The sequence below is a fragment of the Geobacillus sp. CCR genome (genome assembly GCF_052906625.1).
Map to the genome: position 1 here is coordinate 52,615 of NZ_JBREBQ010000001.1, position 57,671 is coordinate 110,285.

Genomic DNA, 57,671 nt, shown 5'->3' on the forward strand with positions numbered 1-57,671 from the left:
CATACTCGCGTTCGCGCAGCATTTGCTTGGCGATTTGCACAAGCTCCTCGACCGTGTAATCGGGAAACTCGATCGTGAGAGGAAAGCGCGACGGCAAGCCGGGATTTAGCGACAAAAAGTAGTCCATTTCTTTCGGATAGCCGGCCAAAATCACGACTAGGTCGTCGCAATAGTCTTCCATTCCTTTGACAAGCGTATCAATCGCTTCTTTGCCGAAATCTTTTTCCCCGCCGCGGGCGAGCGAATACGCTTCATCGATGAACAAAATTCCGCCGCGCGCTTTTTTGATCAAATCGCGCGTTTTGCTCGCCGTATGCCCGATGTACTCTCCGACCAAATCGGCCCGCTCCGCCTCGATGAAATGCCCTTTGGACAGCACGTTCATCTCAAAAAACAGCTTGCCGAGCAAGCGCGCCACCGTCGTTTTGCCGGTGCCGGGATTGCCTTTGAAAATCATATGGAGCGCCTGGCGGTTGGCCTTTAAGCCGTTCTCCTTGCGCAGCCGGTTGATGTACAGCCAGGCGTAAATTTCCTTGATGATTTTTTTGACATGATCAAGGCCGATCAGCTGATCAAGCTCCTTTTGAATATTGCGGAGCGCCTGATGCTCTTCGCCATCGAGCCAGTCGTTTCTCTCTTCTTTCACTAAATGGTTTACCGTTTTGGAGTTCAACACGATGTTGATTTGCCCTTTCGCCTTGTTCATCGTCAATTCTGACAAGGGGCGTCACCTCGCTTCCCGTTTTCTGCCATCCGCACCCGTTCCGACTTGGCTTTTGACGCCTTGCCTTTTCGTTACTAGTATACGTACGCCACCGCCGATCCGTGACAATCGCCCAAACGAACAGCGGGTCGGCTATAGCGGAAAAAGTTTGTATATGTTTATTCACAAAAGCGGCGGTTTACGCATCTGAATTCACCTCGTCCCTCACTTCCCTTCGGGTGACGCAGGAGCTTGTCGATCAAATAGCGGGCGCGGAAGGAAAACGGGAAATGGCAAAAGGCGCCCTCCGCGAAGGAAGGCGCCTTTTTTCGGCGGCGTATGTACCGTCGGTCTTACTGTTCGGTTTCAAAATGGATGTTCCGCTCCGGCGCAAACGTCGAAATGGCGTGCTTGTAAATGAGCTGTTGTTTTCCTTGCACTTCCAAAAGTACGGTGAAGTTGTCAAACCCTTTAATGTATCCGCGCAGTTGGAAGCCGTTCAATAAGAAGACGGTCACTTGAATGCCCTCTTTGCGCAGCTGGTTTAAAAACTGGTCTTGAATATTGATCGTATTTTTCATCAAACGTCCTCCTCTTTTCTCTCTAAGGATATAATTATATATTCGCTTCAAGTTGAAGCTTTCCTGCTACATAGCGAGAAATTTCCTCCACCTTGGCGGCGAACTGCCCAGCGTCGGTCATGTCAAACCATTTCACCGGCATTTGGTTGCGAAACCAAGTGAGCTGCCGTTTCGCATAGCGGCGCGAATTTTGTTTCAGCTGCTCGATCGCTTCATCAAGGGAAACGCGGCCGTCAAAATAGTCGTACAGCTCCTTGTAGCCGATGGCTTGCACCGCCTGGCAGTCGCGCAGGCCGCGGTCATAAAGCGCCCTCGCCTCTTCGATCAACCCTGCGGCGATCATCTCATCGACCCGCTCGTTGATGCGGCGGTAAAGCGCCTCCCGCTCCGCCGTCAAGCCAACGATGGCCGCCTCATACAAAAGCCGCTTTGACTGCCCTTGCTGCCACTCGCTGAACGGCTTTCCGGTGCAATGATACACTTCTAAGGCGCGGATGACGCGGCGGATGTTGTGCGGATGAATACGGGCCGCACTTATTGGATCAACCGCCTCAAGCCGCCGGTGAAGCGCTTCGGCTCCTTGCTCGGCCGCCAGCTGTTTGAGCGCCCGGCGGTACGCTTCGTCGGAAGGGGCGGCGGAAAATTGGTAATCGTAAAGGGCTGCCTGAATGTACAGCCCGGTGCCGCCGACGATGATCGGCAGCCGGCCGCGCGCCGAAATCTCGGTGATGAGCGCACGGCAAAGCCGCTGAAATTCGACGACGGAAAACGGTTCGCACGGCTCTTTGATGTCCAGCAAATGATGCGGGATTCCTTCCATCTCATCGGGCTTCACTTTCGCCGTGCCAATGTCCATCCCTTTATAAATTTGCATCGAATCGCCGCTGATGACCTCTCCGCCCAGCTTTTTCGCCAACGCGATGCCGAGCTTCGTTTTGCCGACCGCCGTCGGCCCGACGATGACGGCGACTTTTTCAGCCATAGCGCGTCACTGCTTTCTGTTGTGGGACTTGTGTCAACCATCATTATACATAAAAACAGCTGTGCATGGAACCATTTCTTTCATACGTTTTCGCCATCCACAAATCGTTTTATACATGGCAGCGCGAAAAATCGCCTTTCTTCCCTTTCGCCATAACCATATGGAAAAAAATGAACGCCATAAAAGGCGCTCATCATAATGAAAACTTGTTGACAATCGCCTGCAAATCGTCCGCCATTTTCGAGAGCGACGCGGCCGAAGCTGAAATTTCCTCCATCGAGGCCAGCTGTTCCTCGGTCGCCGCCGACACCTCCTGCGCACCGGCCGATGTCGACTCGGCCACGTCGGCGACAAGCCGGACGGAGCGCACCATTTGCTCCGAAGAAGAGACTATGTCGCTGACCGCGGTGGATACGTCGCGGATTTGCGCCGCAACTTCGTCCACGGCGGCGCGAATGCGGGCGAACATTTCTCCCGAGGCGCGAATGACGTTCGTTCCGGCCGTCACTTCGTTGACGACCGACTCCATTGATTGGACGGCATGGACCGTTTCTTCTTGAATGGCAGCGATCAATTCCGCGATTTGCTGGGCCGATTGGGCCGATTGCTCGGCGAGCTTCCGCACTTCGTCAGCAACGACGGCAAAGCCGCGCCCGTGCTCGCCTTAAACGCCGCCTCAATGGCGGCGTTTAAGGCGAGCAAGTTCGTCTGCGCCGCGATGCTGCGGATTGCTTCGATGATCGAGCCGATTTGCTCGGAACGGTGGCCAAGCCCTTTAATGAGGTCAGCCAGCCGCTCGACCGTATCGTTGACTTTGTTCATTTGCGCAACGCCCGCCTCGATCGTTTGCCCTCCCTCAGCCGCTTGTCTTGACGCCTCAGCAGCGATGGCGGACACGCTTTGCGCCCGTCCGGAAATTTGCTCGATTCTCTCAGACATCGAATCGACGGCGGCGGACGTTTCTTCCACGCTTTGCATTTGCTTGTCCATGCCGGAAGCAACGCCCTGAATCGTCATGGCGATTTGCTCGGTCGCCTTGCTCGTCTGTTCGGCGCTCGCTGCCAGCTCCTCCGACGAAGCGGCGACTTGCTCGGCGTTTTGCGCCACTTCTTGAAGCACTTCGCGCAAGTTTTTCGCCATTTGCTCAAACGAAGCGGCGAGTGCGCCAATTTCATCGCGGTTGCGAACCGAGAGCCGCCCGTCCGTCAAATCGCCGGCGGCGATCCGCTTCGCCGCTTCCGACAGCGCCAATAGCGGGCGGGAAAGCGAGCGGCTGATGTAATAGCTGACGGTCGCTCCAGCCGCCGCCGTCAACAAGCCGACGATGATGATCAGCCGCTGGACCGCAGCCGCCGATGCGCTCGCATCATCATTAGCTTCCTTCATTTCCCGCTGCTGGAGAGCGACCAATTGATTCACCTTTTCATCAAATTGGGTTGTTAAGTCGCGCCCTGTTGTGGTCACAAGGGCGATGTACTGCTCCGGTTTGTTTTGCGCTTTTAGGTCGAACGTTTTTTGCCCAAGTTCGTAAAACTGCTGTTCAAGCAAATCGAGCTCGGCAAGCAGCTGTTTCGTTTCTTCCCGCGTCAGCTCCGCCGCAAGCTTTTCGCTTATTTTCTTGTACTCCCCATGCGCTTTTTCAAAATTTTTCCTTGACGTCTCATCGCCGGTCAACAAATAGCCGCGCATGCTGCCGACCTCGCGGCGGATCAATACTTCAAGCTCTTTGGCATTGACAAGCTTCGTCACCCGTTTGTCGATCACATCGGTGTATGTACGGTCAAGAGTCGAAATTTCGTAATAAGAAAACCCGACTAGCAGCGCGATCAACACGTAGACGAGGCCGAAGCCAGCCAGCAGTTTTTTGCGCACGGTCATTTTCATGTTCATTGGCAAGTCCTCCGTCTGTGAATCAGTATGTTGTTCCATCTACATTATCGGATGATAACAGCCAATGTTTAGTATTTTTTTTGGCTCTTTCGCCATCTTTGATGAAAAGGCCTGCTTCATTGAGAAAATCAACTGGATTTTCTCAATGAGCCTCCTCTTTCACCGTAAACTCGCAAGGAGAGCAAACCGGCCGCCCCCATGCCGCTTCCCCGCCTTACGCCGTTCCTTCCGGCTGCCACGTGTTTCGGCCGGTTTCGGCTTCATCATGAATGAAAAGCGAGGTGACAAGCGCGGCGATGCTGCCAATGAGGCCGAATAAAAACAAATGATGGATGCCGGTCATAAACGTCGGCGCCTTCGTCAAAAACGCTCCCATGACGGTCACGCCGATCGCCGTGCCGATATTGCGGCAAAACATAAAAAAGGACGTCGCGATTCCTTTTTCATGGACGTCCGCAAGCTGCTGCGAGCCGATGACGCCGACGGTCGAGGTCAACCCAAACGACAGCCCTTGGACAAACATGACGAAAAACACATACCAAAACCCGTGACTTTCGTTCAGCAGCGCCAGAAGCAAGCCGGACGCAACCAGCAGCACATTGCCGATGATGAGAAGCGGACGGTAGCCATAGCGCAAAATCCATTTCCCGGCCGGCACGGCGGCGATCATCCAACCAACGGACGAGCCGAGCAAAGCGACGCCGCTGATAAATACCGATAAATGAGCAACATTTTGCAAAAAGAGCGGAATGTAGCTTGACGTGCCAAACAGCGCGACGCAGCTGACAAAGCCGTTAATGTTCATCCATTTGAGCGTGCGGTGATGAACAAGTGAAAGCGGCACGAGCGGAGACGGCTGCCGTTTTTCGAAAAAGTAAAACACCATGAGCAAGAGCGCACCGGCCGCCCCGTACCACCATTGTCCGCGCTTCGCAACAGTGACGAGCAAAAGCAGGCTGACTGCGGCGGCAAATAACACCGCCCCCATATAGTCAACCGCCGCCCGCTTCGGTTCATATACTTCTTTATATGGAAACAACGTCACAAGCGAGAGCAGGCAAATGGGAATGTTGACATAAAAAATCCAGCGCCATGTCGCGTATTCGACAAACAGCGAGCCTAAAAGCGGCGCCAAGACGGCGGAAATCCCCCACATGGCGGTAAAAAACGCCTGGATCTTTCCGCGCCTTTCCACCGGAAACAAATCGCCGGCGATAATGGCCGGAAACGGCATCATAAACCCGGCGCCGACCCCTTGTACGGCGCGGAACAGGACGAGTTGCACCATATTTTGCGACAAACCGCAAAGAAGCGAGCCAATCAAAAATAAAATGATGCCAAAGCTGAATACGTTTTTGCGGCCAAACAGGTCGGACAGACGGCCGGCAATCGGTGACAGGACGGTTGTCGTAATCATGTATGACGCAAACGCCCATGCATAAAGGGAGAATCCCCCAAGTTCTTTGGCGATGATCGGCATCGTCGTGTTCATGATCGTCGTATCCATCGAGGCGACGAGCATGGCCAGCACAATGCTCACCATCACGGACAGACGGCTGTTCATACCAATGCCCTCCTTTTTGATCATCTATGAATATCTTATTTTACATGATGAATCATCATGGCACCAAATGATACGCGCCAGAAAGCCGGACTATTTGTACTTGTTGCTGTTTTTTGTTGCCTTAAAAGCAGAAAGCCTCAAAACCGCTAACCCGTTTTTCCGCGGCATCATCCTGCATCTTTGTTGGATTCGGCTTTCACTCGCACGAACAACAAAAAAGCTGTTCACCGAAGCGCCTAAGGCTTCGCACGAACAGCTGCGTTAATCGTCTTTCATTTAGTTGATGACCCGAACCGCTTTTACATACCGCGTTTTCCAATAGGATGACGTCAGCGACGAATACGCAACACCCAACGAAACGGTCGCGTTGATCATTTGCCCGTTGCCAGCGTAAATGCCGACATGGTTGATCGTCCCATTTGAATCGGTGTCAAAAAAGACGAGATCGCCTTTTTGCAATTGGTTAAACGACACCGTTCTTCCGGCTTGCGCTTGAGCGGTGGATGTGCGCGGCAGCGAAATGCCGGCTTCGCTGAAGACGCGCATCGTAAACGATGAGCAGTCAAACACATCGGTGCGCGACGGGCTTGCTCCGTACAAATAACGCGCCCCTAAATATTTTTCCGCAATATCGATGATTCGGTCGGCAAGCGATGCGGACGACTCAGTGGCAGCCGAGTTGGCGGCCGATACTTGCTGCTTGGCCTCCCGGACATCAGTCGTTCCGCCCGCCACTTTAATGGCTTGGCCAATGCGGATGGTGTTCGGGTTTGTAATTTGCGGATTCAGTGCCAATAGACGGTCGACCGTCGTTTGAAACTTGTTCGCAATCTCAAGCAGCGTATCCCCCGCCTGCACGATATACCGGCCGCTTGTCGGCACGGCTGCCGGCTGCACATTGTATGTATTGGAACGTTCCTGTTCCCCTGCTACTTGCAGCTTCTGCCCGGCGCGAATGAAGTCTGGGTTCGTAATGCTTGGATTAAGCTTGAGCAACGCATCCACAGTCGTGCTAAACTTGCGGGCGATTCCGCTTAGCGTATCACCAGGCTCGACCGTATATGTATTCGAAGAAGTTTCGTTTGATTTATTTGGTTCATTGACGCGCAATACTTGTCCGGGAAAAATCAAATCCGAAGACAAACCGTTTTCTTGCTTTAACGCTGCGACCGTCGTGCCGGATTGCCGGGCAATCTTCCAAAGCGTATCGCCTTTTTGCACCGTATAGCTCGCCGCCGATGCCGCGTGGCCGGCCAACAGCGAGCCGATCAACGTGCTTGTCAATACAACCGTCTTTTTCATGCTGCATCCCCCTATGACGTCGATATGGATCTTTATCTATCCAGCCGCTTAGCCAAAATTCGCTATCACTCTACAAAATTCACCACGTATTCCTACACATGAGCCATTATAGTAAAATCAAAGCAATCCGTCTGTAACAGAAAGAATAAAAGTAGATTACAAAACGATTACAAAAAGCGCCCCCTTTGTCGCGCAAAGGGGGCGCAGGCTACATCACCCGTTTAAATAGTTTTTCAATTTCATATGTCGAAAAATGAACGATGATCGGCCGGCCGTGGGGACAAGTAAATGGGTCCGTTGTCTGCCGCAGCGCCTCAAGCAAAGCGAACAGTTCATCCTGGCGCAAATGTTGGTTTGCTTTAATGGCGCGCTTGCAGCTCATTAAGATCGCCGCTTGTTCGCGCAATTGCTTGATGTCGACCGTTTTGGCCGCCAACACTTGTTCGATCATTTCCTCGATGATTTCCCTTTCTCTCCCTTTCGGAAACCACGTCGGATGGGAGCGAACGAGAAACGCCCGCGGCCCAAACGGCTCAAGAAACACGCCGCAGCGCGCCAGCTCATCGCGGCAGGCGGCGATCCGCTCGTACTCGTCGGCTGGATATTCAAACATCAACGGAACGAGCAGCTCCTGCACTTCCTTCGTGGCTTCGCCGAGTTTTTCCCGGAAATATTCATAGTTGATCCGCTCTTGAGCCGCATGCTGATCGATCATATACAGCCCATGTTCGTTCTCCGCCAAAATGTACGTCCCATGCAATTGTCCAATCGGATAAAGCGGCGGCAGGCGATCGGCCGCCGCTTTATCCTCCGCTTGCCCATCTGTCGGCAAGCGGGGAGAGCACCGCTCTTCTCCCTCCTCTTCCTCCTGCTTTCGCTCGAAAGCGGGCCCATGTTCGTCCGGTATTCCACATTCATCCGTCTGCACAGCCGCGGATGGCCGCTCAGCCGGTGCGTCACCGGTTAGCGGCGCAAGAGGGGCGGTCGCATCTTCCCCGCCGCCGATGTCGCTCGATAAGACAGACGGCTCGCGGACGCGATGAGTGAACGTCCAAGCCGCCTGCTCCGCCTTTGGTTTTGCCATCTTGCTGTCGGCAGATACGGACGGAATGAGCGTCCGCTTGCGAAATGCCTGGCGGATGGCGTCTGTGACGAGCTCATTCAGCTCTGCTTCCTTGCTAAAGCGGACTTCGAGCTTTGCCGGATGGACGTTGACATCGACAAGCACCGGATCCATTTCAATGGATAAAAACACAATCGGATAGCGGCCGATCGGCAAGAGCGTATGGTAGCCGGCTTCAATCGCTTTCATGAGCGGCACGCTGCGCACATAGCGGCCGTTGACAACAAGCGAGATGTAGTTGCGCGAGGCGCGCGTCACGTCCGGCGGCGAAATGTAGCCGCGAACGGTAAAATCGAGCGATTCCGCTTCGATGGGGATCATTTGTCTCGCCGTCTCGGCGCCGTAAATAGCGGCGAGCACGTGCCGGACATCGCCGCTGCCATTGGTGGCAAGCAATGTTTTGCCCTGGTGGCGGAGGCGAAATGATACGTCCGGATGGGCGAGCGCTAGTCGGTTGACGACGTCGGCCGCATGGCCGAGCTCGGTGTGGATCGTTTTCATATATTTCAAGCGCGCTGGGGTGTTGAAAAACAAGTTCGATACGGTAATATCCGTTCCTTTGCGCCCCGCCGCCCGCTCGCGGGAGACGAGTGCGCCGCCTTGAAGCACAAGCTTCGTTCCCGGTCCGCTGCCCGTGCCGGTCGTCAGCTCCACTTCGGATACAGAAGCGATGCTCGGCAGCGCCTCACCGCGGAACCCGAGCGTGCGGATGCGGAACAAATCGTGCTCGTCATGAATTTTGCTTGTCGCATGGCGTTCAAAAGCGAGCAAGCAGTCGTCTTCCTCCATGCCGTCGCCGTTGTCGATGACGCGGATTTTCGCCATTCCCGCCTCTTCAAGCTCGATGTTGATGACCGTACTATGGGCATCAATGGCGTTTTCCACCAACTCCTTGACGACCGAAGCCGGCCGCTCGACGACCTCGCCGGCGGCGATTTTGTTTGCCAGCAGGTCATCGAGCTTGCGGATGCGTCCCATCGGGCCTCCCTCCTTTACTTGAGGAGCTTTTGCAGTTCATACAGTTTGTTGAGCGCCTCAAGCGGCGTCATCTCGAGCAAATTGATCTCTTTCAGCGCCGCGAGCGCCTTTTTCTCTTTGTTTGAAAGAGGCGGCTCCACAGGCGCCGGGGCAAGGTCAGGAAACATACTCAGCTGCTCAAACGCCGCTTCCGCCAAAACGCCCTCCCGCGCCGCGCCGGCTGACGGACGGGAGGCCTTCTCGCGCTCAACCTTGCTGCCGACGTCTAACGCTTCGTTCCCCTGAAAAGCCAAACCCGCTTCCGCCAAAGCGCCATCGTCCATCCTGCCTGCGGCGGCTTCCTGTTTTCCCGCCGCTTTCTCCAGTTCCGCTAAAATGGCCCGCGCGCGTTCAATGAGCGAAGCCGGCAGCCCGGCCAGCTCGGCGACGTGAATGCCGTAGCTCTTGTCGGCCGGCCCGTCGGCGATTTGATGCAAAAAGACGACTTTGCCGTTTTCCTCGATGGCGCGGGCATGGACGTTCGAAAGCCGCGGGAGCGAACGCTCCAAGGCGGTGAGTTCATGGTAGTGGGTGCTAAATAGTGTTTTCGCGCCGATATGGTCGTGAATGTACTCAATGATCGCCTGGGCGAGCGCCATGCCGTCGTACGTCGATGTGCCGCGCCCGATTTCATCAAACAAAATGAGGCTGTTTTGTGTCGCATGAGCGATGGCGTGGCGCGCCTCCAACATTTCGACCATAAACGTGCTTTGTCCTGCCGACAGGTCGTCAGCAGCGCCGATGCGGGTGAACACTTGGTCAAAAATGGGCAGCACCGCCCGCTCGGCGGGAACGAAACAGCCGATTTGCGCCATGACGGCGGTGAGCGCCACTTGCCGCATGTACGTGCTTTTTCCAGCCATGTTCGGTCCAGTGATGAGCAGCATTTCCCGCTCGCGGTTCATGTAGCAGTCATTCGGCACGTACATTTGCGCGCCGAGCACTTTTTCGACAACCGGGTGGCGGCCGCCTTGAATCACCAAGACGCGCTCCGTGGAAAACTGCGGACGCACGTAGCGATACTCGTCGCTGATCGTTGCGAATGATTGAAGCACATCAAGCTCGGCAATGGCTTTCGCCAACGTCTGCAGGCGCGGGATGTATTGCTTCACCTGCTCGCGAATGGCGACAAACAGTTCATATTCGAGTTCGATGCTTTTTTCTTCCGCCTCCAAAATGAGCGCCTCTTTTTCCTTCAACTCCGGGGTGATAAACCGCTCGGCGTTGGCGAGCGTCTGCTTCCGCTCGTAACGTCCTTCCGGAACAAGGGGGAGATTGGGCTTTGTCACTTCAATATAGTAGCCAAACACTCGGTTGTAGCCGACTTTGAGCGATTTGATGCCGGTCGCTTCCCGCTCCTTCGCCTCAAGTTCAGCGATCCACGCCTTGCCGTTGCGGCTCGCATCGCGGTAGCGGTCGAGCTGCTTGTCATATCCGTCTTTGATGAGGTTCCCTTCTTTGACGGAAAGCGGCGGCTGTTCTTGAATCGAGCGCTCGAGCAAATCGACGAGCTCTTCGCACGGGTCAAGGCGCTCGCACAGCTTGTCCGCTTCAGCGAGCGGCAGTGCGCCGACCGTCTGGCGGAGCGCCGGCACTTGAAGAAGCGACTTTTTCAGCTGCACGAGATCGCGGGCATTGGCGTTGCCGTAGGAGACACGGCCGACAAGGCGCTCAATGTCGTAAACGCCGCGCAGCCTGTCGCGCAGCTCCTGCCGTTCAAAATAGCTCGTTTTCAACGTTTCCACAAAATCGAGGCGCCGTTCGATTTCGCGCCGATCAATGAGCGGCCGGTCCAGCCATTGTTTTAAGAGCCGCCCGCCCATCGCTGTCACCGTTTCATCCAAAAGCCATAACAACGAGCCTTTCCTTCCTTTTGACCGCACCGTTTCGACCAATTCCAAATGCAGCTTGGAATGTCGGTCCATTTTCATATAGTGGTCAACTTGATACAACTCAGCCGGCTGCAAATGATCGAGCCGCCGCTTTTGCGTGCGGACGAGGTAATGAAGCAAGCGGGCTGCGGCCTGCCGCAGCTTTTCTTGCGCCACATGGCCGATGACGCCGTTCCATTCGTCGCATAGAGATGTGTCGTCCTCATAAGAGACCGCCGCCCCGTACCGCTCTTTCAGCTCGCGCACCCACTCTTCGCCGCTGTCTGTGGCAACGATGATCTCCCGCGCTCCAACGGCGTGCAATTCGTTTGCCGCTTCCTCCCACGAAGAAAGAAGCGTCAACCGGACCTCGCCGGTCGACAAATCGGCGTAAGCCAATCCGTATGTACCATCAGCAAACGGCGTGAGCGCCGCCAAGTAGTGGTTTTCCTTCTCGGTGAGCCCTTTGCCTTCCATGAGCGTCCCTGGGGTGATGAGCTGCACAACTTCGCGGCGAACGACGCCTTTGGCCGTTTTCGGGTCTTCGACTTGTTCGCAAATGGCGACTTTATATCCCTTTTCGATTAACTGCTCAATATATCCTTGCGCCGAATGGTACGGCACCCCGCACATCGGCACCCGTTCATCGCCGCCGTCGCGGCTTGTTAATGTAATTTCCAGCTCTTGCGCCGCCTTGATGGCGTCGTCAAAAAACAGTTCGTAAAAATCGCCAAGCCGGAAAAATAAAAACGCGTCCGGATATTGCGCTTTAATGTGCAAATATTGCTGGATCATCGGTGTGTACGATGGCATCGCTTCTCCCCAACCTTTTCGGCCCGAAGGCTCGTTGATTGCGCTACTATTATAACAAGCGGCAAAAGAAAAAACTAGGAAAGAAATTTCCTAGTTTTATTCTTCTTCGCCAAGCAGCAAATCTGGGCTTAAATCTTCTAATTCTTCATCAAGGTCATCCTCGTCGCAAAAATCGTCGTCCTTGCCGCATCCTTCCGGATTGATGGCAACGCACACCTTCGTTTCGCCGATCACTTCGGCGACAAACTCCCGCTCAACATCGACAACGATTTTATTGCCGTTTGGCGAAATCGTGCATTCGAGGCAGTTCGGCTGCTGGATGACGCGGACGATGACATCGGTGTCATCGCTGATTAAATTATCTTTGTCGCGATATTTTAATTTGACGACGTCCGTATACGACACCGTTTCGGTGACGACTTCGGTTTTTGTATTGTGGTTGTACGAATACCAGACGTTGATGTCATAATGGCCGTGAATTTCGACCGTTTTATCGCATTTTTTCGCTTCATAACGGTGGTTGATGATCCAGCAGCCAAGAATGCTTGACGGGCGGTTCGGCGCCGTCACCGTATGGGTCGATTGTGTAAACTTGCGGCCTTTGCCGACAACGGCTTTCGTAATAATTTCTCTGTATTCAGACATCGAACGGAACCCTCCTCAAATGAATCTTCATTTCATCCTATGCGCCATCTCCGCTAATGTGCACAGCAAATGAATCATTATTCCGTATAGTTCATTGTATGCGCCTGCTCCGTTCGATGTGCCTTCTTTTTTGCCGCCAGGCAGCCGCCCGCGGTTTGGGGGAAGGGAGAGCGCGCCCATAAGAAAAAAAGCGCCCCGAAGGACGCTTTTGAGCCGCATGCCATTAATGGCAGCCGCCGTGTTTGTTGTAGCGAAGCGCGGCGCCGGTTTCGCCGCGCAGCACGTCGCCGCCCGTCGAAGCGAGAATTTCATCGGTCACCGTATTCGAAATCGTCGAGGCGACGAGCTGAAGCAGGTCGTTCACATCGGATTGGGACTGCTGGAATTCGCTGACGATCGGAATTTGCGACAACTCTTCGTAAATGGCGTCAATTTTGGCCTCAACCTGTTTCAGCGCTTCATGTTTTCCGTAATGCTGAAGGTTGACCGCTTGCTTTTGCAACGATTTCAGCTCGTTGATCAACGTGCGCACTTTTTCGTTTTGGTGGATTTTTTCTTCCGCTCGTTTGAAAAAGTCGACTTCTTCCGTTTCGGCGATCATTTTCGCCAGCTGCTTCGCCTGGGCCAAGATATCATCCCGCGTATATTTTGCCATGTTCGTTCACCTCGATCGCTTCATTGACTAGCTCGCCCGTCAGCGTCCACGTCTTTGCCTGCGTAATGCGCACGTTGACCAATTGGCCAATGAGCGATTTGGGGCCGACGAAGTGGACGAGCTTGTTTTTGCGCGTATAACCCGCCAATACGTCCGGATTCGTTTTGCTTTCGCCTTCCACAAGCACTTCGACGACTTGCCCTTCGTATTGCTTCATTTTCTTGGCCGCGATTTCCTGAACAAGGTCGTTGAGACGCTTGAGCCGCTCTTTTTTCACTTCCATCGGCACGTTGTCCTTCATGTTCGCCGCCGGCGTGCCTTCGCGCGGTGAATAGATGAACGTGTAGGCCGAGTCAAATTCGACTTCACGGTAAAGCGACAGCGTTTCTTCAAACTGCTCGTCCGTCTCGTTCGGGAAGCCGACGATAATATCCGTCGTCAACGCGACATCCGGAATGGCGGCTTTGATTTTGCGAACGAGCTCCAAGTACTCCTCGCGCGTATATTTGCGGCCCATCATTTTTAAAATTTCCGTGCTGCCCGATTGCACCGGCAAATGGATATGCTCAACCAAGTTGCCGCGTTTGGCGAGCACTTCGATGAGCCGGTCGTCAAAGTCGCGCGGATGGCTCGTTGTGAAGCGGATGCGCGCAATGTCAATTTTGCGCAGCTCATCCATTAAATCGCCAAGGCCGTACTGGATGTCGGTGAAATCTTTTCCGTAAGCGTTGACGTTTTGCCCAAGGAGCGTAATTTCTTTATAGCCTTGGGCGGCGAGCTGGCGCACTTCTTGGATGATGTCTTCCGGACGGCGGCTTCGCTCTTTGCCGCGCGTGTACGGAACGATGCAGTACGTGCAAAACTTGTCACAGCCGTACATAATGTTGACCCATGCTTTAATCTTCCCTTTGCGCACTTTCGGCAAGTTTTCAACAACGTCGCCCTCTTTCGACCATACTTCGACGACCATTTCTTTCGACATGTACGCCTCATGCAAAATGTACGGCAGGCGATGGATGTTGTGCGTGCCGAAAATAAGGTCGACGTATTGGTATTGCTTTAAAATTTTCTTGACAACCGATTCTTCTTGCGACATACAGCCGCACACGCCGAGCAATAAGTCCGGGTTCGTCGTTTTGAGCGGCTTTAAGTAGCCGAGCTCGCCAAACACTTTGTTTTCCGCGTTTTCACGGATCGCGCACGTGTTGAGCAAAATGACGTTTGCCTCTTCCGGACGGTCGGTCGGCTCATAGCCGAGCGCCATGAAAATGCCGGCCATCACTTCCGTATCGTGCTCGTTCATTTGACAGCCATACGTGCGGATGTAAAACTTCCGTCCGCGCCCCATGCCGCGAAACTCTTCAGGAATCGAAAAGTCTTTGACGTACTTGACTTCCTCTTTGCCGCGTTTCTTCGCCTCTTTTAAATTCGGCGGGAGAAACACGCTCGTGAAATATTTCTCATAGTCTTTCGTCGTTTTTTCTTTCAGCCGGTCCAAGGCGGATTTTCTGTCCGCTGGATGGCTTTCGGTTTTGATTTGTCCCGTTTGCTCCAAACGTTGTTTTTCGTTCATAGCAATCTCCTTTCTTCACAAAATCATTCGATCATCCGAGACGAGCGGCCGCCGTTTCCTGTGCAGCCGGCCTCGCCTCGGCAAATTTCTTCCAACCACACACTACCATAGTATATCGCGAGCGGCAAGGAAACACAATGGGGTTTGTTCCGGAGGACCGGAACATGTCATGATAACAAAAAACACCCAATGAGGCAAGCCTCCATCGGGTGCAAATTGTTTCCATTTTTACATAAACTCTGCTACGAGTTCGGCGAACTTTTCTTTGCTCATTTTCAGCTCCGCCTCGGCAAGCGGCGCCTCGCTGTAGCCTGGCACAAGCTCTTGGTACGACTTTTGTTCTTTGTTTTGATAAATGATCCCGGTGACGAGCCCATCGTATTTCATGACCGTCTGCATCGCCATCTCCCGGTCGGACGGGTCGTATCCTTCGATGTCGCTCACCTTGATGAGCCGCTCTTTGAACCACTCGTACGTATTCACTTTGTTGTACGTCACGCACGGGCTGAAGACGTTGATGAGCGCAAAGCCTTTATGCTTGACGCCTTCCTCAATCAAGCTCGTCAATTCTTTTAAATCGCTTGAGAAACCTTGCGCGACAAACGTCGCTCCGGCGCTTAACGCGATCTCAAGCGGCGACAAAGCCGGCTCGATCGACCCGTGCGGCGTGCTTTTTGTTTGGAAGCCGGCAGCACTGCGCGGCGATGTTTGTCCTTTCGTCAACCCGTAAATTTGGTTGTCCATGACGATGTATGTGATGTCGATGTTGCGGCGAATGGCATGAACCGTGTGCCCCATGCCGATCGCGAATCCGTCGCCATCCCCGCCGGCGGCGATGACCGTCAAATCGCGGTTCGCCATTTTCACTCCTTGCGCCAGCGGCAAAACGCGGCCGTGCGTGCCGTGAAAGCCGTAAGAGTGAATGTAGCCGGAAATGCGGCCCGAGCAGCCGATCCCGGAAATGACCGCGAGTTCGTGCGGCTCCAACCCGAGATTGGCGGCCGCGCGCTGGATGGCGGCCTGCACGGAAAAGTCGCCGCACCCCGGACACCAGTTCGGTTTCACATCATTGCGGAAATCTTTAAAGGTGGCCATTGCGCTAACAACTCCTTGCATTTAGTATAGACGTCGCCCGGCAAGAACGGATTGCCGTCGAATTTTAAGACGCTGGCGATTTTATCAGCGTGCCCGACGTTCATTTTCAACAAGTTCGCCAGCTGCCCGGTGGCGTTTTGCTCGACGACGACGACTCGTTTCGCTTTCTCGACAAGCGGCCGCACGTCGTCAACCGGGAACGGATGAAGCAGACGGATGTGCGCATGGTTGACTTTGACGCCATCTTGCTCGAGCCGCTCCATCGCTTCTTCAATGGCTCCGCGCGTCGATAAAAAGCCAACAAGGAGCAAATCCGGTTCTTCGTGGCGGAGTTGTTTGTGCACCGGCGTCGGGAAGTGGATGTGCTCGAGTTTGCGCATCCGTTTTTCCATTTGCGCCCGGCGGTTTGCCGCCGTCTCTGACGGGCGGCCTGTTTCGGCGTGTTCGACCCCGGTGACATGGTGGATGCCGTATTTTGTTCCCGGCAGCACCCGCGGCGAAACACCGTCCGGCGTGATTTCATACCGTTTGAAGTTGTCTTTGTCCGGAAGCGGCGGCAGCTCACCATTCATCAGCTTGCCGCGGCGGATCTCGATCCGATCGTAATCAAGCGGCTCAACCGTCTGCTTGCCGAGCGACAGCTGCAAATCCGACAGGAAAATGACCGGGCATTGGTATTCCTCAGCTAAGTTGAACGCTTCCGCCATATCGTAAAACGCTTCTTCGACCGTGCTTGGCGCCATGACAATTTTGGGAATTTCCCCGTGCGTGCCATAGATCATCGCGAGCAAATCCGACTGCTCTTGCTTTGTCGGCAAGCCGGTGCTTGGACCGCCTCGTTGCGTGTCAACCACAACAAGCGGTGTTTCCGTCATCCCAGCTAGTCCGATCGCTTCGGCCATAAGCGACAACCCGGGTCCGGCGGAAGCGGTGAACGCCCGCACGCCCGCATAGTTGGCGCCGATCGCCATCGTACAGGCTGCGATTTCATCTTCTGTCTGGATGACCGCGCCCCCAAAATCCGGCAGCTTTTTAATCAAATACTCCATAATCTCCGAAGCTGGGGTGATCGGATAGGCGGCCATAAAGCGCGCCCCGCCGGCAATGGCGCCCAAGGCGATGGCGTCGTTGCCAATCATGAACATTCGCCGTTTGCCGTCGGCTTTGGCTAGTTTCATCGTTTTCGTCGAACCATCGAGCTGCTCTTTCATATATTGCGCTCCAGCGCGAATCGCTTCCATGTTTTTCTCAACGACTTGCGCCCCTTTGCGCCCAAATGTATCCACAACAACACTTTCGAACACGGCGGCGTCCAAATCGAGCACCGCACTTGTCGCGCCGATGGCAACCATGTTTTTCATCAGCGGATTGCCAAGCTGTGTAGCGATATCGGTGAACGGAACGGCGTAAAGCGCCACTCCTTTTCCTTCCGGAATCACTGGATTGAATTTGGCGTCCGCAATGACGATGCCGCCGTCACGCAGCTCGTGGAAGTTGAAGTCGATTGTCTCTTGGTCGAACGCCACCAAGATGTCCAAATCATCAGCGACCGCCCGCACCGGTTTCGTGCTGACGCGAATTTTGTTGTTCGTATGACCCCCTTTGATGCGTGAAGAAAAATGGCGGTATCCATATAAGTAATATCCGAGGCGGTTCAGCGCTGTGGAAAAAATTTCCCCTGTACTTTCAATTCCTTCCCCTTGCTGGCCGCCTACCTTCCATGACAGCTGTTCGATCATGAATTACACCCCTTTATATTCACTCCAGCCTTTCGCTACTATTGTACCACTTTTCTGACAAGGAAACTACCATTTTGAACGCCTTTTTCAGCCGGCGCCGCGGATGCCCTGTCTTCTATTCTAGGATACGCAGAGCCGATACTCAGTGATATTCGTCACTCCGGCAAATGGGCGTAGAAGTTGCCGAATAAAAAGCGGGATACTTGCTCGGTGGAGTAATGCTTGTACAACTCGTTGACAAGCCGCGCATATTCCCTTACCGTTCCAAGGCCGGCGACCGTCTCCGTGATGCCATCGAAGTCGGAGCCAAACCCGACGTTGTTTTCCCCCCCGAGCGCGCATATATGGTCGAGATGGCGAAGCACATCAGCGATCATCGCCTCGTTTTTCTTCGCCGTCAAAAAATACGGAACGAAATTAATGCCGATCATGCCGTCTTTTTCGATCAACGCTTTGATCTGCTCGTCGGTTAAGTTGCGTGGATGTGGGCATAGACGATGCACGTTGGAATGGGAAGCGATGGGGAACCGAGCCATCTCGATGACATCCCAAAACGCTTTCTCCGATAAGTGGGACACATCGACCCATCGTTTTGCTTCATTAAGAAGTGCAACGACTTGCCGGCCAAACGCCGTCAGCCCGGCGCCGCGCTTCTCCCACGCTCCGTCAGCGACAGCGTTCGGGAAGTTCCATGTCAACCCTACGGAAGCGACGCCGAGGCGGAGGAGCGTCTTTAGCTTGACAAGGTTGACGCCGATGGCGTCGCACCCTTCCAGCGTCAACATGGCGCCGACTTCCTCTTTTTTAAGGGCGGCGATATCCCGTCTCGTCCGCACGAACTTCACAGACGGAAACGCATCGATAATGCGGGCAAAGAAGATGTCCACCATCTCCAGCGCAACAGTGAACCGGGCTTCCTCCGGCACCGTTTCCGGTATGTAGATGGCAAAGCATTGCACTTTCACCCCTGCTTCCGCCATCCCGGAAAGAGTGACGTGAAGCGAAGCTCCGTCGTAAAACGACAGAGACCGATCTTGCCATAACTTCATCAACACATCGCAATGTGCATCGAAGATCATTCCGTTCCCCCCTTGAAAAAGCAAAAATAACCTGCCTGCCTTCGCAGCCGAAGGCGCCAACAGGTTATAGCCGCCATTGTCTGATCATCCAGTTAACGAGGTTCGACAATCAATTTGATCGCTGTCCGCTCTTCTCCGTCGATGATAATATCCGTAAACGCCGGAATGCAAATCAAGTCCATGCCGCTCGGTGCCACAAACCCTCGTGCGATCGCTACTGCTTTAACGGCTTGGTTCAATGCACCTGCGCCGATCGCTTGAATTTCCGCTGCGCCGCGCTCGCGCAACACCCCGGCAAGTGCACCAGCTACAGAGTTCGGATTCGATTTTGCTGAAACTTTTAATATTTCCATTCCTAGCTCCTCCCTCGTTTCCTTGGAAAATGATTTCGGTAAAAGGTCTTCATTGTAACTATATTCACTGTTTCGACAACTATTCCTGCATGGGAGGAGGACATTTTAAAAAATTTTTAAAAGATGGACTATTCAAAATAAGGGTGGTCATCGTTAATGATCAACCGTTCAATGCGAAACGCCCGTCCGCTTTTTTCGTCTACATCAACAAAGACGGCATTCAATTGGCTTCGTCCTTCCTTGACGTCGAAACGAACTGGCAGCCCGGTTAAAAATTTGCGCAGCACCGCCTCTCGATCGACGCCTAAAATGCCGTCGTATGGACCGGTCATGCCAACGTCGGTAATGTACGCCGTCCCTCTTGGCAAAATGCGGTTATCGGCCGTCTGGACGTGTGTATGCGTGCCGATGACCGCGGATACGCGGCCGTCTAAGTACCAGCCCATCGCCTGTTTTTCACTCGTCGCCTCGGCATGGAAATCGACGATGATGACCGGCGTGCGCGCGGAGGCGGCGGCGATCAGCTCGTCCGCCTTTTGAAATGGGCAGTCAATCGCCGGCAAAAACGCCCGCCCTTGCAAATTGATGACCGCCGCTTCGCCATGCTCGGTCGGCACAAAGACGATGCCTTTTCCCGGCGTGCCGGGCGGGTAATTCGCCGGGCGAATCAATGCCTTCGCCTGATCGATAAACTCAAAAATATCGCGTTTGTCCCATGCGTGATTGCCCAACGTGATCACATGAGCCCCCCAAGCGAGAAGCGCCCGGTAAATCGGTTCGGTGATTCCTTTCCCGCCGGCGGCGTTTTCGCCGTTGATCACAACAACGTCCGGCCGATGTTTTTCCTTCAGCCTTGGCAAATAGTGCTCCACCATTTTTTGCCCCGGCAAACCGACGACGTCGCCGATAAATAAAATTCTCATCCCTGATCCCTTTCTAAACGAAAAATATCGCCTTGCGCCCATCTCCGCATCGTTATACCCTCCTATTTTACGCACAAAAAAAGAAAGTGGCAATAGCCACTTTATTTCGCGTATTCGACCGCCCGCGTTTCGCGGATGACCGTCACTTTAATATGGCCCGGGTAATCGAGCTCTTCTTCGATTCGTTTGCGGATGTCACGCGCCAGCCGGTGCGCTTCCAAATCGTCGATCATATCTGGTTTGACCATAATGCGCACTTCACGCCCAGCTTGAATGGCGTACGATTTTTCAACGCCTTCGTACGATTCGGCGATTTCTTCAAGCTTCTCTAGACGACGGATATAGTTTTCCAGCGTTTCGCTGCGCGCTCCCGGCCGCGCCGCCGACAGCGCATCGGCCGCCGCGACGAGCACAGCGATGACCGACGTCGGTTCCGTATCGCCATGGTGGGAAGCGATGCTGTTGATGACGACCGGATGTTCTTTATACTTCGTCGCCAGCTCAACGCCGATTTCCACATGGCTTCCTTCGACTTCGTGGTCGATCGCTTTGCCAATGTCATGAAGCAAGCCGGCCCGGCGCGCCAGCATTTCGTCCTCCCCAAGCTCGGCCGCCATCAGTCCGGCTAAAAACGCCACTTCCACCGAGTGTTTTAAGACGTTTTGTCCGTAGCTCGTTCGGAACTTGAGCCGCCCTAAAATTTTGATCAAATCCGGATGCAAGCCGTGAACACCGACTTCAAACGTCGTCTGTTCGCCGACTTCGCGGATATGCTCATCCACTTCGCGGCGCGCCTTTTCGACCATTTCCTCAATGCGCGCTGGATGGATGCGGCCATCTTGCACAAGCTTATCGAGCGCGATGCGCGCCGTCTCGCGGCGAATCGGGTCAAATCCGGACAAAATGACCGCTTCCGGCGTATCGTCGATGATCAAATCGATGCCGGTCAACGTCTCGAGCGTGCGGATGTTCCGCCCTTCGCGCCCGATGATCCGCCCTTTCATTTCGTCGTTTGGCAAATTGACGACGGAAACAGTCGTTTCGGCGACATGGTCGGCGGCGCAACGTTGGATGGCAAGCGACAAAATCGCCTTTGCCCGTTTGTCTGCCTCCTCTTTCGCCCGCGTTTCCGCCTCTTTGATCATCATCGCAATCTCATGCGACAGCTCTTTCTCGACGCGCTCTAAAATGAGCTGGCGGGCATCGTCGCGCGTCAGGCCGGAAATGCGTTCAAGTTCGGCTTGTTGTTGTTTGACGAGCGCTTCCACTTTGCTTTCCATTTGTTCAATATGCTGTTGTCTTTCGTTCAACGCTTCTTCCTTTGCCTCAAGCAACGCCTCACGTTTGTTGAGCGCTTCATCTTTGCGGTCGAGATTTTCCTCCTTTTGCATCAGGCGGTTTTCTTGTTTTTGGAGCTCGCTTCTCCGGTCGCGGATATCACGCTCCGCCTCCGTACGCAGTTTATGAATCTCGTCTTTCGCTTCGAGAAGCGCCTCTTTTTTCAAGGCGTCCGCCTCGCGTTTCGCCTCCTCAATCAGCTGTTCGGCAGCGGCTTTCGCCCCGCCGATTTTCGCTTCGGCAATCGATTTGCGAACAAAAAAGCCAACAACGGCACCAATGACTAAGGCAAGCAAAGCGGAGATGATGATCGAACCCATCGTTTCACCTCCTCTTGCTGTTCGGTTTCCTTTCGCTCTCTCTTCTCACCGCCATGACCGGCGCAGATGGACATTCCCGTTTTCAATCCATTAGCTCAGTCGCTTGGCATCACAATCGACCCGCGCAGCCTTCCGCACGAAGGCGGTCCGCCGCAGCGGGCGGGCGTATGGCCCTGCCGCGCGTATGGACAAATATACATGTTCATTGTAAAGGCGGCAATAGGAATTGTCAAGATATTACACCGACGCGCCTAGAGGATGACAACGGAACAAGACCGTTCCGCACGCCGTCCTTTTTTAGGCTTATCGCTCTCCTTGGCAGGCCGAACGGATGGAAAAAGGCGCCCCGGCCACTTGCCAGGACGCCTTGTCCCGTTATTCTTCAAGCAATCCGAACCCGTCTTGCTGCGGTTCGCTCGTTCCCTCTTCAACGTCGATGCCGTAATGCTGGCGGATGGCGCGGGCGATCTCATCGGCGATGTGCGGGTTTTCCTTCAAAAATTGCTTCGCGTTTTCCCGCCCTTGGCCAAGCCGCTCGTCTTTGTACGAATACCACGAACCGCTTTTTTGCACGATGTCCAATTCGGACGCCATGTCGAGAATTTCCCCTTCGCGGGAAATGCCTTCGCCGTACATAATGTCGACGTCAGCCGTTTTAAATGGCGGCGCAACTTTGTTTTTGACGACTTTAATTTTCGTCTTGTTGCCGACCATATCATTGCCTTGCTTAATTTGCTCGGCGCGGCGCACCTCTAGGCGGACGGAAGCGTAAAACTTGAGCGCCCGCCCGCCCGGCGTCGTTTCCGGATTGCCAAACATGACGCCGACTTTTTCGCGAATTTGGTTGATGAAGATGGCGATCGTTTTCGATTTGTTAATGGCGCCAGACAGCTTGCGAAGCGCCTGGGACATAAGCCGCGCTTGCAAGCCGACATGGGCGTCGCCCATCTCCCCTTCAATTTCCGCTTTCGGCACAAGCGCCGCCACCGAGTCGATGACGATAATATCGACCGCGCCGCTTCGCACGAGCGCTTCCGCGATTTCGAGCGCCTGCTCGCCCGTGTCAGGCTGGGAAAGCAGCAATTCATCGATATTGACCCCTAATTTTTGTGCATAGATGGGGTCGAGCGATAGCGATAGGTAATAGTCACCCTCGGCATTACCCGGAGGGGCTATTTTCCCCCGCTTCACACCGTGCGTGCGAGTTTCCCCGCACACGGCGTTCCATCGAGTACCCCGGTTACTAATCCGCTCTAGACTTTACTAGTGTACGCACTTTCTGTATTCCTCGAGTTTCCTTATTGCGTTTGTTTTTAAGCGACTGAGGTTGACATCACTTAGATCCTTTAAATGGATCAATGTATGACATTTGTCGCAGACCGTTACGAGATTGCTTACCTTATTAATTTCGTTCAGCGGAAGTTTCGTATTGATATGGTGGGTTCTAGTGTTAAATGGCTGCAGAATGTCACCACATATTTTACATTTTCCTTTATCTCTGTTAAACGCATAACACCGATTCATGAAGAATTCGAAGTTGTAAATTTTACTAGACTTAACTCCTTGAATTAGGTTTAGGTAACCACTGTCTAATAACCATTGTGCTCTTACGGTCAGCGGCTTCTTACCCGTGTTTTGAAGCCTAATTCTTCTTCCTTCCGCTGTGTATGGTGTTTCCTTCTGATTTTTCTGGTTTGTTTTAATCCAAGTTGCGAACCCAATACTCATTATACCAAGCCATCTTCCATTTATTTTGATTGCAGGCACTTGTTCTGTTCTATCTGGGTACAGGGGTGCTAAGTTGTAGCATTGATTAGCAGGTATCCATTTCGCTCCATATCTCTTTAGTGCTTTGTAGGACGCATATTTAAGTTTTTCCTTAAATGGCCTTACATCTCTGTTGACGCTAGGAGCACTTGAGTAATAATTAATGATACCTCTAATTTTACTGTTAATTCGGTTGATGTCCGTTATAAGCCATTCTTGATTCGTGGCGAATTTTAGTTTACGCAGATCTTTCCTGATCTGTTCAACTTTCCCTTTAATTTTTTCCGTGTCTGCACTCGCGTATCCGATGTATTTTCCACCTTTACCGTGTGGTATCATTTTAATTTTGAAACCTAGGAATTTCATTGGTTTCTTCTTAATGTTGGTTATGAGTGTTTTGTCATCGGATAGTTCAAGTTTAAGGTTTTCTTTTAGATATTTCTTGATTCGATATTTCCATTTTTCGGCATTCCCCCTGCTATTGGTGAACAGTACCCAGTCGTCTGCGTATCTTACGTAGAACTCTGGTTTGGTTATTGTTGAGTGATCTCGGAGGGACTTGTATTTTGCCGTGCGAATGGTTGTACCATTTCGCATTTTCTTCTCTTCCCATTCTCTTGTTATCCATTGGTCGAGTTTATGAAGATACACATTGGCTAATAGTGGGGAGATAATTCCACCTTGTGGCGTGCCCATTTCATTTATCTTGGTTTCTTTTATAACTCCTGCTTTCAGCATGGCTTTGATAATCATGAGCATTCGTCTATCACGTATACCCATGTGCCAAAGCTGCTTGATCAGGATAGTGTGGTTCACGTTATCGAAGAAACCTTTTATATCTCCCTCTATCACCCAATTGTACCCTATTCGGTTACATATAAATACACATCTTTCGATGGCTTGTTTTGCGTCTCGGTAGGGTCTGAACCCATATGAGTGTTGAAAAAATTGTGCTTCAAGAATTGGTTCAATGACCATCCTCACACATTCTTGGATTATTCGGTCTGCGATCGTCAGAATGCCTAAAGGTCTCTTTTCCTTTTTCCCGGGTTTTGGGATATGGACCCTTCTGATCGGGTTAGGTGTATATTTCTTAAAGCATCTTTTAACGAAGTTTATCGCTTCGTCATAGTTCAGCGTTAGTATGTCGCTGATGGTTTTCCCATCTGTACCCGCTGTACTATTTCCTTGGTTTGATTTGATTTTGTGAATGGCGGATACGATCACGACATCGCTGCTTGCTATTTCGACCAATCCCTTAAATCTTGGAACATCACCTTTTTCCAGACATTCCTTTGTAATGGCGTACATCTTGTCTTGTAGGTCGCGGAATTCCTGCTCCGACCTAGGAATGATTAGTTCTTGAAACGTTTGGTTGATAGTATCAAATCCTTTCTAGCGGATTTGTACCATACACGTTTTTAGTCAGTTTTGCTCACCGAAACCCTTACGGATTTCCTCACGGCTTCCTAATCATTGTCTGGGTTAGTAACCTAGGGTACTCGACTATGCCCCTTCGCTCCGCAGGAGTTACCCTGCTTCATCACTACTACGGGCTGCTGCCCCACCCCTTCAGCAGTCATTTCCTCCTGCTTAGCGGCATCGGGATGCGCATCCCTTGGCATCCGCTGGGGTGGTTCACCTGTACCGCATCACCTATCCTTGCATGCTCCCTTAGGCTCCACCTCTGACCCGTCAGCCGCCTTTCTGCCCATGGTTGGAGGGCTCAAGGCAAAGATCCTCTACGGGATCAATCCAGACTCGGCAAACACGAATACCTCATCCAGGGCTGAACCTCACTTAGGAGGTGAGCGCCTTCTTTTTTCGGCGCCCCACGCCTTACGAGCCGTACTTCCGGTGGTTCGTTCCAACGCTATGCGTTCTCTAGCCATAGGAGCTTTATGGACCCCCGGCTACTTCGCTAACCGCTTCTCAGGTCTGCTTTTCGCCGTCCTCTCCGAGCTTCGTACAGCCATGTTGCGCACCATGACCGCACGTCGGGGTATTAGGGCGGGAATGCCAACCTTCATTCCCGTCTCGGATTTTCACCGAGCTCTCGGTGATGCAGTTAGGACCTACTCATGCTCAGTCCCGCTGACTTTTCGCACGGCGTTTCCGCCATACTTCAGTCAGCAACAGGTCGCACCGTGCTCTGCGTCGATGAAAGCTGCTTGCCCGCCCCGCTTTTGCACTTCCGCGATCGCGTGAAGGGCAACGGTCGTTTTCCCGGACGATTCCGGGCCGTAAATTTCCACAATCCGCCCGCGCGGATAGCCGCCGACTCCTAACGCGATGTCGAGCGCCAGCGAACCGCTCGGCACGACCGACACTTTGCGGTCGACTTGCTCGCCGAGCTTCATGATGGCCCCCTTGCCAAACTGTCGTTCAATTTGTTTTAATGCCTGCTCCAATGCAGCTTGACGATCTTGGTTCACTAACCTACTCCTCCTTATTCTAGGACTACTTATACTATACCGCGTTTTGCGGCCATTGCCAAGCAAAAAAACGAACGTCCATTCGTTTTTTCGGTGGAGAAACTAGCAACAATCGCCATACTCATGCGGTGGAAAAAACGATGTGCGGTGGAGAATGTTCAAGGAAGGGGGCGGCCGATCAGCAGTCGGCCGCGAGCATCTCAAGCAGAAAAAAACAGCCGTATTTGGCGGTGCGGATGCGAATGGCATCACGCGTGCCGGACAGCATCAGACGGTGGACAGTCGCATCGCGCCCGCGGACGGCGATGCCGATATACACGGTGCCGGGCGGGTGGCCCTCAAGCGGATCGGGTCCGGCGACGCCGGTGAAGCTGATGCCGATATCCGCATCGCACATCGCGCGGACGTTTTCAGCAAGCAAACGGGCGCACGGCTCGCTCACCGCCCCTTCTGCCTCAAGCAGCGGGCGCGGTATGCCAAGCACCTGTTCTTTGACGCCGTTTGTGTAGCAGACGACACCGCCCTGCACGACTTGCGACGCGCCGGGGAGGGCGGTGAGCTGTTCGAGGAAAAGGCCGCCGGTCAAACTTTCGGCCGACGCGATCGTCCATCCTCTTTCTTTTAACCGCTCGAGCGTCTTTGTAAACAACGTTTCATCGTTATATCCGTAGCAGTGGCGGCCGACACGCGCCAAAATGGCCGATTCCACTTCGTCAAGAAGCCGCTTCGCCTCCGCCTCATCCTGATGCTTCGCTGTCAGACGAAGCGTCACTTCACCGTCGCCGGCCAGCGGCGCGATCGTCGGATTCGACTGGGCGTCGATCAAATCCGCAATCGCCGTCTCGAGCGCTGATTCACCGATGCCAAAAAAGCGGAGCACGCGCGACTCGATGCGCTCGGAAAGCGAAAACGTACGGCGCAAAAAGGCGTTTCCGTATTTTTTGAACATCGGCCGCATTTCTTTCGGCGGCCCGGGCAGCAGCATGTACGTAATGCCGTCTGCCACAAGCGCCATCCCTGGCGCCATGCCGTGCTCGTTTTTCAGCACCGTCGATCCTTCCAAGACGAGCGCCTGCTTTTTATTGTTTTCTGTCATCGGCCGGTTTGTGCGGGCAAAATACACCTCAATCGCTCGGAGCGCTTCCTCGTCGATCACGAGCCGGCGGCCAAGCAAACGGGCGATCGTCTCCTTCGTCAAATCGTCTTTCGTCGGGCCGAGGCCGCCGGTGAAAATGATGAGGTTCGCTCTCGTTTGCGCCGTTTTCACCGCCTGCTCAAGGCGGCCGGCGTTGTCGCCGACGACGGTATGGAAATAGACGTTAATGCCAAGCATCGCCAGCTGCTGCGACAAAAACTGGGCGTTCGTATTGGCGATTTGCCCAAGCAACAGCTCAGAGCCAACGGCAATGATCTCCGCGTTCAACAGACTTTTCTCCCCCTTTGTGGCCGGCTATTTCGAATGGGAAAACGCATGTCTGTTTTTCGCAAAATAATCCCAGCCAGACCAAATCGTGAAAATGACCGCCACCCACAGCGCCAATTCAGCGAACGGAAACGAAATGAGCGAGAATGGGAAGTTATGTAACAATAAAGCGGAAATGGCGACAATTTGCGTCCATGTCTTGATTTTGCCAAGCATGTTGGCAGCGACGACTTCCCCCTCGCCGGCAAGCACGAGCCGCAAGCCGGTGACGGCAAACTCGCGGCTGATGATGACAATCACCATCCACGCCGGAACGGCCCCGAGCTCGACAAGCACGATAAGCGCCGCCGACACAAGCAATTTATCGGCAAGCGGATCTAAAAATTTTCCTAAATTCGTCACCAACCCGTATTTGCGGGCATAGTAGCCATCGATCCAGTCCGTCGCTGAGGCGATGATGAAAATGAGCGCGCCGGCAAGATGGGCAACCGGAAGCTCTGTCCCGCCGATTTGGATGCTTCCCCACCCGAACGGAACGAGCATCACGATCAAGAAAAACGGGATGAGCATAATGCGCGCTACCGTAATTTTATTCGGCAAGTTCACCACAAATACCTCCGCTCATTCAACATAGTTCAGTCCGTGCGAAAAGCAGGCGCCTTCCTGCGGAAAAGCGCCCTGTTCCATCATTTCTTCAACACGAAATGCAGCTTTTGGTATACTTCCTCTTTCGGGGCAAACGGATAGGCAAACGGCTGGCCGTTTACCTTCATGTCGACGTCCAGCGTACGCCCGATTTTCACCCATACTTCGCTTTCGGCCGACAGATCGAACGTTTTCGTCTGCCCGCTTGTCAAGTTGCCGCGGTAAAACGTATGGCCTTTCGTATTGTATACTTCGACCCATGACGTTCCTTTGGATGAAAGCTCGATGGAAAACGCGCCGGAGCTGGCGACTTCAATCGTCGCCGTGTTGCCGCGCTTTTCCGTCACATTCATCGCCGCAGCCGGCTGTTCTTCTTCGCCAGTCGGCGCTGGCTGTTCATTTTGCTGTCCGTTTTCATTCGTTGCCTTCTCGTCCGTTTCCTTCGCCGACTGCTTTTGTTTCGCCTGCTCAAGCGGCGAATGTTTCGGCTTTTCGACCTCCGCTGTTTTTGGGCTTGTCTTTGTCGGCGGCTCATTTGCGGCGCCGTGCTGGAGCAGCACCCAAACGAGGACAGCCGCCCCGATGACGACCGCCGCGACAATCACTTTCGGCAGCCAATCGAGCCATTTCGCCCCCTCGGCAGACAGTTGCTGGCGCGTCTTCACGCGCGACAGCGTCTGCGGAATGTCATCTTGATAAGACTGGGGAATGTCCTGTTTATACTGTTCAAACAGCTCATCCGGATCAAGTCCGACCGCTTCAGCATATTGCCGGATGAAGGCACGCACATAAAAATTTCCAGGCATGATGGCATAGTTGCCTTCTTCGATGCCGATCAAATACCGCTTTTGAATTTTCGTCATCTCCTGCAACTCGTCCAAACTCATATTTTTTTCTTCCCGTGCTTCCCGCAAACGTTTTCCTAGTTCCGTCAACGGCCAACACCTTCCACTTTTTTAAATTAAAACCCAAATTCGGAAAATCCGTCATCGCCCAACAATGACGGGCGGTCAATCGCTTCGTAGGAAATATCTTCGTCCGGTTCATGGCGCAGCTCAATAATATAATCAAAATCATCGAGCGTGTATTCCGTATGGCGAACAAACATGTCCGGATGCTCGACGACTTTCGTCGCCTCAAGGCGCATGAGCTCACGGATGAGCTGCCAGTGCTGCTCGTTCCCGCGGCGCGTTGAGACGATGCCGTCGATAATGAAAATGTTGTCCTCGCTATACTCATCTTCCATCAACTGCGTGCGAACCGTCTGTTTAATCAGCGTCGATGAAACAAACAGCCATCGTTTGTTGGCGCACACGCTGGCGGCGACGATCGACTCTGTCTTGCCGACGCGCGGCATCCCGCGGATGCCGATGAGCTTATGCCCTTTTTCTTTAAAAAGTTCCGCCATAAAATCGACAAGCAGTCCAAGTTCATCACGGACGAAGCGGAACGTTTTTTTGTCATCGGCATCGCGCTGGATATAACGGCCGTGGCGGACGGCGAGGCGGTCGAGCAGCTTCGGCTGGCGCAGCTTCGTCACCGTAATGTTGTCCATCGTCCGCAAGATCGTCGCCAACCGTTCAATTTGCTCGTTATTGTCGCACAAAAGCAACATGCCGCGGCGCGAATCCCGGACACCGTTGATCGTCACGATGTTAATGGACAACATACCGAGCAGCGAAGCAACGTCGCCGAGCAACCCCGGGCGGTTGACATGAATTTCATATTCCAAATACCATTCCTGCTTGCCCATCCCGTCTCCTCCCTTGCCGGTGTCCGCACGAACGCCTTATGCTAAGTTCATACTACTATAATTATAAATGGAAAAGCAACCGAAAAGGAGGAAGAAAAAAGAGAGGGAGGCCCCTCTCTTTTACCGGGTGATTATTTTTGTTGGACCAGCTTGACCATCATGTTGGCAAGGGCGTGCTGCTCTTTTTCATCCGCAACGCTCCAAAGATCAGCGAGCACCCGTTCTTCTGGGTTTTTCGGGTCGACGTGTTTCGCCAAATAATCCCCGATTTGGTAAGCGACATCTGTGATCACTTGCTGAGTCAATCCTTGCTGTTGCGCTTGTTCTAAACGTTCCGCCAAAAAGTCTTTCCATTGTTCAAAGTTATCCAGTACCGACATGTCAATCCCTCCTTGTTGAATGTTTCAAGGATAGTTTGCCTGCCGAACCGGAAAATATACGTTCAACAATACCAGCCGCCGTTGACGGAAATGACTTGGCCGGTGATATACGAAGCGGCATCAGACAGCAAAAACGCCACCGTTTCCGCCACCTCATCCGGGGTGCCGAGCCGGCCGGCTGGAATTTCGTCAGTGAGCGCTTCCAGCTCCTCAGGACGAAACACCCGCAGCATATCGGTATCAATCGCCCCCGGTGCAACAGCGTTGACGCGAATGCCGCTTGGGGCAAGCTCCTTGGCCAGCGCCTTGGCAAACGCGTTCTGCCCTCCCTTTGTCATCGAGTACACCGCCTCGCATGAAGCGCCGCACAATCCCCAAATCGAGGAAATGAACACAATATGACCGCGCTTTCTCGCCACCATTGATGGGGTCAGCCTTTTGATGAGCAACGCCGGGCTTGTCATGTGAAGCCGCACCATCCGCTCGATTAATTCATCGTTCATGTCGGTCAACAACCCGTAATAGCTTGCACCGCTGTTGTAAACGATGGCATCAACCGGGCGATCGATTTGCGAAACGAGCTTTTCCACCCCATCCAGTGCCGACAAATCGGCCTCAATCGGCACAATATGCACATCGTTAAGCTCTTCTTTCAGCGCTTCAACAGGCGCCCGTCGCCGATAGTAATGAAGAAAAAGTCCGTATCCCTCCCGAGCGAGCACACGGGCGATGCTTTGTCCGATGCCTCCAGAGGCTCCCGTGATCAAGGCGTAGCGCATGAAACCATCCTCTCCTTTTTGCCGCAAAAAAGCATCCTTCTCAGGAAGGATGCCTTATTGCCCTTTTGGAACGACTTCGCAAACCGCGATTTGCGAATCGCGGAAGCAAGAAGAGGCAACCGCCGCGATATCGTCCATGGCAAGGGATGAAAGCGCCGGCAAAATGTCAAACAAGTTGGATCCGTAAAACGCGTAGCGCGTAAACTGGTTGGCGATGTATTCCGGCGAGTTGAGCGCGCGCAAAAAGGCGCCGATTTTTTTCTTTTTCACCCGTTCAAATTCTTCCTTTTTTATAGTCTCCGCGGCAAACGACAGCAGCACCGTTTGAATTTCCGAAGCGAGCCGTTCAGCGTCCCTTGTATCGCCGCCGATCAACGCGAAGCCGAACCCGCGCTCTTCTGTATAATCGTACATAAATGTATCATCGATCAATCCTTCGCGGTACAGCCGTTCATAATGCGGCGAGCTTTTTCCAAACAAATAGTCCAATGCGACGTGGAAGGCAAGCTCATGCCGAAGTTTTTGTTCGCCGGCTTCAGGAACGGACGGCGCTTTGATGCCGACAAAGCATTTGTTCGTCTGCACATGCATCGGAATCACTTTTTTCTTTTCCGCTACTGCGCTCGGTTCTTCATACGCAAACCGCTTCACTTCCGGGGCTTGCGGGAACGACTTTTTCGCCTGGTTGTCGCGGATTTGCTGCATGATTTTTTGTTCATCGACCGGGCCGACGACAAACAAAAGCATGTTGCTCGGGTGGTAAAACGTTTCGTAGCACTCATACAGCAACTCTTTCGTAATTTGGGCGATCGATTCAACTGTGCCGGCGATGTCGATTTTGACCGGATGGTTGTGATACATGCTTTCGATGGCGCCGAAATAGACGCGCCAGTCTGGGTTGTCGTCGTACATCCGGATTTCCTGGCCGATGATCCCTTTTTCTTTTTCCACTGTCTTGTCGGAAAAGTACGGGCTTTGCACAAAATCGATCAACGTTTCCAAGTTTTTCTCGACGTTGTCGGTGCTTGAGAACAAATAGGCGGTGCGGGTGAACGTCGTAAAGGCGTTCGCCGAGGCGCCTTGTTTGCTGAACTGCTGAAACACGTCGCCGTCTTCTTTTTCAAACAGCTTATGCTCCAAAAAATGGGCGATGCCGTCCGGAACGCGCTTCATCTCCGTTTTACCGAGCGGGACGAACTGGTTGTCGACCGAACCGTAGTTCGTGGTGAATGTCGCATACGTTTTGTTGAATCCTTTTTTCGGCAAAATGTATACGTCAAGGCCGTTGTCCATTTTTTCATAAAACAGCTCTTCGTGCAACGTCTCATACACCCGTTTTTCCATCTTCCGTCGCCTCCATTCCGGTCAAAAAGTACACCGTATCAAGCTCCACCTTGTCAGCGGCGCGCACCACATCCTCGCGCGTCACTTGATCGGTGCCGGCAATCCATTCATCGATCGGGCGCTTTCGCGTTGAGACGACGTTATGGTACAACACCTCCACAAGCCCGCGCGGCGTATCGAGCGTCTCAAGCAGCTGGTTGCGGATGACCGCTTTCGTCTGCGCCATTTCTTCATCTGTGAAATCGCCGTTTTTCATCGCCTGCATTTGCTCATCGATGATGCGGCGCGCCTTCTCATAGTTGGCCGGTTCAATGCCGGACATGACCATAAGCAGCCCTTTATGGCTCTCAAGCCTTGAGGCGGCATAATAGGCAAGGCTTGCCTTCTCGCGGACGTTGATGAACAGCTTCGAATGGGAAAAACCGCCAAAAATGCCGTTAAACAGCTGCAAGGCGTAATAATCGTCATCCTCATACGTCACATTTGTCCGATAGCCGATGTTGAGCTTTCCTTGCTTCACGTCTTGCCGCTCGATGACTTCGCGAACTTCCCCTTGCGGCTTGACAGAAACCGACGATGCGCGCTCCCGCTTTGGACGATCCGGCAAAGAGAAGCGCTGCTTCACCGCTGTGAGCACCGCCTCTTCAGCCACGTCGCCAATGACATATAGATCCAGCTCATCCTCGGCCAGCGCTCGTTCATAATAGCGATACAGCCCTTCCGCCGTGATGCCGTCCACGTCTTCAAGCTCGCCGTTTGGCGAGAGGGCGTACGGTTCGCCTTTGCACATTTCTTCTACAAGGCGCATGTTCGCATAGCGCATTTTGTCATCATACACCGCCTGAATGCGTTGACGGAGCGCCCGCTTTTCCTGCTCGACAATGTCGGTGACAAACCGCCCGCCATCAAGAGCCGGGCGGAACAGAAGATCGGCCAAGAGCTGAAGCGCTTTCGAAAGCAACGGCGTTTGCTCCGGCAAAAATCGTTCATTGGCGACATCGATGCGAATCGTCATGATATGATGTTCGCCTTTTTTCGTTAAATCGACGTTCAGCGTCGCCCCATACAGTTCATCCAAATAGGTGCGCAGCGCCTTAACGCTCGGATAGTCGGCCGTGCCGCTTTGCAAGACGTATGGCAAAAGCGCGCGCAGCGTGACCGTTTCTTTAGCAAGAGGGGCCTTCATTTTCCAAACGATCGTGTTCGTTTTGTACTTATCGGTCGAAATCGTATGGACGCGAACCGGTCCGACCGCTGTGACTTTTTCGTCGACCAATCCAACTCCTCCTTACTTTTTCTCTTTGCAGATATGCACTATCTTTAATTTATTGTAAAGCGTCTTATCAACAATATACCTTTTGCCAATAGAAAAATGCAAATCATTCCATTCAGCAAAAAACGGCCGTCCGTTTTTCGGACAGCCGCTTTCATTACCGTTTTCCTTTGATGTATGGCGTGCCAGCCGCTTTCGGCGCCTCAGCGCGGCCGATGAAGCCCGCCAGCGCCAAAATCGTGAGTGCATACGGGGCGATGAGCAAGTAAACGGTCGGGACGTTTTTCAAGAACGGAATCGTTTGCCCGACGATGCTTAAGCTTTGCGCCAACCCGAAAAAGAGCGCCGCCCCCATCGCGCCGATCGGATGCCACTTGCCGAAAATCATCGCCGCAAGCGCCATAAATCCGTGCCCGGAAATCGTCGCATGGCTGAAATCGCGGGAAATGATCGTCGCGTATACCGCACCGCCCAAGCCGCCGAGCGCGCCGCTGATCATGACAGCGATGTAGCGCATTTTGGCGACATGAATCCCCATCGTATCCGCCGCCATCGGATGTTCGCCGACCGCACGCAGCCGCAGGCCAAACGGCGTTTTGTAAATGACATACCATGATACAAACGCCAGCGCAATGGCGATATATGACGGCGCGTACGCGTTAGAAAACAACAGCGGCCCGATGACGGGAATGTCGCTTAACACTGGCACGTCAATTTTGTCAAACCCAACTTGAATTTGGTCCGTCTGCCCCTTGCCGTACATTTTCTTCACTAAAAACAGCGACAGACCAAGCGCCAAAAAGTTGATCGCCACCCCGCTTACGACTTGGTCGGCGCGAAATGTGACCGACGCGACAGCGTGCAGCAGGGAAAATACAGCGCCGACCACCATGGCAGCCAATAAGGCAAGCCACGGCGTCCATTCGCCAAACCGATCGGCAAACGTCAAATTAAAGACGATGCCGACAAACGCGCCGATGGTCATCAATCCTTCAAGCCCGATGTTGACGACGCCGGACCGTTCGCTAAACACGCCGCCAAGGGCGGTGAAAATGAGAGGAGCCGCAAAGAAAATCGTCGTCGGGACAATCGTTTGCAAGACGTCATACACGCTCACTTACTCCGCCCCCTTTTGCCAACGAGATAACAGCCAGCGGATCATGTAGCTGGATGCAACAAAGAAAATGATGAGCGCGATAATAATATCGACGAGTTCGGTCGGCACGCCGGCGCTTGACGGCATTTCCAACGCCCCGACTTTTAAGGCGCCAAACAACAAGGCGGAGAGCAAAATGCCAAACGCGTTGTTTCCTCCGATCAAGGCAACCGCGATGCCATCAAATCCAAGGCCGGTAAAGCCGGCTTTCGTCGAGATGTTTCCAAATGTGCCAAGCCCCTCCATCGCCCCGGCGACGCCGGCAAAAGCGCCGGAGATGACCATCGCTAAAATGATGTTGGCGCGCACATTCATGCCCGCGTACTGTGACGCATGCTGATTGAAACCGACCGCCCGCAGCTCAAACCCTTTCGTCGTCCGCTCAAGCAAAAACCACATGACAAATGCGGCGGCGACAGCGATGAAAATGCCGTAATGCATGGTGGAATGATGCGTAATGGCATCAAAAAAGTCGGAGTGAAGCGATGCGCTTTCTTTCACCGGCTTTGATTTAAATCCCTCATCAGACAAAACGGAACGGATGATGGCGTTCGTTACATGCAAAGCAATATAGTTCATCATGATCGTAATAATGACTTCGTGCACTTTTAAATACGCCTTCAGCACACCCGGAATCAAGCCCCATAGCGCCCCGGCCAACGCGGCGGCCAACAAGGCAAGCGGCAAATGGATGATTTTGGGCAAATCAAAGGACACCCCGACCCAGACGGCAGCGAGCCAGCCGACGATCAGCTGCCCTTCAACCCCGATGTTAAACAAGCCGGTGCGAAAGGCAAACGCCACCGCCAAGCCCGTTAAAATGTATGGCGTCGTCTGGCGGATCGTTTCGCCGATATAGTACGTATCGCCAAACGCCCCGTACACGAGAGCGCCAAAGCCGGCGATCGGGTTGTAGCCGCTTGCAAGCATCACGATCGAACCGGCGATCATGCCAAGAAGAACGGCCAACAATGGTATCAAAAATTGCTGGAGACGATTCGACTTCATCACGACACACCTGCTTCCTTCCGTTTGCTTCCAGCCATCAACAGCCCGAGCTCCTGTTCGGTTGTTTCTTTCGGATCAACGATGGCGACGATGTTTCCTTCATAAATGACAGCGATCCGGTCGCTGACGTTCATCACTTCGTCAAGCTCAAACGAGACGAGCAGCACCGCTTTCCCGCGGTCTCGCTGTTCAATGAGCCGCTTATGAATAAATTCGATCGCTCCAACATCAAGCCCCCTCGTCGGCTGGGCGGCGATCAACAAGTCCGGGTCGCGGTCGACTTCACGGCCGATGATCGCTTTTTGCTGGTTTCCGCCCGATAGCGCCCGCGCCTTCGTATATTCATCCGGCGTGCGCACGTCAAATTCGCGGATGAGCTGGCGCGCTTTTTCGTAAATGGCTTGAAAATTCAACAGACCCCGTTTCGAGTACGGCGGCTGATAGTACGTTTGCAGCACCATGTTTTCGCCGATCGGAAAGTCAAGGACAAGCCCGTGCTTATGCCGATCTTGCGGAATATGGCCGACGCCGGCTTCGATGATTTTACGCGGCGGCAAATTCGTAATGTCTCGGCCGTTGAGGCGGATTGTCCCTGATTCAGCTTTGATCAAGCCGGTTATGGCTTCAATGAGCTCGGTCTGGCCGTTGCCGTCGACTCCAGCAATGCCGACGATCTCGCCGGCGTGCACCGTCAAGTTCAAACCGTTGACCGCTTTGATCCCGCGCGCGTCCTTGACGACTAAGTCTTTAATTTCCAACACCGGTTTTCCCGGCTCAGCCGGTTTCTTAGCGGTCGTAAACTGCACCTCGCGGCCGACCATGAGCGCCGCCAGTTCGTTCGGATTCGTCTCCGCCACATTGAGCGTCGCAATTCCTTTGCCGCGGCGGATGACGGTGACGCGGTCGCACACTTCCATAATTTCTTTGAGTTTGTGCGTAATTAAAATGATGGATTTTCCTTCGCGGACGAGCGTGCGCATAATTTGCATGAGCTCGCGAATTTCCTGCGGCGTCAACACCGCTGTCGGTTCGTCAAAAATCAAAATATCGGCGCCGCGGTAAAGCGTCTTTAAAATTTCCACGCGCTGCTGCATGCCGACGGAAATGTCGGCGATCTTCGCTGTCGGATCGACCGCGAGTCCATATCGTTCCGACAATTCGCGCACTTCCCGCTCCGCCCGCTTCATATCGATCGTTCCGGCCCGCGTCGGCTCGCTGCCTAAGATGATGTTTTCCGTCACGGTGAACGTATCGACGAGCATAAAGTGCTGATGCACCATGCCGATGCCAAGATCATTGGCGACGTTTGGGTCGGTGATGCGCACCGGCTTTCCTTTCACGCGGATTTCGCCGCCGTCCGGCTGGTATAAACCGAACAGCACGTTCATGAGCGTCGATTTGCCGGCCCCGTTTTCGCCAAGCAGAGCGTGTATCTCCCCCTTTTTCACTTGCAGCGTAATGTTGTCATTGGCGACAAACGTGCCAAACACCTTGCGGATATTGAGCATTTCAATCACGTATTCCAAGCGATTCACTCCTTACTCAAGCAAGGTCAAAATCACAAAATGAAAGGCGACAGCGAAACAGCCGCCCTTCATTTCATGATTTTGAAGAAGGCTAGCGGCGCGCACTAGCCTTCTTGGCCTTTGTTCGTCACTTGATCGTCGCAGCGAATTGCTCGTACTCTTTCCGGTTTGTCGGAACTTTCACTTCGCCTTTGATGATTTTTTGCTTCCATTCGTCAACTGTTTTTAACACGTTCTCCGGAATGTTGTCTTGCGTCGGGGCAATGCCAACCCCATTTTCCGGCAACCCGTACTCAATCGTTTTGCCGCCCGGGAAGTCGCCCTCTTTCGCCCGTTTCGCCGTGTCATAGACAGCGACATCGACGCGTTTCACCATCGAAGTGAGCGTTACGTTGTACGTTTTGCCGCCGACTTTCACTTCTCCCTCCGGCGCTTGGTCTTTGTCAACACCGATGACCCAAATTTCGCGGTTCGGATCTTTCTTCTTCAAATCTTTCGCTTCCGAGAAGACGCCGTTCCCAGTCGCGCCCGCTGCATGGTAGATGATGTCGATGCCAGATGCGTACATGCTCGAGGCGATCGCTTTCCCTTTATCCGCTTGGTCGAACGCCCCGGCGTATTGCACTTCCACAGTCGCCTTCGGATTGACCGCTTTCACGCCGGCGCGGAATCCGCTTTCGAATTTTTCGATCAACGGAATCTCCATCCCACCGACAAAGCCGATTTTATTCGTTTTCGTCATTAGCCCGGCGACAACACCGACAAGGAACGAGCCTTCATGCTCCTTGAACGTGATGCTGGCGACATTTGGCTCGTCAACAACAGTGTCGACGATGGCGAAATGTTTTTTCGGGTTTTGCTTAGCGACTTCTTTCACCGCGTCGCCCATCAAATACCCGATGCCGAAAATCAAGTCAAAGTCGCTGCGCACAAGCTTGTTTAAGTTCGTGGCATAGTCAGCGTCGCTCGATGACTGCAAGTAGTCGTAACCGCCGCGGCCTTTTTCAAGCCCGTTGTCTTTGCCGAACTTTTGCAGCCCTTCCCAAGCCGACTGGTTGAACGATTTGTCGTCAATGCCGCCGACATCGGTGACCATGGCGACACTGAACGTATCTTTCTGATTGCCGCCTCCCGCATTGTTGCCGGCTTGTCCGCAGGCGCTAAGCAGCGTGCCGGCGGCAAACAGGACGGACAACACCAATCCGATTCGCTTTTTCACATTCACTACCCCCTGGCTTGAAAATTTGTTCTTTAATTAGTTAGTATAAAGCTTCCGCTCTCTTTCTATGTACCCATTTTCACCCCCCTTAAAAGCTGAACCGCTTCCGCATGACATGGAAGCTGAACTTGTCGGAGCGGAAGTAGTTGACGGAATAAAAAATCGGCTCATCGTTTTTATCGAAATGCATTTGCTTGAGCACAAGCAGCGCCGTTTCCGGGTCGCATTGCAAAATCGGCGACACTTTTTCATGATAGCCGAGCGGCACGATGCGCGCGACCGCATAGGCGATATCACGATGCGTTTGGTTGTGCAAGTTTTCAAACAGCGACTCCTGTTCATAGGAGATGCCCTTTGGCAAATATTTGCATAAAATTTTATCCAAGCAATAAACGACCGGCTCCCCATCGGCGGTGCGCACCCGCTCGATGAGCAACAAATTCTCGTCCGGCCGGCATTGGAAGCGGCGCATATCGTCTTCCGTCGGCTGTTGGATGGAGGAAGACAAAAAAATCGTTCCTGGCTTGCGCCCCGCTTGACGAATCATATCCGTGACGCTTGAGAGCTGCTCGATGCCGGACGTAAACAGCGGACGGGCGTTGACAAACGTTCCGACGCCGTGGCGGCGGATGATAATGTTTTCTTCTTCCAGCACCCGCAGCGCTTCCCTCAATGTCGCCCGGCTGACGCCAAGCTGTTTGGCGAGTTCAAACTCGGACGGCAGTTTTTGCTTTTCTTTGTACACTCCCGTTTCAATATCGCGCTTGATGCGATCAATCACTTGCAAGTAAAGGTGGCGGCTGTCTGATTTGATTGACATGACAACGTCCTCCGTGTTACGCATTTCCGTTGAGATCAGACCTCTGACATTAGACATATAACCTTTTTGAGATTACTATATCATTTTTTACTGGGCAAATAAATAGGTGATATCAAATTTTGTCGAAGAAAAAGAAATAGGATTGGCAACGCTTCCAATAAGATGTATGATTGAGCGGGCAGGCTTTTTTCGCCCGCCCTTTTTCCCATTTATGATGTCTTTTTTAAATCTTCCTTCGACCAAAGAACGGCGCGCGGCTTGCTTCCTTCATACGGGCCGACGACGCCGCGTTCCTCCATGGCATCAATGAGCCGAGCGGCGCGATTGTAACCGATGCGGAAGCGGCGTTGCAGCATCGAGACGGAGGCGCTTTGCATTTCAACGACAAGACGGACCGCCTCATCGTACAACTCGTCTTCAAGGGCTGAGGAAGAGGGTTCGCTGTCTTCGACGAACATCTCCTCATAATATTGCGCCTGCTGCTGTCCGATGACAAACCGAACGACTTCTTCCACCTCTTGGTCGGAGACAAACGCCCCTTGGACGCGCACTGGTTTTGAGGCCCCCATCGGCAAAAACAGCATATCGCCGCGGCCGAGCAGTTTTTCCGCCCCGCCCATATCCAAAATGGTGCGCGAGTCGATTTGCGATGATACACTGAAGGCGATGCGCGACGGAATGTTCGCTTTGATGACGCCGGTGATGACGTCCACCGACGGGCGCTGGGTGGCGATGATCAAATGGATGCCAGCGGCGCGCGCCATTTGCGCCAAACGGGTGATCGCCTCTTCCACATCCGAGGAAGCCACCATCATCAAGTCGGCCAATTCGTCGATGATCACGACGATGTATGGCAAAAGCGGCTGCTGTTCCGACGCCGTTTCGTTATGGTGGCGGATATGCTCGTTATATCCTTCAATGTTGCGCGTGCCGGTATGCGAGAACAGCTCGTAGCGCCGCTCCATTTCTTGGACGACTTTTTTCAGCGCCTGGGCCGCTTTTTTCGCGTCGGTGACGACCGGTGTCAACAAATGAGGAACACCGTTGTACACACTTAACTCCACCATTTTCGGATCGATCATCATCAGCTTCACCTCATGCGGCTTCGTGCGCATGAGCAGGCTGACGATAATGCCGTTGATGCAGACGCTTTTGCCGCTGCCGGTCGCGCCGGCGATCAACAAATGCGGCATTTTGTTTAGTTCCGCAGCGACGACTTCACCGGAGATGTCGCGCCCAAGCGGAATCAAAAGCTTCGCCTTGTCCCGTGTATGCTCAATGGCTTCCAGCACTTCGCGCAGCGAAACAGTGGCGATCTCTTCATTTGGCACTTCGATGCCGATCGCGGACTTGCCGGGGATCGGTGCTTCAATGCGGATGTCTTTCGCCGCCAAAGCGAGCGCCAAATCGTCGCTTAAACTGACAATTTTGCTCACTTTCACCCCGACGTCCGGATACACTTCATATTTCGTCACCGCCGGACCGAGGTGCACTTGCGTCACTTTCGCCTTGACGCCGAAGCTTTGGAACGTTTTCTCCAGTTTTCGCGCGTTGGCGTAAATGTTCGCATGATCGGCCGATTGCCCGGCCGGCTTCGGCAGGCGAAGCAAATCAAGCGGCGGCAGGTCGTAATTGGTGTTTTCATGCTCGGAAAACGCAAGCGGCGGCGCCGGTTTGTCCTCCTCCCCCCCACTGTCGCCTTCCACCAGTGGATTCTTCTCTTCTTCCGGCTCAGCGGCCGACCGGACCGCGGCAAAATCGGAAATGATCGGCGGCGGGGAAAGCAGTTCCTCATCCGGCTCGACGCTGCTTGCTTCAGCCGGCTCGTCTTCCCGCTTTGCGGCCGCCCGCCGCGAGCGTCGGCTTCGGCCGCCGCTTTCCTTGCGCTTCCTCCCCGCCCGCCATTGCTTTATATCTTCGACAAACGCCAACCATTCTTTTCGCACAAACGCTGCGGCAAAAGCAACCCATTTGCCGGCCGTCTCGCGCAGCGATTTCCCGGTCAGCACGACAAAGCCGACGATGAACAGAAGGAAACAAATCCATTTCGTCCCGGGCGAATCGAACAGCTGGTAGCTGGCGGCAAATAACAGGGCGCCGACCATTCCGCCCCCTAAATCCACATCGGCCGCCTTGCCGCTTGCTTCGTTCCAAAACAGCCCCCACGTCGTCCGAATGATGCTCGGATCAAGCTCGCCGCGCCGCGACATGAGTTCAAACAGCTTGTCATGGCTCAAAAGCAGAAGCGCCGCGGCGATGGACGAAGCGCCGACAAACGGGCGGCCCGTCCATGACGGCCACTCCCGCCGCCACATGACGATGAGCGATAATAGGAAAAGTCCGCCTACTAATAGCATGTACCATTCGCCGAAAAAAAAGCGACCCACAAGCACGAGCGTCTCCCCGACAAGCCCGAGGCGGGCCATCGCAACGACAGCGACCGCGAGCAAGCCAAGTCCGATCAATTCAAAGCGGATTGTTTCCGTCCATGGCTGTGTTTTTGACGGCTTCCCTTTTCTTCTTCGCTTTCGTTTCGCCATGATCGTTCACTCCAGCATGAATGAATTGGCAAGCCGGAAAAAAGCAGCCAACAATGGCTGCTTTTTTCCGTTTGTTTACTATTATATCATGAACGGCTGAACAATTCATTACGATGTTGCCGCAGAAGCCGGAAATCTCGCCCCAGGCGCATATTTGGCGTTTAAAAAATGGAACGGATTCGTGCTTAAGTTTTGCACGATTTCATATTCTCCCGTTTCTACAGATTGGACGAGAAACGGAATGCCATCGTAATACACCATTTTCCGCTTCTCATAAACAGCGGCATCGACCGGAAAAATCAAATGTTCGGGCATGATCGTATACAAAATCATTGGACCATCTTCCCTTCCCCGTTTTTCCTCATCGCGATCAGCTCGCGCAGCTTCGCCATCGCTTGGGACACGCCCCCGACTTCATCGATGAGCCCGTACCGGACGGCGTCAGGCCCAACGACGTTCGTGCCGATGTCGCGCGTCAAATTGCCTTTGGAAAACATGAGCTCTTTAAACTTTTCCTCGCTGATCTTCGAATGTTTCGTCACGAAGCGGACGACGCGCTCCTGCATTTTATCCAAGTACTCAAACGTCTGCGGCACGCCGATGACAAGCCCCGTCAAACGGATCGGATGAATCGTCATCGTCGCCGTCTCGGTGATGAACGAATAGTTGCACGACACAGCGATCGGCACGCCGATCGAATGGCCGCCGCCAAGCACAACGGAAACAGTCGGTTTCGAGAGCGAGGCGAGCATTTCGGCAATGGCGAGCCCTGCTTCCACATCGCCGCCGACCGTATTTAAAATGACGAGCAGCCCCTCAATTTTCGGGTTTTGCTCGATGGCCACAATCTGTGGAATGACGTGCTCGTATTTCGTCGCCTTATTTTGCGGAGGCAGCTGAATATGCCCTTCAATCTGTCCGACAATCGTCAAACAATGAATGTTCGTATCGGGATCCATTTGCGGGACGTTCGTCTGCCCAAGCTGGGTGATGGCCGCAGTCGCTTCCTCGGCCTTTGTTTCCGGCTGTTCGCCCTCGGTTTCCGCTTGAAAATAACGTTCCTTCTCCATCCATTTCTCGTCTCCTTTCTTGTCGATCATACGCTTAGTATGGCCGAAAGAAAAAAGAAAAATGCCGGCAACGGCTGACCGTTCCCGGCATTTTCCAGTTGACTTTGAGCATGATTGCATTATACTTCCATAATAATAGGCAAAATCATTGGTCTGCGCTTCGTTTTTTCAAATAAAAACTGACTTAACGCTTCACGGATGTTCGCTTTCAACGACGACCATTCAAGCATGTACGATTCAAGGCAGCGCTCGATGATTGCCGCCACCATTTTCTCTGCTTCCTCAAGCAGTGTCTCAGACTCGCGCATGTAGACGAACCCCCGCGAAATGATTTCCGGGCCGGCGGCGATCGTTTTCGCTTCTTTATTCAGCGTGACGACGGCGATCAAAATGCCGTCCTGGGACAATAAGCGGCGGTCACGCAACACAATGTTGCCGACATCGCCAATGCCGAGGCCATCAATTAAAATATTGCCGTACGGCACTTTGCCGCCGGGGCGGGCGGCACCGCCGCGGAACTCGATCACTTCACCTTTGTCGATTAAAAACGTCCGCTCCTCCGAGATGCCGACCGCCTTCGCCAACCGGGCGTGCGCTTTTTGCATCCGATATTCCCCATGCACCGGAATAAAGTATTTTGGCTTCATTAAATTGAGCATCAACTTTAATTCTTCTTGGCAACCGTGCCCAGATACGTGCACTTGCCGGTCGCGGTAAATCACGTTGGCGCCGGCCCGATACAAGGCGTCAATCGTTTTCGCGAACCCAAGCTCATAGCCCGGCATGACGGATGCGGCGACGATGACGGTATCCCCTTCTTTGATGTTCACTTGTTTGTTCGCTTGACGCGCCATGCGCCAAAGCGCGCTCATCGGCTCGCCATGCCCGCCGGTTGTCAAAATGACGAGCTCGCGGTCATTGTAGCGATCGATATCGTGCGCAGAAATCGTCACCTTGTCTGGAACATGCAAATAGCCAAGGCGCACGGCGATGTCCATTACTTTATGCAGCGTTTTGCCGATGACTGCCACTTTACGCCCGGATTGGTGGGCGGCGTACAGCACTTGCTGGATGCGGGTGATGTTGGAAGCGTAGCAGGCAACAAACACGCGTCCTTTCGCATGGCCGATCACGTCAGCGATCTCATAGGCGACTACCGTATCGGAGCCGCTGTAGCCGGGGCGTTCGGCGTTTGTGCTGTCCGACAAAAGACACAGCACCCCTTCTTCGCCGATTTGCGCCATTTTCCCTAAGTCGGTGCGGTTGTTGCCGTACGGGGTTTGGTCAAATTTAAAATCGCTCGTGTACACGATCGCACCTTGCGATGTATGCAGACTGATGCCGATCGAATCGGGGATGCTGTGGATCGTGCGGAAAAACGTCACTTTCGCCTTGTCAAACACGAGCTCCGCATCCGGATGAACTTCATTGAGCTTCGCGCCCGACACCCCTTGTTCTTTTAACAGCGCCTCCGCCAACCCGAGCGTCAGCTTCGTTCCGTATACCGGCACAGACAGCTGCTTGAGCACGTAGGCGATCGCCCCCATATGCTCCTCGTGCCCGTGGGTGAGAAAAATTGCCTGAATGCGATGCTGCCGTTCAATCAAATATGTGATGTCCGGGATCACTTTGTCGATGCCGAGCATTTCGTCTTCCGGAAACATCACCCCGGCGTCGATGACAAAAATGTCCTCGTCCAATTCGACAACATACATGTTTTTGCCGATTTCTCCGACTCCCCCAAGGGCAAAAATGCGTATTTTCTCTACCGGCTTTATTTTCGATTTCAAGGCTGCGTCCTCCCAATTGTGATGCTAACCCGCTCAAAGTCACTTGCTTTTATTATAACGAATCGATGCTGAAAAACACAAGATGGTTCATTCACCAGCCAATGGATTTCACAGCCAAGGCAAAAAAAGGCCCCAACGCGCAAGCAAAGCGTTGGGGAATCGTTTCGTTACGACAGCGCATCGAGCAGGCGGCTTAGCTCCTTCCGCTCTTGTTCGGTGAGCGGCACAAGCGGAAGGCGCACCGAACCAACGTCCAGCCCGCGCAGCTGCAGCGCCGTTTTCACCGGCACCGGGCTTGGGGCGGCAAACAAGCCTTTCATGAGCGGCAGCCATTTTCGATGCAGCGCCGCCGCCTTCTGATGATCGCCCGCTAAAAAGGAACGAATCATTTCCTGCATTTCATTGCCAATGATGTGCGAAGCGACCGAGACGACGCCATTGCCGCCGATCGCTAGCACTGGAAGCGTCAAGCTGTCGTCGCCGCTGTAGAGCAAAAAGTCGTCCGGCGTACGCTCAATGATTTCCGCCATGGCGTCCAAATTGCCGCCCGCTTCCTTGACAGCGACAATGTTCGGAACTTCGGACAGCCGGATGACCGTCTCCGGAGCAAGACTCACCGACGTGCGCCCTGGAACGTTATACAGCATCACCGGCAGCGATGTGCTTTCGGCAATCGCTTTGAAATGTTGATACAGCCCTTCTTGGTTCGGCTTGTTGTAATACGGCGCCACAAGCATGACAGCATCGACGCCCGCCTCTTCCGCCTTTTTCGTCAGCTCGATCGACGCGCGCGTATCGTTCGTGCCCGTTCCAGCAATGACCGGCGCCCGGCCGTTGACGACGGAGACGACATGGCGAAAAAGCGCGATTTTTTCCTCGGTCGTCAACGTCGGCGACTCGCCGGTCGTGCCGGCGACAACGAGCGCATCTGTGCCATTGTCAAGCAAATAGTTGACAAGCTCCGTTGTTTTTGCCAAGTCGAGATTCCCTTTTCGGTCAAATGGCGTAACCATCGCCGTTATGATGTTCCCGAACTGAACCACGGTTTTCACTCCTCGCTCCAAATCGCTTCATCTTCGCCCGCATCCGCCTCGGATAAACAGAAGGCGTCATGCAGAGCGTTGACCGCCTTTTCCATATCGTCTTGCTTCACTAGCACCCAAATCGTCGTATGGCTGTCGGCGGACTGCAAAATTTGAATGCCTTGCTCCGACAAGGCAGTGACGATTTTCGCCGTCACCCCCGGTACGCCGGCAATGCCGGCGCCGACGACCGACACTTTGGCGCATCGGGGCGTCACGGCCGGTTCGTAGCCGATGCGGCGCAGGGCGGCCACCGCTTTTTCCGTCATGTCGCCGCTCACGGTGTACACAACACCGTACGGGGAAATGTTGATAAAGTCCACGCTGATCCCTTCATGGGCCATCGCTTGAAACACGTCAGACTGCAGCTCATAGTGGCCTTCTTTCGCCAGCACTTTGATTTGTGTGACGTCGGCGACGTACGTAATGCCGGTGACAAGCCGCTCTTTCACATCGCTTCCTTTTCGGCCGCGCACCGATGAAGTGACGAGCGTCCCGGGGGCATCGGAGTACGTCGAGCGAATGCGCAGCGGCACTTTCGCCTGCATGGCGATCTCCACCGCGCGCGGATGGATCACTTTCGCCCCTTGGTACGCCATGTTGCAAATTTCCGTATACGTAACGACGTCAAGCGGCCGGGCGCTCTCAACGATGCGCGGGTCGGCGGTCATGACGCCGTCGACATCGGTGAAAATATCAACCCACTCCGCGTTTAACGCCGCGCCGAGCGCTGCCGCCGACGTGTCGCTCCCGCCGCGGCCGAGCGTTGTTATGTCGCCGTTTTCCGCCATGCCTTGAAAGCCGGCGACAACGACGACGTCGTATTGCCGAAGCGCCTCAAGGAGGCGGTCGCAGCGCATTTCGAGAATTTTCGCGTTCGTATGATCGCTGTTCGTGCAAAATCCTGCCTGGGCGCCGGTGAACGCCGTCGCTTTGATGCCGTGTTCGTTCAACAAGTTGCTGAACACAACGCTTGAGATGATTTCTCCGCACGCCATAAGCATATCTTGCTCTCGTTTTGTGACATGGTGATGAACGCCGCCGATCAAACTAAGCAGCGTATCGGTCGCATATGGATCGCCGCAACGTCCCATAGCCGATACGACGGCCACGACTTTATAGCCATCTTCCAACGCCCGTTCAATATGGCGGCGCGCCAAGTTCCGCCCGCGCTCGTCGCGGACGGACGTGCCGCCGAACTTTTGAACAATGAGTTTCATGCTAACACCTCGATGCTTTTTCAAATGAGCCCGAGCTTCAACAAACTTTCTGCGATTTGCACCGAGTTCGAGGCTGCACCTTTTAGCAAGTTGTCAGCGACAATCCATAGATGGAAGCCGCGGCGGTTGTCCAAATCGCGGCGGATGCGGCCGACAAACACGTCGTACTTACCGACGCAATGGGCCGGCATCGGATACAACTGTTCGCTCGGATCATCTTGAAGCACGACGCCCGGCGCTTCGCGGAGCACCGCCTGCAAGTCAGAGGCGGTGACGCCGTCTTGTTCAATTTCGATGTACACCGATTCCGAATGGCCGCTCGCCACCGGAATGCGCACGCACGTCGCCGCCACTTTCAGCTCAGGCATATGCATAATTTTTTTTGTTTCATTGATCATTTTCATCTCTTCAAACGTAAATCCATTGTCTTGAAACTTATCGATTTGCGGAATGGCGTTGAACGCAATTGGGTAATGCTTTCGGTCCGATTTCACTGGCAAAATGTTCGCCTCCACCGGCTTCCCTTCGAGCACCGCTTTCGTCTGCTCGTTGAGCTCTTCAATGGCCTGCGCTCCCGCCCCGGAGACGGCTTGGTACGTCGAGACAATGACGCGCTCTAGGCCAAACGCCTTCCGAATCGGCTCCAACGCCACAACCATTTGAATCGTCGAGCAGTTCGGATTGGCGATAATGCCGTTATGCCACGTCAAGTCGCTTTCGTTCACTTCCGGAACGACAAGCGGCACGTTTTCCTCCATCCGAAACGCGCTCGTATTGTCGATCACGATCGCCCCGCGCCGCACCGCTTCCGGCGCCAGCGCTTTCGATACGGCGCCGCCGGCGCTGAACAAGGCGATGTCGACCCCGTCAAAGCGCTCGGGCGATGCCGCCTGCACTTCGATCTCCTCGCTGCGAAAGCGCATTTTTTTGCCGGCTGACCGCTCCGATGACAACAAAGTCAATTTTCCAACCGGGAAGTTCCGGTCTTCAAGCGTCCGCACCATTTGCTGCCCGACGGCCCCCGTTGCTCCGACGACAGCGACATGATATTGTTTTTGAGCCATCCACCATTCTCCTTCCACATCGTCACTCTAAGAAGTGAATTCATAGTCTTTATTTTATCACATTCCGCTGTGGACGAGAGAACATTTTTATGCGGAACATGGATTTTCGATTCAGTTGTAGCGGAACCGCTCGATAATGACCGGCTGCAGCTGCTTCCCTTCAAGCGCGGCAAGAATCGTATCGCGCAAAAGCGGCATGTAGGCGACCATGGAGTTCGGCTTCGCCTGCGGGGCGTCTTGGCCGAACGGGATGAAATAAATGTTTTTTGCTGCCATAAGCCGCATTAGATTGACGCCGTTTAAGCCGAGCGCATCGTTCGTCGAAATGCCAAGCACGACCGGGCGGTGGTTGCGCATCGTCGCTTTCGCCGCCATCAGCACGGGGGAATCCGTCATGGCATTGGCCAGCTTGCTCATCGAGTTGCCGGTGAGCGGAGCGATCACCATGCAGTCGAGCGGAATTTTCGGCCCGAGAGGCTCCGCTTTGACGATCGTATCGATCACTTCATGTCCGGTCAGTTGTTCGAGTTTTTTCACCCATTCTTCCCCTTCGCCAAAGCGGGTGTTCGTCGTTTTCACCGTATAGGTGACGATCGGCAGCACCTCCGCTCCTTCGTTGACAAGCTTCTCGATCTCCGGGAACACCGCATCATATGTGCAATGCGACCCGGTGAGGCCAAAGCCGATCCGTTTTCCTTTCAAGCTGTTTCCGCTCATGCATGATTCTCCTCCCGTTTTTGTAAATCTGCATATAATAGTTGCGCCAAGACGTTGGCGATGATTTGCCCAGCTGTCTTCGGCGCGACAATCCCCGGCAGCCCGGGCGCCAAAATGGCTTTCACTCCCCGTTTTTCGGCATAGCGGAAGTCAGTGCCGCCCGGTTTTGACGCCAAATCGATAATCAGCGTATGGGGCGGCATTTTGGCGATGACGCTCGCCGTCACGATGAGATGAGGCACGGTGTTGATGCAGACGTCAATGTCACGCACTTCTTTTTCCAAATCGTTTAAGTGAAACGGCACGAGCCCCATTTCTGTAATGCGGGCGAGATGCTCCGACCGGCGCGCCCCGACTTTCACTTTCGCCCCCAACGCGGCGAACGTCCGGGCGACGGTCATGCCAACGCGTCCAAGCCCCAAAACGGCAACGCATGAGCCGTGGATCGTAAAATCCGTATGCTGAATGACCATCATCACCGTGCCTTCCGCGGTCGGAATGGAGTTGTAAATGGCGACATCGTCGCGCTCAAACAACTGCACGTGCTTGCGCCCTGTTTTTTTCACCAATTCGTCCAAATACGCGTTGCTGATGCCGGAATAAATCGTGCATTGCCGCGCCGTTTTTTGCACCATCTCTTCTGTAAACGGAATCGGTTCGTGGGCAAACACGCTGTTGACGTTTCCGTCCAGCGTCGTGCCGTGAACCGGCAAAATGATCGCATCCAAATCGGCAAAATCGACTTCGCCAATCGGCAGCTTCATCGCCCCGGTGAAATGATGGGCGAGCTGGTCGAAGCCGACAAGCGACAACTTCGCGTCGAGTTCAACGAGTTTGCGGATGACTTCAAGCTGCCTAGCATCGCCGCCGATGATGGCGATATGCATTCCTGTCAGCATCATGTTGTACGCTCACCTTCTTTTCTGGCAAACTGCTCCGTTTCCTTTCCCATCTTATGTTGGAAGGAAAATATAGGTGAATATCCTTGCGGGAAAAAATGGGCGATATACGCCCAAAGCTGACAAGAGGCAGTCATTTTTTCTGTTTTTGTTCCTTACATATAAAGTAAAGAAGCGAAAAAGGAGGAAACCAGCATGAGGCTGAGCGAATTAAGCGGAAAAGAAATTGTCGATGTAAGCCGAGCCGAGCGGCTCGGGGTGCTCGGGCAGACCGATTTGGAAATCAACGAGCAAACGGGGCAGATCGAGGCGCTGCTCATCCCAACGGGAAAATGGTTCGGGTTTCGCAAAGACGGACAGGAAATTCGCGTGCCGTGGAAATATATTCGCAAAATCGGCGCCGATATGGTGATGATCGACGTCCCCGAGGAAGGGTGAAAGAGGCGGAAACGAAAAAGCTAACAACCTAGCGAAAGGTCGTTAGCTTTTTTGAGCTTGGTCTATGAACGGAGCGGGCGCGGCAGCACGCCGTCCGGGCTGATTAAGGCGAGCGCGTAATCGTCCGTGAAAACCGTGCGCGCCAGTTCGTTTACTTTTTCCACCGTGACACTTTCAATCTCTTCAATGATCTCATCAAGCGAGCGGTGGCGGCCGAGAAGGAGTTCATTTTTGCCGTTGCGGCTCATCCGGCTGTTCGTGCTCTCGAGCCCAAGCATCAGGCTTCCTTTCATCTGCTCTTTGCTGTTATGCAACTCTTTTTCGGTCACTCCGTCCTCCTTCAGCTGGCGAATGGTGTGCTGGATCGTTTCGAACAGCACATCAAGCTGGCTGCTTCCTGTGCCGGCGTAAATGGCGAGCAGGCCGCTGTCTTGGTAGGCGGAATGGTACGAGAACACCGAATACGCCAATCCGCGCTGTTCGCGCACTTCCTGAAACAGCCGGCTGCTCATGCTGCCGCCTAAAATATTGTTCAAGATGAGGAGCGGGTACGCGTCCGGATGGCCGATCGGCAACCCGTTGAATCCGATGCATACGTGCGCCTGCTCAGTGTCCTTTTTGCGCGCGATCTTTTGCGGCACAAACGCCGGCGTCCCTGAAGAAGGCGGCTTGCTCTCTGCGGCAAACGAGCCGAAATAGCGCTCGACCTCATCAATAAACCGTTCGTCGACGTTGCCGGCGACCGAAATGACGACGCGATCCGGTGTATAGTAGTCCGCCATATATTGGCGCAGCGTGTCGCCAGTAAACGTGCGCAGCGTCTCTTCCGTGCCCAAAATCGGATAGCCGAGCGGATGACCCGCATAGCACGCTTTGCCGAGCAAATCGTGGACGATGTCATCCGGTGTATCTTCATACATTTTGATTTCCTCGAGCACGACGTTGCGCTCCTTTTGCAGCTCATCCTCCACAAATGTCGAGTGGAAAAACATATCGGCGAGCATTTCAAGCGCCAGCGGCGCGTGTTCATCCAACACTTTGGCGTAGTAACACGTATACTCCTTCGATGTAAAGGCGTTTACTTGCCCGCCGATGCTGTCGAATGCTTCCGCAATGTCCCGGGCCGTGCGCGTCGTTGTCCCCTTGAAAAACATATGCTCTAAAAAATGGGAAATGCCATTGGTTTGCTCCGTTTCATTGCGCGAGCCGGTCCCGATCCATATGCCGATGGCCACCGACCTTACAGTCGGAATTTGCTCGAGCACGATTCGCACACCGTTTTTGCACGTATATTTGTTAATCAACTCCATGTTCCTCCTGTTTGTTTGCCAGTCTTTTCTCATCGAATAAGGCCGTCAAGCTGCCTAGGGCGTAGCCTTTTTGCTTAATCGAGATGATCAGCTCGTCAAGTGCAGCCGCCGTCGGCATCGTTGGGTGCATCAAAATGATGGCGCCAGGATGAACTTTCGATGTCACCCGTTTCACTATAACAGATGGCGACGGTTTTTGCCAATCAATTGTATCGACGCTCCATAGAATCGTTTTCATGCCGAGTTCCGCGGCGACCTCGACGACCTCGTCGCGGTAGCTGCCGCTTGGCGGGGCAAACCATTTGCATTTAACCGATGTCGCCGCCTCAATCACTTCGTTTGTTTTTTCGAGCTCGCGGCGGATGTTGTCGACAGCGAGCGTTTTCATATCGGGATGGCTGTAGGAATGGTTGCCGATTTCATGGCCGGCGTCTGCTATCATTTTTGCCATCTCCGGGTGTTTTTTTACCCATCGTCCTTCCAAAAAGAACGTCGCCTTGACATTGTATTTTTTCATCGTCTCAAGCATGTCGGGGAGGTATTCTTCCCCCCAAGCGACATTGACCGCAAACGCCACCATCGGCTTGTCAGGATGGCCGCGGTAAATCGGCGCCGGCGGCAAATCGTCCAAATGGACGCGCGGGGGCACTTGACGGAACACGAGTTTTCGCTCATCAAACATCCCCGTTTTCTTCATGTTTTGATAGGAGGCGTCAATGTCGACGGCGAGCCCGTTGTAGCCGGGCGTCGCCTTCCATACTTTATCGATGACCGCATCTTGGGCGGGAATTTCATATTGCTTCGCTTGTTTGACGATCGTGTCGTACAGCTTGTCGCGCTCTTTCATCGCGGTTGTTTCCATCGGGCGCCAGCTCGCGATGTAATCGCCAACCGGAGGCCAATGAACCGCCGCCCAGGCGGCAAGAAACATGACCGCTAGCGCCATATAGCGGGCAATTCCGTTGTTCACCCTTGTCCCCCTCCTTTTTTACTACTACAACATATGTCTTAGGGGGACAGGATAGAACATAACAAAAGAGCCTTAAGAAACAAATTCCTAAGGCTTCATGCGATGGCGCTCCGGCCGTCTTCCTCGTTTTTCCCTAGATTCCCGCGGCAGTTCCCCTCCAATGTTGCGGGCATCGCGCAACACCGCTTTGCGCGACAGGTTGACGCGCCCTTGCTTATCGATTTCCGTTACTTTCACTAAAATTTCATCACCAATCGAAACGACGTCTTCGACTTTGCCGACCCGCCCTTCAGCGAGCTCGGAAATATGGACAAGCCCGTCTTTGCCGTTGAACAACTCAACGAAGGCGCCGAATTTTTCAATCCGTTTCACTTTGCCTAAGTACACTTGGCCGACTTCGACTTCGCGGACGATGTCTTCGATGATTTGCTTCGCTTTTTGGTTGGCCGCTTCATCCACAGACGAGATGAAAATCGTGCCGTCTTGTTCGATGTCGATTTTGACGCCGGTTTCGTCGATGATTTTGTTGATCTGCTTGCCGCTTGGTCCGATCACCTCCCGGATTTTGTCCGGGTTGATGTGCATGATCAAAATTTTCGGTGCATATTTGGACAGCTCTTTGCGCGGTTCGCTGAGCGTTTGCATCATATGATCCAAAATCTCGAGCCGCCCTTTGCGCGCTTGCATGAGCGCCTCTTCCAAAATCTCGCGCGTCAATCCTTTGATTTTAATGTCCATTTGCAATGCCGTCACGCCTTTTCTCGTGCCGGCGACTTTAAAGTCCATATCGCCAAGATGGTCTTCGATGCCTTGAATGTCTGTCAAAATCGTGTAATGGTCGTCGTTTTTCACAAGCCCCATGGCAATGCCGGCGACCGGTGCTTTAATCGGCACCCCAGCATCCATCATCGCCAGCGTGCTGGCGCAAATGCTGGCCTGCGATGTCGAGCCGTTCGACTCCAGCACTTCGGAAACGAGGCGGATCGTATACGGGAATTCGCGCTCCGACGGCACGACCGGCTCGAGCGCCCGTTCGCCAAGCGCCCCGTGTCCGATTTCACGACGCCCCGGCCCGCGCATCGGCCCGGTTTCCCCGACGGAAAACGGCGGGAAGTTGTAATGGTGCATAAACCGCTTCGATTCTTCAAGGTCAAGCCCGTCCAAAATTTGCACATCACCAAGCGCCCCAAGCGTACAAACGCTCAACACTTGCGTCTGCCCGCGCGTAAACAAACCGGAGCCGTGCGTACGCGGCAGGACGCCGACCGCCGATGAAAGCGGACGGATTTCATCGACTTTGCGCCCGTCCGGACGGATTTTCTCGACCGTGATCAAACGGCGCACTTCCTCTTTTACGAGTTTATGCAAAATTTCCTGTACTTGCTTGAGCTTCTCCTCATCCGCTTCTTCCGCCTCATATTTGGCGATGACGCCAGCTTTCACATCTTCAATGGCAGCATCGCGCGCCAGTTTCTCCGGCACTTGCACCGCTCGCTTAATGTCCGCTTCGGCAAGCTGGCGGATTTCCGCCTCCAGCGCTGGATCCGGCTCGTAAAGGACGACTTCCATTTTTTCTTTGCCGACTTGGGCGGCGATTTCCTCTTGGAAGGCGATGAGCCGCTTCACTTCCTCATGGCCGAACATGATCGCTTCCAAAATCACTTCTTCCGGCACCTCATCCGCCCCGGCTTCCACCATGTTGATCGCATCTTTTGTGCCGGCGACGACAAGATGCAGATCGCTTTTTTCCATTTGCTCGACCGTCGGATTGATGACAAACTGGCCGTCAACGCGGCCGACGATGACACCGGCGATCGGCCCTTCAAACGGAATGTCGGAAATCGTCAGCGCCACCGACGAACCGATTAAGGCCGCTACTTCCGGCGCGCAGTCTTGATCAACGCTCATGACCATCGAGACGACTTGCACTTCGTTGCGGAATCCTTCGGCAAACAGCGGGCGAATCGGTCGGTCGATGAGACGGCTCACCAAAATGGCTTTCTCGCTCGGGCGACCTTCGCGCTTAATAAACCCGCCAGGAATTTTTCCAACCGCATACAACCGTTCCTCGTAGTTGACGGTAAGCGGGAAAAAGTCAACGTTTTTCGCCTCTCGCGACGCGGTGGCTGTGCTCAACACGACCGTATCGCCGTAGCGGACGAGCGCCGCGCCATTCGCCTGTTTCGCCAGCTCGCCGGTCTCAATGATGAGCGGCCGCCCGGCCACATCGATGGAAAACACGCGTTTCTCTTGTTCCATACAGACGAGTACTCCTCTCTATGTACAGATGAAATTTAGATCAGCTGATGATTAGTATAGACGAATTGGCACCATTGTTATCATCGCCGTGTCAATCACGCCTATAAACTAGCAAAAAAGCGGGAATGCTCCCGCTTTTTTATCGACGTAATCCAAGTTTCTCAATCAATTCACGGTAGCGCGCCACATCTTTCTTGCGCAAGTAGGCCAATAAGTTGCGGCGCTTCCCGACCATTTTCAGCAAGCCGCGCCGTGAATGATGGTCTTTTTTATGAATGCGCAAATGCTCGTTCAAGTTGTTGATTTGCTCCGTCAGGATCGCAACTTGCACTTCCGGAGAACCAGTGTCGTTCTCATGGATTTTAAACTGCTCGATGATTTCGCGTTTGCGCTCCTGCGTCAATGCCATCCTTGTTCACCTCCCTAGTCCTAGATCCCCGATTGCCGAGCGGGCGTCGGTGACTCGCCTAGCCAAGCAATGGTTCGCATACATTGATTAGAATACCTCTTTTTCCGGCAAAATGCAAGTCTTTTCGCTGAAACAGCGGAAATACTGCTCCGCCTCTTTCTTGTCGCGGGCGATTTGCGCCGTCAGTTCATCGACACTGGTAAACTTCTGCTCGCTCCGCAGACGGCGGTGCCACTCAATTGTCATCGTTTGTCCATAAATATCGCCGGAAAACTCGAATAAGTGCACCTCAATATTCGGCAATCCTTCGCGCGTTTTATGGAACGTCGGTTTGTAGCCGACGTTCGCCACCCCTTCATATACTTGCCCGCCGATCACCGCCTTGACTGCATAGACGCCGACTGCCGGCAAGGCATAATCGCTGTTTAAAGCGATGTTCGCCGTTGGAAAGCCGATCATCCGCCCGCGCCGTTCCCCGGCAACGACCGTTCCTTCAAGCTCATAAAAGCGGCCGAGCAGGCGGGGAAGCTGTTCGACCGCCCCGTCTTCGAGCAGTTTCCGCACCCGGGACGAGCTCACTTTTTCCCCGTCGACCGCGAGCTTCGGAATGACCGTCTGTCCAAAGCGGCCGCGCGCATGAATCGGCATCGTCTCCATCGTTCCTTTTCCGAACCGCCCATAAGTGAAATCGAAGCCGGCGACGACATGTTTCACGTGCAACCCGTCCAAATATTGGTCAACGAACGCTTCTGGCGACAGCGCAGCAAACGTCGGCGTAAATTCAACGATGTACAGCCGGTTGACGCCAAGTGATGCAATCAGCTGCTCCTTTTTGCCAAGCGGCGTGATCGAGCGCAGCTCGGACTGTTTGCCAAGCACAACGGACGGATGAGGATGAAACGTCATCACCGCGCTTTCGTACCCACGCTCGTTGGCGATCTCGACCGCGGTGCGGATCACTTTTTGATGGCCGAGGTGGATGCCGTCGAAATAGCCCAGCGCCATCACCGTCGGAGGGAGCGCCTGGCGTTCGAGACGGTGGGGATGCGAAAGAAACAGCGTTTCCATGTCCATGACCTACCTTCTTTATTTCCGCGCTGCACCCGCGGCGTTAACGAAACACTTTGAGCGGTTTCATCAAGCCGGGGCGCGCCGGATGCTTCACGTACAGGGCCAGCGCTTCCCGCTCGGGCGAAACAAGCACGACCGGCCCGTCAAGCTTCTCTAAAAAAGCGGGAAGCCGGAGCAGCGCCCCGTTTTTTACCTTCTCTGCTACTTTATCATTGATTTCATATTTCGGCAAATGAAAAAGCGCCCGCTCGATCGGGATGAGCAAGGCATCAGCCGTCCCGTCGGCCGCCCGGCGCTCAACGTCTTCAAACGTTACGCAATCTTCAAGCCGAAACGGCCCGGACGCCGTACGGATGAGGTCGGACATATGCGCCGGATAGCCGAGCCGCTCGCCGATCATCACCGCCAGCGTACGCACGTACGTGCCTTTGCTGCACGTGACGCGAAAGCGAAATGACACCGTTTCCCCAAAGAATTGTTCACGTTCATCAAGCAGTTCGAGCTCATAAATGGTCACGCGCCGCGTCGGACGTTCGACTTCGATGCCGGCGCGCGCGTATTCATACAGTTTTTTGCCGCCCACTTTCACCGCGGAGTACATCGGCGGCGTTTGCTCAATTTCTCCGGTCAAGCTGTCAAACACCGCTTCGATTTCCGCGCGCGCAATCGGCCGGTCAACCGGACGGGCGGCGATGATGTCGCCGTCCGCATCTTCGGTTGTCGTCGCGGCGCCAAGCGTCACTTTTCCTTCATACGTTTTCGTCGTCCCGGTCAAAAACTCGGCGATGCGCGTCGCCTTGCCAAGGCAAATGGGCAGCACACCGGACACGTTTGGGTCAAGCGTGCCGGTGTGTCCCGCTTTTTTTACGCCAAGCAGACGGCGCACTTTGGCCACGCAGTCGTGAGACGTCATCCCTTTCGGTTTATTCAGCAGCAATACCCCGTCCATCGACGCACCCTTTCCGTTTCCATGATCATGAATGGAAATGGATAGACGGTTCGTCTATCCATTGTTCGGCTCCCCATCCGCCTCTTTCGCCGGGTGGTCATCGCTTGAAATTTGCCGAATCAGCTGTTCGATGCGGCTGCCGTATTCAATCGTTTCATCGATTTCAAAGAAAATTTCCGGCGTCTTGCGAAGGCGGATGCGCTGCCCGATTTCCGAACGGATAAACCCTTTCGCTTTCTCGAGCGCCTTCAACGTCTCTTCCTGCTGCTTGTCATCGCCAAGGACGCTGATGTACACTTTCGCCTGTTGCAAATCACCGGTGACCCGCACATCGGTCACCGTGACAAAGCCGATGCGCGGGTCTTTCAGCCTGCGGCTGATGATGTCGCTCAACTCTTTTTTCATTTGCTCGCCAACGCGAGTTGCCCGTATATTCATCACCCATCACCTCGGTTACAACCACTCGAATGATGTGGCCGCCCGCTCCAGCTCAGGGAACGAGTCGATCAAAGCAAGCGCACGCTCGAGCTCCCGTTCGGTCGCCCGGCGGCTGGACGTAATGGCAACAAGGCCGATGGTCGCTCGTTGCCATGCGTCTTGATGATCGATTTCGGCCACAGAGACGTTATATTTTTGCCGGATTCTTGTCATGACCCGCTGCAGGACGGCCCGTTTATCCTTGAGCGAGCGGGCGTTGTAGATGATGCATTCGCACGCGGCGAAGCCGATCATGCCCGGGCCACTTCCTGCATGATGTATGCTTCGATGACATCTCCTTCTTTGATATCA

The 57,671-nt window shown here is 53.8% G+C and carries 50 protein-coding genes and 3 pseudogenes (2 of these 53 only partly in view); 2 read left to right on the forward strand and 51 right to left on the reverse strand.

Annotated features, from left to right (window positions below; translation table 11 throughout):
- From spoVK to ACVBDQ_RS00430, 5 genes and pseudogenes are all read right to left on the reverse strand, one after another.
- Window positions 1-721, reverse strand: the 5' portion of a protein-coding gene (spoVK, locus tag ACVBDQ_RS00410) for a stage V sporulation protein K (RefSeq protein WP_011230813.1). The gene continues 212 nt to the left of window position 1, outside the view; only the first 721 of its 933 coding nucleotides appear in the window; it begins with the start codon at window positions 719-721; its stop codon lies off the left edge, out of view.
- Between the two features lie 335 nt (window positions 722-1,056).
- On the reverse strand, window positions 1,057-1,284 hold the full coding sequence (gene hfq, locus ACVBDQ_RS00415; protein ID WP_011230812.1) for an RNA chaperone Hfq: 228 nt from the start codon (window positions 1,282-1,284) through the stop codon (window positions 1,057-1,059).
- Between the two features lie 34 nt (window positions 1,285-1,318).
- Window positions 1,319-2,266, reverse strand: a complete 948-nt coding sequence (miaA, locus tag ACVBDQ_RS00420) for a tRNA (adenosine(37)-N6)-dimethylallyltransferase MiaA (protein ID WP_011230811.1) — start codon at window positions 2,264-2,266, stop codon at window positions 1,319-1,321.
- A gap of 193 nt (window positions 2,267-2,459) precedes the next feature.
- Window positions 2,460-4,156, reverse strand: a pseudogene (locus ACVBDQ_RS00425) (methyl-accepting chemotaxis protein).
- Window positions 4,157-4,370: 214 nt separating this feature from the next.
- Window positions 4,371-5,720 (reverse strand): MDR family MFS transporter, encoded by a 1,350-nt coding sequence (locus ACVBDQ_RS00430; protein WP_033025125.1) that lies wholly within the window; start codon window positions 5,718-5,720, stop codon window positions 4,371-4,373.
- On the opposite strand from ACVBDQ_RS00430, the gene ACVBDQ_RS00435 reads away from it, so the two are divergent.
- Entirely contained in the window at window positions 5,677-5,985 is a 309-nt protein-coding gene (locus ACVBDQ_RS00435) for a hypothetical protein (RefSeq protein WP_123961343.1), read from the forward strand. The genes ACVBDQ_RS00430 and ACVBDQ_RS00435 overlap by 44 nt on opposite strands.
- An 11-nt stretch (window positions 5,986-5,996) precedes the next feature.
- On the opposite strand, the gene ACVBDQ_RS00440 is transcribed toward ACVBDQ_RS00435, so the two are convergent.
- From ACVBDQ_RS00440 to dpaA, 37 genes and pseudogenes are all read right to left on the reverse strand, one after another.
- On the reverse strand, window positions 5,997-7,022 hold the full coding sequence (locus tag ACVBDQ_RS00440) for a C40 family peptidase (protein WP_011230807.1): 1,026 nt from the start codon (window positions 7,020-7,022) through the stop codon (window positions 5,997-5,999).
- A gap of 208 nt (window positions 7,023-7,230) precedes the next feature.
- Complete coding sequence (mutL, locus tag ACVBDQ_RS00445) at window positions 7,231-9,123, reverse strand: DNA mismatch repair endonuclease MutL (protein ID WP_033025124.1); 1,893 nt, start codon at window positions 9,121-9,123, stop codon at window positions 7,231-7,233.
- A 14-nt stretch (window positions 9,124-9,137) separates the two neighbouring features.
- Entirely contained in the window at window positions 9,138-11,846 is a 2,709-nt protein-coding gene (gene mutS, locus ACVBDQ_RS00450) for a DNA mismatch repair protein MutS (RefSeq protein ID WP_047757753.1), read from the reverse strand.
- Between the two features lie 96 nt (window positions 11,847-11,942).
- On the reverse strand, window positions 11,943-12,491 hold the full coding sequence (locus tag ACVBDQ_RS00455) for an outer spore coat protein CotE (protein ID WP_011230804.1): 549 nt from the start codon (window positions 12,489-12,491) through the stop codon (window positions 11,943-11,945).
- 223 nt (window positions 12,492-12,714) lie between these two features.
- Window positions 12,715-13,146: a RicAFT regulatory complex protein RicA family protein gene (locus tag ACVBDQ_RS00460; protein ID WP_011230803.1), complete on the reverse strand. Its 432-nt coding sequence runs from the start codon at window positions 13,144-13,146 to the stop codon at window positions 12,715-12,717.
- Window positions 13,124-14,719 carry a tRNA (N6-isopentenyl adenosine(37)-C2)-methylthiotransferase MiaB gene (miaB, locus tag ACVBDQ_RS00465; protein WP_011230802.1) on the reverse strand — a complete coding sequence of 532 codons (1,596 nt, stop codon included), beginning with the start codon at window positions 14,717-14,719 and terminating at the stop codon, window positions 13,124-13,126. The genes ACVBDQ_RS00460 and miaB overlap by 23 nt, the downstream gene beginning before the upstream one ends.
- Before the next feature lie 228 nt (window positions 14,720-14,947).
- A complete protein-coding gene (locus ACVBDQ_RS00470) occupies window positions 14,948-15,814 on the reverse strand; it encodes a 2-oxoacid:ferredoxin oxidoreductase subunit beta (RefSeq protein WP_011230801.1) in 867 nt (288 codons plus the stop codon).
- Window positions 15,781-17,553: a 2-oxoacid:acceptor oxidoreductase subunit alpha gene (locus ACVBDQ_RS00475; RefSeq protein WP_011230800.1), complete on the reverse strand. Its 1,773-nt coding sequence runs from the start codon at window positions 17,551-17,553 to the stop codon at window positions 15,781-15,783. The genes ACVBDQ_RS00470 and ACVBDQ_RS00475 overlap by 34 nt, the downstream gene beginning before the upstream one ends.
- Window positions 17,554-17,708: 155 nt before the next feature.
- Complete coding sequence (locus tag ACVBDQ_RS00480; protein ID WP_014195492.1) at window positions 17,709-18,632, reverse strand: dipeptidase; 924 nt, start codon at window positions 18,630-18,632, stop codon at window positions 17,709-17,711.
- Between the two features lie 92 nt (window positions 18,633-18,724).
- Window positions 18,725-18,985, reverse strand: coding sequence for a stage V sporulation protein SpoVS (spoVS, locus tag ACVBDQ_RS00485; RefSeq protein WP_003251598.1), 261 nt, complete (start codon window positions 18,983-18,985; stop codon window positions 18,725-18,727).
- Window positions 18,986-19,113: 128 nt separating this feature from the next.
- Window positions 19,114-19,908: a TIGR00282 family metallophosphoesterase gene (locus tag ACVBDQ_RS00490; protein ID WP_011230798.1), complete on the reverse strand. Its 795-nt coding sequence runs from the start codon at window positions 19,906-19,908 to the stop codon at window positions 19,114-19,116.
- 101 nt (window positions 19,909-20,009) lie between these two features.
- Window positions 20,010-21,566: a ribonuclease Y gene (gene rny / locus ACVBDQ_RS00495; protein ID WP_011230797.1), complete on the reverse strand. Its 1,557-nt coding sequence runs from the start codon at window positions 21,564-21,566 to the stop codon at window positions 20,010-20,012.
- 375 nt (window positions 21,567-21,941) lie between these two features.
- Window positions 21,942-22,697, reverse strand: a pseudogene (gene recA / locus ACVBDQ_RS00500) (recombinase RecA); the annotation flags it as partial.
- 132 nt (window positions 22,698-22,829) lie between these two features.
- Window positions 22,830-24,644 carry a group II intron reverse transcriptase/maturase gene (ltrA, locus tag ACVBDQ_RS00505; RefSeq protein ID WP_020278219.1) on the reverse strand — a complete coding sequence of 605 codons (1,815 nt, stop codon included), beginning with the start codon at window positions 24,642-24,644 and terminating at the stop codon, window positions 22,830-22,832.
- Window positions 24,645-25,480: 836 nt separating this feature from the next.
- Window positions 25,481-25,768, reverse strand: a pseudogene (locus ACVBDQ_RS00510) (recombinase RecA); the annotation flags it as partial.
- Between the two features lie 178 nt (window positions 25,769-25,946).
- Complete coding sequence (locus ACVBDQ_RS00515; RefSeq protein WP_011230794.1) at window positions 25,947-27,191, reverse strand: competence/damage-inducible protein A; 1,245 nt, start codon at window positions 27,189-27,191, stop codon at window positions 25,947-25,949.
- Window positions 27,192-27,218: 27 nt separating this feature from the next.
- A complete protein-coding gene (gene pgsA, locus ACVBDQ_RS00520; RefSeq protein WP_011230793.1) occupies window positions 27,219-27,797 on the reverse strand; it encodes a CDP-diacylglycerol--glycerol-3-phosphate 3-phosphatidyltransferase in 579 nt (192 codons plus the stop codon).
- An 80-nt stretch (window positions 27,798-27,877) separates the two neighbouring features.
- Window positions 27,878-28,771 (reverse strand): helix-turn-helix domain-containing protein, encoded by an 894-nt coding sequence (locus tag ACVBDQ_RS00525; RefSeq protein ID WP_011230792.1) that lies wholly within the window; start codon window positions 28,769-28,771, stop codon window positions 27,878-27,880.
- A gap of 26 nt (window positions 28,772-28,797) precedes the next feature.
- On the reverse strand, window positions 28,798-29,589 hold the full coding sequence (locus ACVBDQ_RS00530) for a DUF3388 domain-containing protein (RefSeq protein ID WP_011230791.1): 792 nt from the start codon (window positions 29,587-29,589) through the stop codon (window positions 28,798-28,800).
- Between the two features lie 131 nt (window positions 29,590-29,720).
- On the reverse strand, window positions 29,721-29,969 hold the full coding sequence (locus ACVBDQ_RS00535; protein WP_011230790.1) for a DUF3243 domain-containing protein: 249 nt from the start codon (window positions 29,967-29,969) through the stop codon (window positions 29,721-29,723).
- 62 nt (window positions 29,970-30,031) lie between these two features.
- Window positions 30,032-30,748 (reverse strand): elongation factor P 5-aminopentanone reductase, encoded by a 717-nt coding sequence (gene ymfI, locus ACVBDQ_RS00540; RefSeq protein WP_021322287.1) that lies wholly within the window; start codon window positions 30,746-30,748, stop codon window positions 30,032-30,034.
- A gap of 54 nt (window positions 30,749-30,802) precedes the next feature.
- Window positions 30,803-32,092, reverse strand: coding sequence for an EF-P 5-aminopentanol modification-associated protein YfmH (gene yfmH, locus ACVBDQ_RS00545; protein ID WP_011230788.1), 1,290 nt, complete (start codon window positions 32,090-32,092; stop codon window positions 30,803-30,805).
- Window positions 32,073-33,368, reverse strand: a complete 1,296-nt coding sequence (yfmF, locus tag ACVBDQ_RS00550; RefSeq protein ID WP_044736890.1) for an EF-P 5-aminopentanol modification-associated protein YfmF — start codon at window positions 33,366-33,368, stop codon at window positions 32,073-32,075. The genes yfmH and yfmF overlap by 20 nt, the downstream gene beginning before the upstream one ends.
- Window positions 33,369-33,522: 154 nt before the next feature.
- Window positions 33,523-34,482, reverse strand: coding sequence for an ABC transporter permease (locus ACVBDQ_RS00555; protein ID WP_011230786.1), 960 nt, complete (start codon window positions 34,480-34,482; stop codon window positions 33,523-33,525).
- Window positions 34,483-35,529, reverse strand: a complete 1,047-nt coding sequence (locus ACVBDQ_RS00560) for an ABC transporter permease (protein WP_013145711.1) — start codon at window positions 35,527-35,529, stop codon at window positions 34,483-34,485.
- Window positions 35,529-37,055 (reverse strand): ABC transporter ATP-binding protein, encoded by a 1,527-nt coding sequence (locus ACVBDQ_RS00565; RefSeq protein WP_011230784.1) that lies wholly within the window; start codon window positions 37,053-37,055, stop codon window positions 35,529-35,531. The genes ACVBDQ_RS00560 and ACVBDQ_RS00565 overlap by 1 nt, the downstream gene beginning before the upstream one ends.
- A gap of 127 nt (window positions 37,056-37,182) precedes the next feature.
- The gene (locus tag ACVBDQ_RS00570; RefSeq protein WP_014195487.1) at window positions 37,183-38,274 is read right to left on the reverse strand and encodes a BMP family lipoprotein; all 1,092 of its coding nucleotides are present in this window, start codon (window positions 38,272-38,274) and stop codon (window positions 37,183-37,185) included.
- 88 nt (window positions 38,275-38,362) lie between these two features.
- Window positions 38,363-39,094 (reverse strand): GntR family transcriptional regulator, encoded by a 732-nt coding sequence (locus ACVBDQ_RS00575; protein WP_011230782.1) that lies wholly within the window; start codon window positions 39,092-39,094, stop codon window positions 38,363-38,365.
- A gap of 209 nt (window positions 39,095-39,303) precedes the next feature.
- Window positions 39,304-41,634, reverse strand: coding sequence for an FtsK/SpoIIIE family DNA translocase (locus tag ACVBDQ_RS00580; RefSeq protein ID WP_011230781.1), 2,331 nt, complete (start codon window positions 41,632-41,634; stop codon window positions 39,304-39,306).
- A 108-nt stretch (window positions 41,635-41,742) separates the two neighbouring features.
- On the reverse strand, window positions 41,743-41,967 hold the full coding sequence (locus ACVBDQ_RS00585; RefSeq protein ID WP_011230780.1) for a YlzJ-like family protein: 225 nt from the start codon (window positions 41,965-41,967) through the stop codon (window positions 41,743-41,745).
- A complete protein-coding gene (locus ACVBDQ_RS00590; protein ID WP_011230779.1) occupies window positions 41,964-42,704 on the reverse strand; it encodes a ClpP family protease in 741 nt (246 codons plus the stop codon). The genes ACVBDQ_RS00585 and ACVBDQ_RS00590 overlap by 4 nt, the downstream gene beginning before the upstream one ends.
- Before the next feature lie 119 nt (window positions 42,705-42,823).
- Window positions 42,824-44,494, reverse strand: coding sequence for a ribonuclease J (locus tag ACVBDQ_RS00595; RefSeq protein WP_011230778.1), 1,671 nt, complete (start codon window positions 44,492-44,494; stop codon window positions 42,824-42,826).
- Between the two features lie 167 nt (window positions 44,495-44,661).
- Window positions 44,662-45,537, reverse strand: a complete 876-nt coding sequence (gene dapA, locus ACVBDQ_RS00600; protein ID WP_011230777.1) for a 4-hydroxy-tetrahydrodipicolinate synthase — start codon at window positions 45,535-45,537, stop codon at window positions 44,662-44,664.
- A 5-nt stretch (window positions 45,538-45,542) separates the two neighbouring features.
- Window positions 45,543-46,796, reverse strand: coding sequence for an aspartate kinase (gene dapG / locus ACVBDQ_RS00605; protein WP_011230776.1), 1,254 nt, complete (start codon window positions 46,794-46,796; stop codon window positions 45,543-45,545).
- 20 nt (window positions 46,797-46,816) lie between these two features.
- Window positions 46,817-47,860 (reverse strand): aspartate-semialdehyde dehydrogenase, encoded by a 1,044-nt coding sequence (gene asd / locus ACVBDQ_RS00610; protein ID WP_014195482.1) that lies wholly within the window; start codon window positions 47,858-47,860, stop codon window positions 46,817-46,819.
- 111 nt (window positions 47,861-47,971) lie between these two features.
- A complete protein-coding gene (locus tag ACVBDQ_RS00615) occupies window positions 47,972-48,577 on the reverse strand; it encodes a dipicolinate synthase subunit B (protein WP_011230774.1) in 606 nt (201 codons plus the stop codon).
- The gene (dpaA, locus tag ACVBDQ_RS00620) at window positions 48,574-49,479 is read right to left on the reverse strand and encodes a dipicolinic acid synthetase subunit A (protein ID WP_013145722.1); all 906 of its coding nucleotides are present in this window, start codon (window positions 49,477-49,479) and stop codon (window positions 48,574-48,576) included. Before dpaA ends, ACVBDQ_RS00615 begins: the two co-directional genes overlap by 4 nt.
- Window positions 49,480-49,671: 192 nt before the next feature.
- Here dpaA and ACVBDQ_RS00625 point away from each other — a divergent pair, with 192 nt between their 5' ends.
- Entirely contained in the window at window positions 49,672-49,914 is a 243-nt protein-coding gene (locus ACVBDQ_RS00625) for a YlmC/YmxH family sporulation protein (RefSeq protein ID WP_011230772.1), read from the forward strand.
- Window positions 49,915-49,976: 62 nt separating this feature from the next.
- On the opposite strand, the gene ACVBDQ_RS00630 is transcribed toward ACVBDQ_RS00625, so the two are convergent.
- From ACVBDQ_RS00630 to infB, 9 genes are all read right to left on the reverse strand, one after another.
- Window positions 49,977-51,224 carry a M16 family metallopeptidase gene (locus tag ACVBDQ_RS00630; protein WP_014195480.1) on the reverse strand — a complete coding sequence of 416 codons (1,248 nt, stop codon included), beginning with the start codon at window positions 51,222-51,224 and terminating at the stop codon, window positions 49,977-49,979.
- Window positions 51,211-52,194 carry a polysaccharide deacetylase family protein gene (locus tag ACVBDQ_RS00635; protein WP_011230770.1) on the reverse strand — a complete coding sequence of 328 codons (984 nt, stop codon included), beginning with the start codon at window positions 52,192-52,194 and terminating at the stop codon, window positions 51,211-51,213. The genes ACVBDQ_RS00630 and ACVBDQ_RS00635 overlap by 14 nt, the downstream gene beginning before the upstream one ends.
- A gap of 87 nt (window positions 52,195-52,281) precedes the next feature.
- The gene (gene pnp / locus ACVBDQ_RS00640) at window positions 52,282-54,453 is read right to left on the reverse strand and encodes a polyribonucleotide nucleotidyltransferase (RefSeq protein ID WP_011230769.1); all 2,172 of its coding nucleotides are present in this window, start codon (window positions 54,451-54,453) and stop codon (window positions 52,282-52,284) included.
- Between the two features lie 139 nt (window positions 54,454-54,592).
- Window positions 54,593-54,862: a 30S ribosomal protein S15 gene (rpsO, locus tag ACVBDQ_RS00645; protein ID WP_011230768.1), complete on the reverse strand. Its 270-nt coding sequence runs from the start codon at window positions 54,860-54,862 to the stop codon at window positions 54,593-54,595.
- Between the two features lie 87 nt (window positions 54,863-54,949).
- Window positions 54,950-55,930, reverse strand: a complete 981-nt coding sequence (gene ribF, locus ACVBDQ_RS00650) for a bifunctional riboflavin kinase/FAD synthetase (protein ID WP_031206507.1) — start codon at window positions 55,928-55,930, stop codon at window positions 54,950-54,952.
- 43 nt (window positions 55,931-55,973) lie between these two features.
- A complete protein-coding gene (gene truB / locus ACVBDQ_RS00655) occupies window positions 55,974-56,882 on the reverse strand; it encodes a tRNA pseudouridine(55) synthase TruB (protein WP_013523418.1) in 909 nt (302 codons plus the stop codon).
- Between the two features lie 54 nt (window positions 56,883-56,936).
- Window positions 56,937-57,320: a 30S ribosome-binding factor RbfA gene (gene rbfA, locus ACVBDQ_RS00660; protein ID WP_014195477.1), complete on the reverse strand. Its 384-nt coding sequence runs from the start codon at window positions 57,318-57,320 to the stop codon at window positions 56,937-56,939.
- A 15-nt stretch (window positions 57,321-57,335) separates the two neighbouring features.
- Window positions 57,336-57,614 (reverse strand): DUF503 domain-containing protein, encoded by a 279-nt coding sequence (locus ACVBDQ_RS00665; RefSeq protein WP_011230764.1) that lies wholly within the window; start codon window positions 57,612-57,614, stop codon window positions 57,336-57,338.
- A protein-coding gene (gene infB / locus ACVBDQ_RS00670; RefSeq protein WP_013523417.1) for a translation initiation factor IF-2 crosses the window boundary here: on the reverse strand, window positions 57,611-57,671 show its 3' portion. It continues 2,159 nt past the right edge of the window; the window shows 61 of its 2,220 coding nt (coding positions 2,160-2,220); its start codon lies beyond the right edge, outside the window; the stop codon is at window positions 57,611-57,613. The genes ACVBDQ_RS00665 and infB overlap by 4 nt, the downstream gene beginning before the upstream one ends.

Coding starts and splice junctions, on each gene's coding strand:
- miaA (WP_011230811.1), bottom strand. CDS start 2,266: ATGGCTGAAAAAGTCGCCGTCATCGTCGGGCCGACGGCGGTCGGCAAA.
- ymfI (WP_021322287.1), bottom strand. CDS start 30,748: ATGCGCTACGCCTTGATCACGGGAGCCTCTGGAGGCATCGGACAAAGC.
- ACVBDQ_RS00470 (WP_011230801.1), bottom strand. CDS start 15,814: ATGGCCACCTTTAAAGATTTCCGCAATGATGTGAAACCGAACTGGTGT.
- ltrA (WP_020278219.1), bottom strand. CDS start 24,644: ATGTACGCCATTACAAAGGAATGTCTGGAAAAAGGTGATGTTCCAAGA.
- ACVBDQ_RS00460 (WP_011230803.1), bottom strand. CDS start 13,146: ATGGCAAAATATACGCGGGATGATATCTTGGCCCAGGCGAAGCAGCTG.
- rpsO (WP_011230768.1), bottom strand. CDS start 54,862: ATGGCATTGACGCAGGAGCGCAAACGCGAAATCATCGAGCAGTTTAAA.
- ACVBDQ_RS00430 (WP_033025125.1), bottom strand. CDS start 5,720: ATGAACAGCCGTCTGTCCGTGATGGTGAGCATTGTGCTGGCCATGCTC.
- ACVBDQ_RS00440 (WP_011230807.1), bottom strand. CDS start 7,022: ATGAAAAAGACGGTTGTATTGACAAGCACGTTGATCGGCTCGCTGTTG.
- dpaA (WP_013145722.1), bottom strand. CDS start 49,479: ATGATGCTGACAGGAATGCATATCGCCATCATCGGCGGCGATGCTAGG.
- ACVBDQ_RS00580 (WP_011230781.1), bottom strand. CDS start 41,634: ATGGCGAAACGAAAGCGAAGAAGAAAAGGGAAGCCGTCAAAAACACAG.
- mutS (WP_047757753.1), bottom strand. CDS start 11,846: ATGCCATCGTACACACCGATGATCCAGCAATATTTGCACATTAAAGCG.
- rny (WP_011230797.1), bottom strand. CDS start 21,566: ATGGGTTCGATCATCATCTCCGCTTTGCTTGCCTTAGTCATTGGTGCC.
- ACVBDQ_RS00455 (WP_011230804.1), bottom strand. CDS start 12,491: ATGTCTGAATACAGAGAAATTATTACGAAAGCCGTTGTCGGCAAAGGC.
- ACVBDQ_RS00490 (WP_011230798.1), bottom strand. CDS start 19,908: ATGAGAATTTTATTTATCGGCGACGTCGTCGGTTTGCCGGGGCAAAAA.
- ACVBDQ_RS00630 (WP_014195480.1), bottom strand. CDS start 51,224: ATGGAGTTGATTAACAAATATACGTGCAAAAACGGTGTGCGAATCGTG.
- ACVBDQ_RS00590 (WP_011230779.1), bottom strand. CDS start 42,704: ATGGAGAAGGAACGTTATTTTCAAGCGGAAACCGAGGGCGAACAGCCG.
- miaB (WP_011230802.1), bottom strand. CDS start 14,719: ATGAACGAAAAACAACGTTTGGAGCAAACGGGACAAATCAAAACCGAA.
- ACVBDQ_RS00435 (WP_123961343.1), top strand. CDS start 5,677: ATGGCCAGCACAATGCTCACCATCACGGACAGACGGCTGTTCATACCA.
- ACVBDQ_RS00475 (WP_011230800.1), bottom strand. CDS start 17,553: ATGATCGAACAGCTGTCATGGAAGGTAGGCGGCCAGCAAGGGGAAGGA.
- ACVBDQ_RS00615 (WP_011230774.1), bottom strand. CDS start 48,577: ATGAGCGGAAACAGCTTGAAAGGAAAACGGATCGGCTTTGGCCTCACC.
- yfmH (WP_011230788.1), bottom strand. CDS start 32,092: ATGGAAAAACGGGTGTATGAGACGTTGCACGAAGAGCTGTTTTATGAA.
- ACVBDQ_RS00535 (WP_011230790.1), bottom strand. CDS start 29,969: ATGTCGGTACTGGATAACTTTGAACAATGGAAAGACTTTTTGGCGGAA.
- asd (WP_014195482.1), bottom strand. CDS start 47,860: ATGGCTCAAAAACAATATCATGTCGCTGTCGTCGGAGCAACGGGGGCC.
- spoVS (WP_003251598.1), bottom strand. CDS start 18,985: ATGGAAATATTAAAAGTTTCAGCAAAATCGAATCCGAACTCTGTAGCT.
- hfq (WP_011230812.1), bottom strand. CDS start 1,284: ATGAAAAATACGATCAATATTCAAGACCAGTTTTTAAACCAGCTGCGC.
- ACVBDQ_RS00560 (WP_013145711.1), bottom strand. CDS start 35,529: ATGAAGTCGAATCGTCTCCAGCAATTTTTGATACCATTGTTGGCCGTT.
- rbfA (WP_014195477.1), bottom strand. CDS start 57,320: ATGAATATACGGGCAACTCGCGTTGGCGAGCAAATGAAAAAAGAGTTG.
- ACVBDQ_RS00585 (WP_011230780.1), bottom strand. CDS start 41,967: ATGATTTTGTATACGATCATGCCCGAACATTTGATTTTTCCGGTCGAT.
- ACVBDQ_RS00575 (WP_011230782.1), bottom strand. CDS start 39,094: ATGTCAATCAAATCAGACAGCCGCCACCTTTACTTGCAAGTGATTGAT.
- dapG (WP_011230776.1), bottom strand. CDS start 46,796: ATGAAACTCATTGTTCAAAAGTTCGGCGGCACGTCCGTCCGCGACGAG.
- truB (WP_013523418.1), bottom strand. CDS start 56,882: ATGGACGGGGTATTGCTGCTGAATAAACCGAAAGGGATGACGTCTCAC.
- ACVBDQ_RS00530 (WP_011230791.1), bottom strand. CDS start 29,589: ATGGGCAAGCAGGAATGGTATTTGGAATATGAAATTCATGTCAACCGC.
- pnp (WP_011230769.1), bottom strand. CDS start 54,453: ATGGAACAAGAGAAACGCGTGTTTTCCATCGATGTGGCCGGGCGGCCG.
- ribF (WP_031206507.1), bottom strand. CDS start 55,930: ATGGAAACGCTGTTTCTTTCGCATCCCCACCGTCTCGAACGCCAGGCG.
- ACVBDQ_RS00665 (WP_011230764.1), bottom strand. CDS start 57,614: ATGATCGGCTTCGCCGCGTGCGAATGCATCATCTACAACGCCCGCTCG.
- ACVBDQ_RS00625 (WP_011230772.1), top strand. CDS start 49,672: ATGAGGCTGAGCGAATTAAGCGGAAAAGAAATTGTCGATGTAAGCCGA.
- mutL (WP_033025124.1), bottom strand. CDS start 9,123: ATGGGACGCATCCGCAAGCTCGATGACCTGCTGGCAAACAAAATCGCC.
- ACVBDQ_RS00480 (WP_014195492.1), bottom strand. CDS start 18,632: ATGATCTTCGATGCACATTGCGATGTGTTGATGAAGTTATGGCAAGAT.